Origin of the sequence: Micromonospora sp. WMMD1076 (assembly GCF_029581475.1) — a bacterium.
Lineage (GTDB): Bacteria > Actinomycetota > Actinomycetes > Mycobacteriales > Micromonosporaceae > Micromonospora > Micromonospora aurantiaca.
The window spans coordinates 3,506,029-3,563,284 of sequence record NZ_CP120862.1 but is presented as its reverse complement, the minus strand read 5'-3'; the positions used below and the strand labels follow the sequence as shown (position 1 = coordinate 3,563,284).

General features: G+C 73.7%; 50 protein-coding genes and 1 pseudogene (2 of these 51 running past the window's edge). 28 read left to right on the top strand and 23 right to left on the bottom strand.

Annotated elements, in window-relative coordinates:
• Nucleotides 1–293: the beginning of a glycosyltransferase gene (locus O7622_RS16950; RefSeq protein WP_282309139.1), read on the bottom strand. 886 nt of this gene lie to the left of the window's left edge; only the first 293 of its 1,179 coding nucleotides appear in the window; its start codon is at nt 291–293; the stop codon falls past the left edge of the window.
• A gap of 105 nt (nt 294–398) precedes the next feature.
• On the opposite strand from O7622_RS16950, the gene O7622_RS16945 reads away from it, so the two are divergent.
• The 13 genes from O7622_RS16945 (at nt 399) to O7622_RS16885 (ending at nt 15,357) form a co-directional block, all read left to right on the top strand.
• Nucleotides 399–1,673 carry a DegT/DnrJ/EryC1/StrS family aminotransferase gene (locus O7622_RS16945; RefSeq protein WP_282309138.1) on the top strand — a complete coding sequence of 425 codons (1,275 nt, stop codon included), beginning with the start codon at nt 399–401 and terminating at the stop codon, nt 1,671–1,673.
• A gap of 40 nt (nt 1,674–1,713) precedes the next feature.
• Nucleotides 1,714–2,934: an inositol-3-phosphate synthase gene (locus O7622_RS16940; RefSeq protein ID WP_282309137.1), complete on the top strand. Its 1,221-nt coding sequence runs from the start codon at nt 1,714–1,716 to the stop codon at nt 2,932–2,934.
• Nucleotides 2,935–3,010: 76 nt separating this feature from the next.
• Entirely contained in the window at nt 3,011–4,255 is a 1,245-nt protein-coding gene (locus O7622_RS16935) for an acyl carrier protein (protein ID WP_282309136.1), read from the top strand.
• Nucleotides 4,252–5,751, top strand: coding sequence for a class I adenylate-forming enzyme family protein (locus O7622_RS16930; protein WP_282309135.1), 1,500 nt, complete (start codon nt 4,252–4,254; stop codon nt 5,749–5,751). The genes O7622_RS16935 and O7622_RS16930 overlap by 4 nt, the downstream gene beginning before the upstream one ends.
• Nucleotides 5,744–6,991, top strand: coding sequence for a type III PLP-dependent enzyme (locus O7622_RS16925; RefSeq protein WP_282309134.1), 1,248 nt, complete (start codon nt 5,744–5,746; stop codon nt 6,989–6,991). Before O7622_RS16930 ends, O7622_RS16925 begins: the two co-directional genes overlap by 8 nt.
• Before the next feature lie 4 nt (nt 6,992–6,995).
• Nucleotides 6,996–7,250: a phosphopantetheine-binding protein gene (locus O7622_RS16920; RefSeq protein WP_282309133.1), complete on the top strand. Its 255-nt coding sequence runs from the start codon at nt 6,996–6,998 to the stop codon at nt 7,248–7,250.
• The gene (locus tag O7622_RS16915) at nt 7,247–8,407 is read left to right on the top strand and encodes an acyl-CoA dehydrogenase family protein (RefSeq protein WP_282309132.1); all 1,161 of its coding nucleotides are present in this window, start codon (nt 7,247–7,249) and stop codon (nt 8,405–8,407) included. Before O7622_RS16920 ends, O7622_RS16915 begins: the two co-directional genes overlap by 4 nt.
• Nucleotides 8,400–9,500: an acyl-CoA dehydrogenase family protein gene (locus tag O7622_RS16910; RefSeq protein ID WP_282309131.1), complete on the top strand. Its 1,101-nt coding sequence runs from the start codon at nt 8,400–8,402 to the stop codon at nt 9,498–9,500. The genes O7622_RS16915 and O7622_RS16910 overlap by 8 nt, the downstream gene beginning before the upstream one ends.
• Nucleotides 9,501–9,568: 68 nt before the next feature.
• The gene (locus O7622_RS16905; RefSeq protein WP_282309130.1) at nt 9,569–11,059 is read left to right on the top strand and encodes an amino acid adenylation domain-containing protein; all 1,491 of its coding nucleotides are present in this window, start codon (nt 9,569–9,571) and stop codon (nt 11,057–11,059) included.
• Nucleotides 11,059–11,592 carry a flavin reductase family protein gene (locus tag O7622_RS16900; protein WP_282309129.1) on the top strand — a complete coding sequence of 178 codons (534 nt, stop codon included), beginning with the start codon at nt 11,059–11,061 and terminating at the stop codon, nt 11,590–11,592. Before O7622_RS16905 ends, O7622_RS16900 begins: the two co-directional genes overlap by 1 nt.
• Nucleotides 11,589–12,458, top strand: a complete 870-nt coding sequence (locus O7622_RS16895; RefSeq protein ID WP_282309128.1) for an inositol monophosphatase family protein — start codon at nt 11,589–11,591, stop codon at nt 12,456–12,458. Before O7622_RS16900 ends, O7622_RS16895 begins: the two co-directional genes overlap by 4 nt.
• Complete coding sequence (locus tag O7622_RS16890) at nt 12,442–13,398, top strand: Gfo/Idh/MocA family oxidoreductase (RefSeq protein WP_282309127.1); 957 nt, start codon at nt 12,442–12,444, stop codon at nt 13,396–13,398. Before O7622_RS16895 ends, O7622_RS16890 begins: the two co-directional genes overlap by 17 nt.
• A 105-nt stretch (nt 13,399–13,503) precedes the next feature.
• Complete coding sequence (locus tag O7622_RS16885; protein WP_282309126.1) at nt 13,504–15,357, top strand: BTAD domain-containing putative transcriptional regulator; 1,854 nt, start codon at nt 13,504–13,506, stop codon at nt 15,355–15,357.
• Nucleotides 15,358–15,412: 55 nt separating this feature from the next.
• Here O7622_RS16885 and O7622_RS16880 read toward each other — a convergent pair whose 3' ends face one another.
• Nucleotides 15,413–16,447, bottom strand: a complete 1,035-nt coding sequence (locus O7622_RS16880; protein WP_282309125.1) for a hypothetical protein — start codon at nt 16,445–16,447, stop codon at nt 15,413–15,415.
• A gap of 400 nt (nt 16,448–16,847) precedes the next feature.
• On the opposite strand from O7622_RS16880, the gene O7622_RS16875 reads away from it, so the two are divergent.
• Nucleotides 16,848–17,738 (top strand): SGNH/GDSL hydrolase family protein, encoded by an 891-nt coding sequence (locus O7622_RS16875; protein ID WP_282309124.1) that lies wholly within the window; start codon nt 16,848–16,850, stop codon nt 17,736–17,738.
• A gap of 40 nt (nt 17,739–17,778) precedes the next feature.
• On the opposite strand, the gene O7622_RS16870 is transcribed toward O7622_RS16875, so the two are convergent.
• Nucleotides 17,779–18,585, bottom strand: coding sequence for an isochorismatase family cysteine hydrolase (locus O7622_RS16870; RefSeq protein WP_282309123.1), 807 nt, complete (start codon nt 18,583–18,585; stop codon nt 17,779–17,781).
• 71 nt (nt 18,586–18,656) lie between these two features.
• A complete protein-coding gene (locus O7622_RS16865; protein WP_282309122.1) occupies nt 18,657–19,892 on the bottom strand; it encodes a glycoside hydrolase domain-containing protein in 1,236 nt (411 codons plus the stop codon).
• A 210-nt stretch (nt 19,893–20,102) separates the two neighbouring features.
• On the opposite strand from O7622_RS16865, the gene O7622_RS16860 reads away from it, so the two are divergent.
• The 3 genes from O7622_RS16860 to O7622_RS16850 all read left to right on the top strand — a co-directional run bounded on the left by O7622_RS16860 (nt 20,103) and on the right by O7622_RS16850 (nt 23,631).
• Nucleotides 20,103–20,255: a hypothetical protein gene (locus O7622_RS16860; protein ID WP_013285768.1), complete on the top strand. Its 153-nt coding sequence runs from the start codon at nt 20,103–20,105 to the stop codon at nt 20,253–20,255.
• Nucleotides 20,255–21,220 carry an N-acetylmuramoyl-L-alanine amidase gene (locus O7622_RS16855; protein WP_282309121.1) on the top strand — a complete coding sequence of 322 codons (966 nt, stop codon included), beginning with the start codon at nt 20,255–20,257 and terminating at the stop codon, nt 21,218–21,220. Before O7622_RS16860 ends, O7622_RS16855 begins: the two co-directional genes overlap by 1 nt.
• Before the next feature lie 188 nt (nt 21,221–21,408).
• Complete coding sequence (locus O7622_RS16850; protein WP_282309120.1) at nt 21,409–23,631, top strand: hypothetical protein; 2,223 nt, start codon at nt 21,409–21,411, stop codon at nt 23,629–23,631.
• A 12-nt stretch (nt 23,632–23,643) separates the two neighbouring features.
• On the opposite strand, the gene O7622_RS16845 is transcribed toward O7622_RS16850, so the two are convergent.
• Nucleotides 23,644–25,698 carry a penicillin acylase family protein gene (locus O7622_RS16845; protein ID WP_282309119.1) on the bottom strand — a complete coding sequence of 685 codons (2,055 nt, stop codon included), beginning with the start codon at nt 25,696–25,698 and terminating at the stop codon, nt 23,644–23,646.
• Between the two features lie 225 nt (nt 25,699–25,923).
• Here O7622_RS16845 and O7622_RS16840 point away from each other — a divergent pair, with 225 nt between their 5' ends.
• The 4 genes from O7622_RS16840 to O7622_RS16825 are packed head-to-tail and all read left to right on the top strand — an operon-like array spanning nt 25,924 to nt 31,205.
• Complete coding sequence (locus O7622_RS16840; RefSeq protein WP_282309118.1) at nt 25,924–27,471, top strand: aspartate aminotransferase family protein; 1,548 nt, start codon at nt 25,924–25,926, stop codon at nt 27,469–27,471.
• Between the two features lie 28 nt (nt 27,472–27,499).
• Nucleotides 27,500–28,786 carry a lysine N(6)-hydroxylase/L-ornithine N(5)-oxygenase family protein gene (locus O7622_RS16835; RefSeq protein WP_282309117.1) on the top strand — a complete coding sequence of 429 codons (1,287 nt, stop codon included), beginning with the start codon at nt 27,500–27,502 and terminating at the stop codon, nt 28,784–28,786.
• Between the two features lie 53 nt (nt 28,787–28,839).
• Entirely contained in the window at nt 28,840–29,424 is a 585-nt protein-coding gene (locus O7622_RS16830) for a GNAT family N-acetyltransferase (RefSeq protein ID WP_282314161.1), read from the top strand.
• The gene (locus tag O7622_RS16825) at nt 29,421–31,205 is read left to right on the top strand and encodes an IucA/IucC family siderophore biosynthesis protein (RefSeq protein ID WP_282309116.1); all 1,785 of its coding nucleotides are present in this window, start codon (nt 29,421–29,423) and stop codon (nt 31,203–31,205) included. The genes O7622_RS16830 and O7622_RS16825 overlap by 4 nt, the downstream gene beginning before the upstream one ends.
• Before the next feature lie 61 nt (nt 31,206–31,266).
• Here the strand turns inward: O7622_RS16825 and O7622_RS16820 are convergent, their stop codons facing one another.
• The 6 genes from O7622_RS16820 to O7622_RS16795 are packed head-to-tail and all read right to left on the bottom strand — an operon-like array spanning nt 31,267 to nt 36,886.
• Nucleotides 31,267–32,169, bottom strand: coding sequence for a siderophore-interacting protein (locus O7622_RS16820; RefSeq protein ID WP_282309115.1), 903 nt, complete (start codon nt 32,167–32,169; stop codon nt 31,267–31,269).
• Nucleotides 32,170–32,213: 44 nt separating this feature from the next.
• Complete coding sequence (locus tag O7622_RS16815; protein WP_282314160.1) at nt 32,214–34,316, bottom strand: iron ABC transporter permease; 2,103 nt, start codon at nt 34,314–34,316, stop codon at nt 32,214–32,216.
• Between the two features lie 5 nt (nt 34,317–34,321).
• The gene (locus tag O7622_RS16810; RefSeq protein ID WP_282309114.1) at nt 34,322–35,311 is read right to left on the bottom strand and encodes an iron-siderophore ABC transporter substrate-binding protein; all 990 of its coding nucleotides are present in this window, start codon (nt 35,309–35,311) and stop codon (nt 34,322–34,324) included.
• Between the two features lie 28 nt (nt 35,312–35,339).
• Entirely contained in the window at nt 35,340–36,149 is an 810-nt protein-coding gene (locus O7622_RS16805) for an ABC transporter ATP-binding protein (protein ID WP_282314159.1), read from the bottom strand.
• 30 nt (nt 36,150–36,179) lie between these two features.
• A complete protein-coding gene (locus O7622_RS16800) occupies nt 36,180–36,419 on the bottom strand; it encodes a hypothetical protein (RefSeq protein WP_282309113.1) in 240 nt (79 codons plus the stop codon).
• Complete coding sequence (locus O7622_RS16795) at nt 36,416–36,886, bottom strand: hemerythrin domain-containing protein (RefSeq protein ID WP_282309112.1); 471 nt, start codon at nt 36,884–36,886, stop codon at nt 36,416–36,418. Before O7622_RS16795 ends, O7622_RS16800 begins: the two co-directional genes overlap by 4 nt.
• Before the next feature lie 234 nt (nt 36,887–37,120).
• Here O7622_RS16795 and O7622_RS16790 point away from each other — a divergent pair, with 234 nt between their 5' ends.
• The 3 genes and pseudogenes from O7622_RS16790 to O7622_RS29245 form a co-directional block, all read left to right on the top strand.
• On the top strand, nt 37,121–38,020 hold the full coding sequence (locus O7622_RS16790; RefSeq protein ID WP_282309111.1) for a serine hydrolase domain-containing protein: 900 nt from the start codon (nt 37,121–37,123) through the stop codon (nt 38,018–38,020).
• Between the two features lie 18 nt (nt 38,021–38,038).
• The gene (locus O7622_RS16785) at nt 38,039–38,287 is read left to right on the top strand and encodes a hypothetical protein (RefSeq protein WP_282309110.1); all 249 of its coding nucleotides are present in this window, start codon (nt 38,039–38,041) and stop codon (nt 38,285–38,287) included.
• 55 nt (nt 38,288–38,342) lie between these two features.
• Nucleotides 38,343–38,462 (top strand): annotated as a pseudogene (locus tag O7622_RS29245) (hypothetical protein); the annotation flags it as partial.
• Between the two features lie 230 nt (nt 38,463–38,692).
• On the opposite strand, the gene O7622_RS16780 reads toward O7622_RS29245, so the two are convergent.
• The 11 genes from O7622_RS16780 to O7622_RS16730 form a co-directional block, all read right to left on the bottom strand.
• The gene (locus O7622_RS16780) at nt 38,693–39,511 is read right to left on the bottom strand and encodes an endonuclease/exonuclease/phosphatase family protein (protein ID WP_282309109.1); all 819 of its coding nucleotides are present in this window, start codon (nt 39,509–39,511) and stop codon (nt 38,693–38,695) included.
• Nucleotides 39,512–39,632: 121 nt separating this feature from the next.
• Nucleotides 39,633–41,579 (bottom strand): TetM/TetW/TetO/TetS family tetracycline resistance ribosomal protection protein, encoded by a 1,947-nt coding sequence (locus tag O7622_RS16775; RefSeq protein WP_282309108.1) that lies wholly within the window; start codon nt 41,577–41,579, stop codon nt 39,633–39,635.
• A 252-nt stretch (nt 41,580–41,831) separates the two neighbouring features.
• Nucleotides 41,832–44,042, bottom strand: coding sequence for a hypothetical protein (locus O7622_RS16770; RefSeq protein ID WP_282309107.1), 2,211 nt, complete (start codon nt 44,040–44,042; stop codon nt 41,832–41,834).
• Nucleotides 44,043–44,396: 354 nt separating this feature from the next.
• Nucleotides 44,397–44,849 carry an OsmC family protein gene (locus tag O7622_RS16765; RefSeq protein WP_282309106.1) on the bottom strand — a complete coding sequence of 151 codons (453 nt, stop codon included), beginning with the start codon at nt 44,847–44,849 and terminating at the stop codon, nt 44,397–44,399.
• Nucleotides 44,842–45,657, bottom strand: coding sequence for a TIGR02452 family protein (locus O7622_RS16760; RefSeq protein WP_282309105.1), 816 nt, complete (start codon nt 45,655–45,657; stop codon nt 44,842–44,844). The genes O7622_RS16765 and O7622_RS16760 overlap by 8 nt, the downstream gene beginning before the upstream one ends.
• A gap of 146 nt (nt 45,658–45,803) precedes the next feature.
• Nucleotides 45,804–45,962 carry a hypothetical protein gene (locus tag O7622_RS16755; RefSeq protein WP_282309104.1) on the bottom strand — a complete coding sequence of 53 codons (159 nt, stop codon included), beginning with the start codon at nt 45,960–45,962 and terminating at the stop codon, nt 45,804–45,806.
• 21 nt (nt 45,963–45,983) lie between these two features.
• Nucleotides 45,984–46,151 (bottom strand): hypothetical protein, encoded by a 168-nt coding sequence (locus O7622_RS16750; protein ID WP_282309103.1) that lies wholly within the window; start codon nt 46,149–46,151, stop codon nt 45,984–45,986.
• Nucleotides 46,152–46,257: 106 nt separating this feature from the next.
• Nucleotides 46,258–47,856, bottom strand: coding sequence for a hypothetical protein (locus O7622_RS16745; RefSeq protein ID WP_282309102.1), 1,599 nt, complete (start codon nt 47,854–47,856; stop codon nt 46,258–46,260).
• Nucleotides 47,853–48,665 carry an ABC transporter ATP-binding protein gene (locus O7622_RS16740; RefSeq protein ID WP_282309101.1) on the bottom strand — a complete coding sequence of 271 codons (813 nt, stop codon included), beginning with the start codon at nt 48,663–48,665 and terminating at the stop codon, nt 47,853–47,855. Before O7622_RS16740 ends, O7622_RS16745 begins: the two co-directional genes overlap by 4 nt.
• Before the next feature lie 282 nt (nt 48,666–48,947).
• Nucleotides 48,948–49,826: an alpha/beta fold hydrolase gene (locus O7622_RS16735; protein WP_282309100.1), complete on the bottom strand. Its 879-nt coding sequence runs from the start codon at nt 49,824–49,826 to the stop codon at nt 48,948–48,950.
• Nucleotides 49,827–49,829: 3 nt separating this feature from the next.
• The gene (locus O7622_RS16730; RefSeq protein ID WP_282309099.1) at nt 49,830–52,529 is read right to left on the bottom strand and encodes a LuxR family transcriptional regulator; all 2,700 of its coding nucleotides are present in this window, start codon (nt 52,527–52,529) and stop codon (nt 49,830–49,832) included.
• Nucleotides 52,530–52,739: 210 nt separating this feature from the next.
• On the opposite strand from O7622_RS16730, the gene O7622_RS16725 reads away from it, so the two are divergent.
• The 4 genes from O7622_RS16725 to O7622_RS16710 all read left to right on the top strand — a co-directional run bounded on the left by O7622_RS16725 (nt 52,740) and on the right by O7622_RS16710 (nt 55,496).
• Entirely contained in the window at nt 52,740–53,084 is a 345-nt protein-coding gene (locus O7622_RS16725) for a metalloregulator ArsR/SmtB family transcription factor (RefSeq protein WP_282314158.1), read from the top strand.
• Nucleotides 53,075–53,779, top strand: a complete 705-nt coding sequence (locus O7622_RS16720) for a cation transporter (protein WP_282309098.1) — start codon at nt 53,075–53,077, stop codon at nt 53,777–53,779. Before O7622_RS16725 ends, O7622_RS16720 begins: the two co-directional genes overlap by 10 nt.
• 221 nt (nt 53,780–54,000) lie before the next feature.
• Nucleotides 54,001–54,222: a hypothetical protein gene (locus O7622_RS16715; protein WP_282309097.1), complete on the top strand. Its 222-nt coding sequence runs from the start codon at nt 54,001–54,003 to the stop codon at nt 54,220–54,222.
• Nucleotides 54,223–54,293: 71 nt separating this feature from the next.
• The gene (locus O7622_RS16710) at nt 54,294–55,496 is read left to right on the top strand and encodes an FUSC family protein (RefSeq protein ID WP_282309096.1); all 1,203 of its coding nucleotides are present in this window, start codon (nt 54,294–54,296) and stop codon (nt 55,494–55,496) included.
• Nucleotides 55,497–55,620: 124 nt separating this feature from the next.
• Here the strand turns inward: O7622_RS16710 and O7622_RS16705 are convergent, their stop codons facing one another.
• A protein-coding gene (locus tag O7622_RS16705; RefSeq protein ID WP_282309095.1) for a glycoside hydrolase family 15 protein crosses the window boundary here: on the bottom strand, nt 55,621–57,256 show its 3' portion. It continues 215 nt past the right edge of the window; 1,636 of the gene's 1,851 nt are visible here — the last part of the coding sequence; its start codon lies beyond the right edge, outside the window — the gene reads right to left on this strand; the stop codon is at nt 55,621–55,623.

The window sequence follows — 57,256 nt, the reverse complement described above, 5'->3', positions numbered from 1 at the left end:
CGGGCGTGCCGGACGCCCAGGTTCCGTTTGGCCCCGACGTGCCGGGGCCCGCGCACGTAGCGGGCACCGTACTCGGCGCAGGCGGCGCGGTGCGCGGCGGCCGCGGCGGGCGCCGAGTCGTCGACGACCACCACCTCCACCGGCTCCGGGCAGTTCGGGGCGGCGTCGCGCAGGCTGCGCAGCTGACGGCGCATCTCCGCCACCCGGTCCTTGACCGGGATGACGACGGAGACGCCACGCGCGACGGCGCGAGGTTCGGTCGGTTCGCCCACGGGCGATGCGGATCGGCTCATGCCCCGAGGCTCGACCACCGGGATACAACACCGATACACGGCTCCGGCCGTCCCGGCTATCGCGTGTGTACCGCTGATGTATCGATGGGCATCAAGGTCGAAGGCATGACGACCTCCATCCCTCTCGACCGGCGGCTCGCCGTGGACGGTGGCCGGCCGGTCCGCCCGCCCGACCGTCCATGGCCACGCTGGCCGATCCCCGCGCCGGACGCCGCCGGCAACCTCTCCGCGGTGCTGACCGGCGGCCGGTGGGCGATCAGCAGCCCGTCCGTCGGCGACACCGTCCTGTTCGAGCGCCGCTTCGCGGCCGACTTCGCCCGCTACGTCGGCACCCGCCACTGCGTACCCGTCGACCACGGATCGAGCGCCCTGGTGGTGGCCCTGGAGTCACTCGGCCTCGGCTACGGCGAGACGGTACTCGTGCCGGCGCTGACCTGGACCGCCTCCGCGACCGCCGCGCTGCGCGCCGGCCTGGTCCCGGTGCTCGTCGACGTCGACCGCGACACCGGCTGTGTCGGGCCGGACGACCTCGACCTGTCGGTGGACCCGCGGGCCGTGGTCGCCGTGCACTGGGCCTCCAACATGGCCGACGTGCCAGCGCTCGACGCGGTCACCCGGCCGCGCGGCATCTCCGTCGTGGAGGACTGCGCGCAGGCCCACGGCGCCACCTGGCAGGGCCGCCAGGCCGGCTCGCTGGGCCGGATCGGCTGCTTCAGCTTCCAGCACGGCAAGGTGCTCACCTGCGGTGAGGGCGGGGCCGTGGTCACCGACGACGACACGCTCGCTCCGGTGCTCCAGGAACTGCGGGCCGACTCGCGCCGCTACCGCGACGACCGGACGCCCCCGGGGGAACTGGACCTGGAGGAGAGCGCCGGTGTGCAGGGCGCCAACTTCTGCCTGGGCGAGTTCTCCGCCGCGGTGGCCTGCGCGCAACTGACCACCCTGGACCAGCAGCACGAGGTGCGCAACCGCAACTACCGGCTGCTCGGCGAGCTGCTGGACGGCGTGGACGGCGTACGGCTGCTGCGACCCGCGGCGGGGCAGACGCGCACCTCGATCTACGAGGGCACGATCGTCTTCGACGAGCTGCCGGCCGGCATGGACAACGCCGCCGTGGCCGCCGCGCTCACCGCCGAGCTGGGCCGGCGGTTCTACTGCACCGACGAGCCGCTGCACCGCAGCCGACTGCTCCAGCCGTGGACCAAGCCGCTGCTCGCGCCGCTCGCCGAGCGCTTCGCGGCGATCCACCGGGAGCGCACGTACCCGAACACCGAATGGCTCGCCGCCCACACCGTCCAGACGCACCACAGCACCTTCCTCGGCACCGAACAGGACATGCACGACATCGCCCTCGCCGTCGCCAAGGTGCTCGCCCGCTGATCCGCGCCATCGCCGGCGCAACCAGAGAAGGGAACCTCCCGTGACCGTCACCCATCGCGAGACCCCGCACGTTCCGAACCCGTCCCCCGACACGGACGCGCCTGTCGGCGTGTGGCTCAACGGCGCCCGGGGTTCGGTCGCCACCACCGCGATCACCGGTCTGCTGGCGCTGCGCGCCGGCATGGCCGACTCGACCGGCTGCGTCACCGACACCGGCATGCTGCGCGACGCGCCGCTGGCGAGCTGGAACGATCTCGTGGTCGGCGGGCACGACATCGTCGACACGCCGCTGGAGAAGAAGGCCGAGTCGCTCGTCGACTCCGGGGTCATCCCGGCGCCGGTGCTGGCCGCCGTGCGCGGCAGCCTGCCCGAGGTCGAGCAGAACCTGCGCACCGGTTACGACGCGCGTACCGAGACCGCCCCGCTGGCCGAGGTGGTCGACCGGCTGGCCGGCGACATCGAGGAATTCCGCAGCCGCAACGGGCTGTCCCGGGTCGTCGTCATCAACGTGTCCTCGACCGAGCCGCCGGCCGACCACCGGCCCGAGTACGACGACCTGGACGCGCTGACCCGCGCCATGGCCGACCCGGACGACAAGGCGCTGCCGGCCAGCTCGGTCGTCGCGTACGCGGCGTTCCAGGCCGGTTGCGGCTTCGTCGACTTCACCCCGTCCACCGGCGCCCGGCTGCCCGCGCTGGAGATGATGGCGCAGCGGGAGCGCGTGCCGTTCGCCGGTTCCGACGGCAAGACCGGGGAGACGCTGCTGCGTACCGCGCTGGCGCCGATGTTCACCTCCCGCGCCCTGCACGTACTCTCCTGGGCCGGGGTCAACCTGCTCGGCGGCGGCGACGGCGCGACGCTGGAGGACCCGCGCAACGCCCGCAGCAAGCTCAGCTCGAAGTCGGGCGTGCTGCCCGCGCTGCTCGGTGAGGACGTCACGGCCCCGCTGCACATCGACAACGTGCCGGACCTCGGCGACCACAAGACCGCCTGGGACCACGTCTCGTTCGAGGGGTTCCTGGGCGTCCGGATGTCCATGCAGCTGACCTGGAGCGGGGTGGACTCCACGCTGGCCGCCCCGCTCGTGCTCGACCTGGCCCGGCTGACCGCGGCGGCGCACCGTGCCGGCCACGTCGGCCCGATCGAGGAGCTGGGGTTCTTCTTCAAGGACCCGATCGGCACCGACGAGCACGCGCTGGCCGAGCAGGCGCAGGCGCTCGCCTCCTGGGCCAACGGTCTGGACGGCCGCGCCGACAGCTGACCTTCGTACCGGCCGCCGGCGCGGCACCCTCCGCGCCGGCGGCCCCGCCCCACGTACCCGCATCGAGGAGTCCCCCATGTCCCACCACGTCCCGAACGCGCCGGACCGGCCGACCACGGATCCGGTGTGGACGCCGATCCTGACCGGCCTGCACGCGACCGCGCTGGACTGTCTCCAGACGAGCTTCGCCCTGCTGGCCGACCACGCGAACGGGTCCGGCAGCCACCTCGCCCTCGGCGCCCGGTACGGGTTCCGCACCCGGGACCAGGACGGCCTGGTCACAGTCGAGGCGACCTCGGACGACCGGGCCGCCGAGGCGGTCGACCTGCTGGGCCTGCGGGTCGAGGGCCGGTGGATGCAGCTCGACGGCCCGCAGGTGCGCCGGCTGTGCGCGCCCGGCCAGCCGCTCTACGTCACCGCCGACGCGTACGACCTGCCGTGGTGCCCCTACCACGAGCACGAACACATGCGGCACAGCTTCCTCGTCACGGCCGCCGGCCCGGACGAGGTCACTGTGGTCGACGCTTACCACAACGACACCGCCTGGGGCCCCGCGCGTCCCGGCGTGTGGCGACTGCCCGACGCCGCGTTCGACACGGCGCTGGCCGGGGGCGCGCACACGCTGGCGGTGACGGCGCACCCGGCCCCGGCGATCGACGTGCCCGCCATGCTCACCGGCAACGCCGCCCGGGCCGGCCGGGCCCGCCCGGAGATCGACGGCTACCTGACCCGAACGGGCGCCGCCCTGGACACGGTGGCCGGGCTGCACCGCTTCGTGCTCGACGTCTGGCTGCTGGCCCGCGCCCGCGACCTGCACGAACGCTGGCTCGCCGCGGTCGCGCCGGAGGCCGCCGCCGCGCTGGCCGGGCAGGCCGCGCGCTGGCAGCAGCTCGCCACGCGCAGCTACGTGGCACTGCGGCGGGCCCAGGCGGGCCGGCCGGCCGCGCCGGAACTGGCGGACGCGCTCGGCGCGCTGATCGCCGACCACCTCACCGCGCTGGAGTCGATCGCCGGACCGTCCGCCGGGACCGGCGACGACACCGCATCGGCCGCGCCGGACCGAGCCGGTGACGACGGTGTACGCGCGGCGGTGGTCGGCGCGCTCGGCGACACCCTGGACCTGGACGGCTCGGCGCTGCGCACCACCGACGTGCTCCGGGAGCTGCCCGGTTTCGACTCGTTCCGGCTGGTCGACGTCATCGACCGGGTCGAACGCCGGCTCGGCGTCGAGGTGCCGGCCACCGCGCTGTCAGCGGCCGACCTGCGCGACGTCGGCTCCCTGTGCGCCATGTTCGGCGCCGCCACCGGAGGTGCCCGATGAGTACCGAACTCCTGCACGACCTGCTGGACCGCACCGCCGACGCGCGCCCCGACGCGCCCGCCGCCGGGGACGGGACCGTCGAGCACACGTACCGTCAGGTGCGGGCCGACAGTCTGCGCCTGGCCGGCTGGCTGCGCGGGCAGGGCGTCCGGCGCGGCGACCGGGTGCTGGTGGCGCTGCCTGCCGACGCGAACCTGCCGGCGCTGCTGTACGCGGTCGCCCGTGCCGGCGCGGTCTTCGTCGTCCTCCGGACGCCGGCCCCCGAGGTCGCCCTCGCCCACGTGCTCGACGACGCCGAACCGGCCCTGGTCCTCACCGACGACCCGGTCCTGACCGGCCTGTCCCACGCCCGCGGCGTCCCGGTGCGCGGCGCGGCCGAGGCGCGCCGCGCCGCGTCCGCCGCGGCCATCAGCGGCGGGCCCGCCGGCCCGGCCCCGCTCGCTGTCGACCCGGTCTGCCTGATCTACACCTCCGGCAGCACCGGCATGCCGAAGGCCGTGGTGTCCACGCACGCCCAGGTCACGTTCGCGGTACGGGCGATCCAGTCGGAGCTGCGCTACCGGCCCGACGACGTGGTGCACGTCCTGCTGCCGCCCTCGTTCGACTACGGCCTCTACCAGATCTTCCTCAGCACCGCGGCCGGCGCCCGGCTGCGCCTCGGTGATCCCGAGGACACCGGTGGCCGCCTGCTGGCGGCCCTCGTCGAGTCCGGCGCGACGGTGCTGCCCTGCGTACCGTCGCTCGCGATCAACCTGCTGCGGCTGCTCGGCCGGGCCGGCGCCCCGCGCCCGCCGCTGCGCCTGCTCACCAACACCGGCGCCGCCATGCCGCCGGAGGTGCTGGCCGGCCTGCGCCGGCTGCTGCCCGGCCTGAGCGTCCAGCTGATGTTCGGTCTCACCGAGTGCAAGCGCGCCGCGATCATGCCGCCGGACGCCGACCTGCGCCGGCCCGGCGCCTGCGGCCGGGCGCTGCCCGGCACCGAGATCTTCACGGTCGACGCCGAGGGGCGGCGGCAGCCCCCGGGCGTCCGCGGCGAGCTGGTGGTACGCGGACCGCACGTGATGGCCGGCTACTGGCGGCGACCCGAGCTGACCGCGCAGCGGTTCCGCCGCGCGCACGGGCTGTTCCCGCAACTGCACACCGGCGACCACGGTCACGTGGACGCCGACGGGTACGTCCACTTCGCCGGCCGGCGCGACGACGTCTACAAGGAGAAGGGCACCCGGGTCAGCGCCACCGAGGTGGAGGCCGCCGCGTACCGGGTCGACGGCGTGGACGCGGCCGGGGTGCTGCCGCCGGACAACGGCCGCGAGGGCGCGACGCTGTTCGTGGTGGCCGAGCTGACCCCCGCCGACGTGCTGCGCCGGCTGCGGGAACAGCTGGAGGAGATGAAGGTGCCGGCGCGCTGCGTGGTGCTGCCCGACCTGCCACTGACCGGCAACGGCAAGGTGGACCGGCGGGCGCTGGCCCGGCTGGCGGGTGAGCACCGTGGCTGACCTGCCGTTCGAGACCCCGGCGTACCGCTACGACCTGGCCCGGGTACGCGCCAGCCACGCCACCCTGGTCGCGGCGCTGCCCACGCCCAGCCGGCTGTTCTACTCGCTCAAGGCCAACCCGCACCCGGCGCTGGTGGCGGCGCTGCACACCGCCGGCTGCGACGCGGAGATCTGCTCCCCGGGCGAGCTGGCCGCGGCGCTGCGGGCCGGCGTGCCGGGCGCCCGGATGCTCTACACCGGACCCGGCAAGCGCGACGCCGAGGTGGCCGGGGCGGTGCGCGCCGGTGTCCGCTGGTTCTCCGTCGACTCGCCGGCCGGCCTCGACCAGGCCGACCGGATCGCCGCCGCGCACGGCGTCGAACTGCGCTGCCTGCTGCGGGTGAACGACCGGGTGCCCAACCCGGGTCAGGGGCTGACCATGACCGGTGTCGCGTCGCAGTTCGGCGCCGACGTCGACTGGATCGAACAGGAACCGCAGCGGTTCCGCTCCCGCCCGTCGGCCCCGGTACGCGGATTCCACCTCTACACCGGCAGCAACGTCGACTCGGTGGACGCGCTGGTGGCGCAGTTCACCGCCGCGGCGCGTACCGCCCGGCGGCTGCGGGACCTGCTCGGCGTCGACCTGAGCCTGCTCGACCTCGGCGGCGGCTTCGGCGCGCCGTTCGCCCGGCCCGGCCGGAACGCGGACCTGACCGGCCTCGCCGACCGGGTCGCCTCGGCCCTGGACGAGCTCTTCCCCACCTGGCGCGACGGCGCGCCCACGGTGGCCTTCGAGTCGGGGCGGTTCCTCACCGCGACCGCCGGCACGCTGCTGACCCGCGTGCTGGACGTCAAGCGGTCACAGGGCACGCCGGTGGTGGTGCTGGAGTCCGGCATCAACCACCTCGGCGGGATGTCCGGCCTACGCCGGCTGCCGCCGCTCGTACCCGCCCTGCACGCCGCCGACGGCCGCGACGGCGCGCCGCTGGAGGCCGCGATCGTCGCCGGGCCGCTGTGCACGCCGCTGGACACCTGGACCCGCGCCGCGAACCTGCCCGACGTCCGGCCGGGCGACGTGCTCGCCGTGCCGAACGTCGGGGCGTACGGGCTCTCGGCGAGCCTGCTGGCCTTCCTCGGCCACCCGGCCCCGGTCGAGGTCGTCTGCGACGGCGACCGCGTCGTCGAGACGTCCCGGCTGACCCTGACGCGGCACCCGGTCGACACGCCGGGCGCCACTGCCGAACCCCGAAAAGAAAGGTGACGTCATGAACGCCGAATTCACCGAGTTGCTCCGCCCGTTCCTCAAGTTCGCCGGGCCGGACGAGATCACCGAGGACGCCCGCCTGCGCGACCTCGGCCTGGACTCGATGCGCGAGATCGAGCTGCTGTTCGCCATCGAGGACACGTTCGAGGTCGCCGTGCCCGACGACAAGCTGGTCGACTCGACCTTCGCCACCGCCGGTGGACTGTGGGGCGTGGTCGAGGAACTGCGCACCCCGGTCGGCGGTGGTTCCCGATGACCGCGACCGCCGGATACGCCCCGGCCGTCGAGACCGTCGCCGACGTGGCGGCGGAGCACGCCCGGCAGTCCGACGAGGACGCCGCGTTCCCGACCGAGGCGCTGGCCGCCATGCGCCGTACCGGGCTGCTGGGGCTGCTGGTCCCGGCCGCCGAGGGCGGCACCGGCGGGACACTGCCGGACCTGGTCGACGTCACACTGGCGCTGGGCCGGGTGGACATGTCGGTGGCGATGGTCTTCGCCATGCACTGTCAGCAGGTCGCCGCGATCACCGCGTACGGCGGGGAGAAGCTGCGTGCCGAGGTGCTGCCGGCGGTGGCCCGGGGCGAGCGGTATCTCGGCTCGGTCACCACGGAGGCCGGCAAGGGCGGCCACCTGCTGACCGCCGAGTCGGCGCTGGAGCACGACGGCGAGATGCTGCGGATCGACAGGCAGGCCCCGATCGTGACAGGTGGCCCGTACGCGGACGCCTTCCTCGTCACCACCCGCGCCCCGGGGGCCGGCTCGGCCGCCCAGGTGGACCTGGTCTACGCCGACCGGGACCAGGTGGAGACCGAGGTGACCGGCGGGTGGCGCCCGCTGGGCATGCGAGCCACGCACAGTGTGCCGATGCGGCTGCGCGGCGCGGTGCCGCAGTGGCAGGTCATCGGCGAGCACGGCGGGTTCCGGGAGATCGCCACCCGGGTCTTCGCGCCGCTGGCGCACATCGGCTGGGCGGCGGCCTGGATCGGGGCGGCGGCCGGCGCGTACGCCCGGGTGCTGCGGCACGCCCGCAGCGAGGCGGGACGGCGGCAGTTCGCCCCCTCCTCCGAGCTGGTGCTGCTGCGGCTGGCCGGCATCCGCGCCCGGCTGGACACGGCGCACGCGCTGCTGCGGCACACCGTCTCGGTGGTCACCGACGCGCCGGACATGTCGGCGGCGCCGGTGCAACTGCTGCTCAACACGTTGAAGATCCGCGCGGCCGAGGAGTCCTTCGCCGCCGCCGACGAACTGGTCGAGCTGACGGGCCTGCGCCACGGCTACCTGACCGACTCGCCGCTGACGCTGGAGCGCACCTTCCGTGACCTGCGCTCGGCCTCGCTGAACTACGCCAACGACCGGCTGCGCCTGGCGAACGGGGCGCTGTCGCTGCGCGACCCGGGGGTGCGTCTTGCCTGAGTCGACGCCCGCCCGGGACGACGCCGCCGCGGTGCGGGCGGCCCTGTCCGCGGTGGACCCCACCGACCCCGGCGCCGTGTGGCGCGCGCTGGGCGGCGCCGGGATCATCGAGGCGCTCTACCCGGACGGCGTCCAGCCGGACCCCCGGCGGCTGTCGGTGTTGCTCACCGAGCTGGACGCCCGGTGCCCGCTCGGCGTGACGCTGTCGGTCTGCGTGCAGGTCGCCACAGTGCTGCCGCTGCTGGCCGGCGCGACCGGCTCGGCGGAGGCCGCGCGACGCGGGATGCTGCGCGGCGAGACGGTGGTGGCGCTGGCCGTCACCGACGCCGCCGGGTCGGGCTCGGACCTGCTCGACGCCACGACCCGGGTGAAGCCCGGCGACGACGGCGCCGTCCTGGACGGCGGCAAGGACTGGATCACCAACGCGACGAGCTGCGACGCGGCACTGGTGCTGGCCCGGCACCGTGAGGCGCGGCACTTCACCAGCTTCTGCTGGGTGCTGGTGCCCGCCGCCGCGCCGGGCGTGACCGCCGAGTCCGCCGGCCGGGCGTTCGCCGGGTCCGGCGTGGGCCACCTGCGCTTCGCCGGCGTGGCGCTCGACCCGGACGCCGTGCTGGGCCGCCCCGGCCGGGCGCTGGCCGGGTTCGCCCGGCAGGTCGGCGTCGAACGGGTCGCCGGAGCGCTGTGGGCCCGGGCGATGTGCCACCGGATGCTGGCCGGCCTGCGCGACTGGCTGCGGCGGCGACCGGCCGGGGCGGGCACGCTGTGGGACCGCCCGGCGGTCCGCGAGCGGTACGCCCGGTGCCTGGTCGCCACGCACCAGCTCGACGCGCTGTGCGCGCCGCTGCTGGACGCGCCGGCCGCCGTCCCGTCCGCGGTCACCGGGATGCTGCTCAAGGTCAGCGCCGCCGAGACCGTGGACCGGGTCGCCGCCGAGGCGGTGCGCCTGCGCGGCGCGGACGCGTTCCGCGACGGCGGGGAGGCGCAGCTGCGCACCGAGGCGGCCATGTTCGGCATCGCCGGTGGCGCCACCGGCGCGATGCTCGCCGGCATCGCCGACCACGCCGACGAACTGGCGGGCGCGGTGACCTGAGCGTGGCGTCCCACGCGCGGCGGCGCCGGAAGACCGATCGACGACAGCACAGTGAAGGGAGCAACGCCGTGAGTCTCTACTCCTGGTTCGAGCGGACCGTCGCACGCGTGCCCGAAGCGGTCGCGCTGGAGGTCGGCGGGGAGCCGGTGACCTACCGCCGGCTGCGCGACCTCGCCGACGGCCTCGCCGGGCGGATCCACGCCGAGGTGGGCCACCGCCCGCACGCGGTCGGCCTGCTGGCCGCCCGCAGCCTGCCCGCGTACGCCGGTTATCTGGCCGCGCTGCGCGCCGGAGCGGTAGTGGTGCCGCTCAACCCGGCCTTCCCGCCGGCCCGCACCGCCCGGCTGTGCCGGGACGCGGGTGTGGACGCGCTCGTGGTCGACGACGCCGGCGCCGCGACGGCGGCTCAGGTCGCGGGCGACGCGGTGACGGTACGCCTCGACGGCGCGCCCGCCGTCCCGCCGCCGCCCGCCCCGGTGGCGCCGGACGACGTGGCGTACCTGCTGTTCACCTCCGGCTCGACCGGGCGGCCCAAGGGCGTGCCGGTCCGGCACCGCAACGTGGACGCGTTCCTCGCGTACTGCCGGGACCGGTACCCGGTCGGCCCGGGTGACCGGCTGTCGCAGACCTTCGACCTGACCTTCGACCCGTCCGTGTTCGACATGTTCGTCGCCTGGGGCGGCGGCGCCACGCTCGTGGTGCCGCAGCCGGACGAGGTGCTGACGCCGGTGCGGTTCGTCAACGAGCGGCGGATCACGCACTGGTTCTCGGTGCCCTCGGTGGTCTCGCTGGCCCGCCGGATGCGGATGCTCTCCCCCGGCGCCATGCCCGGCCTGCGGCACAGCCTCTTCGCCGGTGAGCCGCTGACGCTGGAGCAGGCACGGGCGTGGGCCGCAGCGGCGCCGGGCAGCGTGGTGGAGAACCTCTACGGTCCCACCGAGCTGACCGTGACGTGCACCGGTCACCGGCTGCCGGCGGATCCGGCGGCCTGGCCGGCGACCTCCAACGGCACCGTGCCGATCGGCGACGCGCATCCCGGGCTGGACGCGATCCTGCGCGCCGAGGACGGCACCGCCGGTGGTGACGACGGTGAGCTGTGCGTGCACGGGCCGCAGCGGTTCGACGGCTACCTCGACCCGGCCGACGACGAGGGCCGGTTCGTCATGTACGCGGGCCGCCGGTACTACCGCACCGGTGACCGGGTCCGGCGCGAGCACGGCACGTTCGTGCACCACGGGCGCCTGGACGACCAGGTGAAGCTGCGTGGCTACCGGATCGAGCTGGGCGAGATCGAGATGGTCCTGCGCGGCCACCCGGGGGTGCAGGACGCGGTGGTGCTGGCGTTCGGCGCGGGCGACGACGTCTCCCTGCGGGCGGTCCACACCGGCGCCTCCGGGATCGCCGACGAGCTGACCCGCAGGTGCGCGGAGCGCCTGCCCGCCTACATGGTGCCGGCGCGGATCCACCACGTGGCCGCGCTGCCCACGAACGCCAACGGCAAGACCGACCGGCGGCGGGCCGCCGACCTGGTCGGCAGCGCGACGAGAGGAGCACTGTGATGACCGGCACAGGGAACGGACAGGAGCAGGAACGGGCGTTCCGGTCGGTGGCCGGGCGCTTCGCCACCGGAGTGGCGGTGGCGACCGCCGTCGGGCCCGACGGCCCGGTGGGGATGACCGTCAACTCCTTCACCACCGTGTCGCTGTCGCCCCGGATGCTGCTGGTCTGCCTGCGGCGGGACTGCCGGCTGCTCGGCGCGGTGCGCCGTACCGGCCGGTTCGCGGTGACAGTGCTCGGCGACGACCAGCGCGAGGAGGCGGCCTGGTTCGCCAGCCGGGGCCGCCCGGCGGGCGCCGACGGCTTCGCGGGTGTGGCCTACGACGACGAGCGGGCGACCGGCTGCCCGCGGCTGACCGACGGGGTGGCGTACTTCGGCTGCGAGGCGGTCTCCGCGAACCCGGCCGGGGACCACGCGGTACTGATGGGCGCGGTCCGCTCGGCGGGCCTGCTCCGGCCGACCCGGCCACTGCTGTTCGTGGACGGCGACTACGCACGTGTCGCCGCGCCGCGGGAAGCGCAGGTGGCGCGATGAGCATCGGTGCCGCTCCCGGCGACCTGCGCCACCTGAGCCTGCGCGCGGCGCGGGCCGGGGCGGACGCGATCCGCGAGGCGCGGGGCCGGGGCTTCCGGACCGAACACAAGGGCGGCGCGGCCCAGGACCCGGTGACCACCGCCGACCACGCCAGCGAGCGGGCCATCCTCGGCCTGCTCGCCCGGGACCGGCCGCAGGACGCCGTCCTGGCCGAGGAGTCCGGTGCCAGCGCCGGCTGCTCCGGCCTGCGCTGGATCGTCGACCCGCTCGACGGCACGCTGAACTTCAGCCACGGTGCGAGCCGGTACGCGGTGAGCATCGCTGTGGCGACCGGCTGCGACGTGGGCGACGGCCAGGTGGTCGCGGCCACCGTCCTGCAACCGGCCACCGGCGCCTGCCTGGTGCTGGACGACGGCGGCGCGCTCGACGGCGACGCCCCGGTCGCTGTCAACCGGGCGGCCCGGCCGGGGCACGCCCTGGTGGCGTTCGCGGTGCCGAACGCACCCGGGCCGCGGCGGCGGGCGTACCAGGCGCTCGTCGGCGTCGCGCCCCGCGTCGCCGACCTGCGCAACACCGGCTCCACCGTCTGCGACCTGGCGGCGGTGGCCCGCGGGGAACTGGACGCGTTCGTCAGCTTCGACCCCGCGCCGTGGGACATCGCGGCCGGTGCCGCGCTGGTCGAGGCCGCCGGCGGGGTGAGCCGGCGGTGGCGCCACGACGGGTTCGAGGTCTTCGGCACCGGCGCGCCGGCCGTGGTGGCCGCGCTGGCCGGCTGGCTGGGCGACGACGGTACGGACGGCCGCGACGGCACCGACGGCACCGACACCGACGAGGAGAGGGGAACCGACGATGACGGGCAGCGATGAGTTCCGGCTGGCGCTGGTGGGAGCGGGCCGGATGGGCCACCACCACCTGCGGGCCCTGGCCGACCACCGGAGCGTCCGGATCCGGCACGTGGTCGACCCGGTTCCGGCGGCACGGGAGGCGGTCACCGCTACCGGGCTGCCCGCGTACCCGAGCGTGGAGGACCTGCTCGCGGACGCCGCGCCGGACGGTCTCCTGGTGACCGCGCCCACCGGGCGGCACGGCGCGCTGGTCGCGGTCGCCGCCAAGGCCGGGCTGCCGGTGCTGTGCGAGAAGCCGGCCGGGCTCGACCCGGCCGGGGCGGCCGAGGCGGGGCGGGTCGCCGCCGCTGCCGGGATCCCGTTCCAGGTCGCCTACTGGCGCCGGTTCGTCCCGCAGCTCTGCCGGCTACGGGAGCGGATCGCCGCCGGCGAACTCGGCGAGGTGCTGTTCGTGGCCGCGGCGCAGTGGGACGGCGAGCCGCCAGCGGCGGCGTTCCGCACCGGCAGCGGCGGAATCTTCGTGGACATGGGGGTGCACGAGTTCGACCAGATCCGGTGGCTGACCGGGCAGGAGATCGACCGGGTGGCGGTGCAGCCGGCCGGTCCGGTCACCGACCCGGCGGTACGCGGCCGGGACGTGGACAGTGCCCAGGCGTTGCTCGGCCTGTCCGGTGGCGGCACCGCGCTGGTCTCGCTCGGCCGGCACCACCGGGGCGGCGACATGGCGACGGTGGAGGTCTTCGGCACCCGGGACCACGAGCGACTGGCCTTCCTCGACCCGGCCGGCGGGGACGCCACCATGTACGCGGCCCTGGCCCGCCAGGCGGAGGACTTCGCCGTGCTGGTCCGGGAGGGCCGTTCGGCGGGCGCCGGGGTGACGGACGCGGTGGCGGTGCTCGACGCGGCGCGGCGGGCGACGGCGCAACTGACTCCGGGTCACGAAGTACACACCGATCAGTGATTACTTGCACCATCTGGGAGCGATGCATTCCCCGGCCGAAGGTGGGAAATCCAGCCTTACACACACCACACTGTGGACGGTGCGCCGGAGCGGGGGACGACATCCATGCGGTTCAGTGTTCTCGGTCCGTTGAGCCTGTACGCGGACGACCGCCCCGTCATGCTGACCGGCACCAAGCCCCGCCTCCTGCTCGCCGTGCTGCTGCTGAGTCCCGGGCGTACGGTCGCCACCTCCCGGCTGGTCGACGGCCTCTGGCCGGAGTCGCCGCCCGCGTCGGCGGTACGCAACCTGCGCACGTACGTGCACCGGCTGCGGCAGACGCTGGACCGCGGCGGCGACTCGGCCGGCCGGCTGGTCCACGACGGCACCGGCTACCACCTGCGGGTCGACGAGGACGAGCTGGACCTGCTGCGGTTCCGTCGGCTCGCCGACGAGGCCCGCCGGGCCGCCCGGAGCGACCGGCCTCGGGCCGCCGCCGACCTGTTCGACCAGGCGGTCGACCTGTGGGGCGGGCACCCGCTGGAGGACCTGACGGATCTGGGCACCGACCTGGGCGCGACGGTCACGGCACTGCGGGAGCAGCACCGGGAGATGACGACGGAGCTGATCGACCTGCGCCTGCGGCTGGGGCAGCCGGCGCGGGTCATCCCGTCGCTGCGCCGGATGGTGGCCGAGGAGCCGCTCGACGAACGCCGGCAGGCGCAGCTGGTGACCGCGCTGACGCGGGAGGGGCGCGTGGCCGAGGCGCTGGCCGCGTACCAGCAGGCCCGGCGCGGCATCATCGACGAGCTGGGCGTCGATCCCGGTCCCACGCTCCAGGGCGCCCTCCAGACCGCGCTGGACGCGGACTCCGCCGAGGTCCGCCCACCGTCCGGCCGGCCCGCAGCCCTCGGTGCCGGACCCGTGTCGCCGCCCGGCCCGCCGACGAGCCCGCAGGCCCTGCCGATGAAGCCGCCGTCCCTGGTCGGCCGGGACACCACGGCCGGCCAGTTGCGCGCCATCGCCGAGGGGATCGCCGACCCGGCCGGTGCCGACGAGCACGCCGGTGTCGTGCTCGTCTCCGGCCCGCCGGGCATCGGCAAGTCGTCGTTCTCGGTGAGCAGCGGGTACGAGCTGGCCGACCTCTTTCCCGACGGTCAGCTCTTCGTCAGCTTCGACAGCGGTGACGAACCGCCGCGCGGCAGCGGGGAGCTGATCCGGGAGCTGCTGGTCGAGCTGGGCGTACCGCTGACCGACGTGTCCGAGGACATCCGGGAGCGCTCCGCCGTGCTGCGGTGCGCGCTCGCCGGCCGGCGGCTGCTGCTCATCATCGACGACGTCGACTGCGCGCAGCAGGTGCGCCCGCTGTTGCCCGGGGCGGGCCGCAGCCTGGTCCTGGTCAACAGCCGGCAACGCCTGCTGGACCTGGACGTGGGCTGGCGGCTGACGCTCGGCGCGCTCGACCGGGCCGACGCGGTGGAGCTGCTGGCCACGATCGCGGGCGAGCGCCGGGTGCGTGAGCAGCCGGAGGTGTTCGGCCGGATCGCCGCGGCCTGCGACCGGCTGCCGCTGGCCCTGCGGATCGTCGGCAGCCGGCTCGTCACCCAGCCCGACGTGGCCCTGCCCGGCTTCGCCGCGCACCTGGAGGACGAGGAGAACCGGCTGTCGGAGCTGGCGGTCGGGGACATCTCGGTGCGCGGCAGCCTGTCGGTCAGCTACCAGGCGCTGGACGTGGACGCCCGCCGGGCGCTGCACGCGCTGGCCCGCGCCGACTCGTTCATCACCCCGGCCAGCGCGGTGGAGATCCTGCGCCTGCCCCGGCAGCAGGCCAACCGGATGGTGGAGCACCTGATCCAGCACAACCTGCTGGTGCCGGTCGACTCCGGCGGTCCGGGCGAGCGTTTCCACCTGCCGGAGTTGCTGCGGCTGTTCGCCCGCGAGTGCGTGGACGCGCACGGCCGGCCGCTGCCGGCGGCCTGAGCCGCCGTCCGCGGTGTGCGGGCCGGTCGGCCCGCACACCGCGATCCGGTCTGCGCTACCTGAGGAAGCGGTCCAGCGCGGCCTCGATGGTGCCGCTGTCCGGCGACGCGTACGACTTCATCGTCACCTTGTTGTAGGAGATGAAGCTCGGGCACCGGGCGGCGGGCGCGGTCACCGTGCCGCCGTCGCCGACCTTCTCGGCGGTCTTGGCGGCGTGGAAGGTCAGGGTGTAGCGCGAGGAGATGTAGTCGACGGTGACGACCTTGCCCTCGCTGTTCTTGTACTGGCACTTCTTCGGCGTGCCCTCGCTGCCCTCGACCATCTTGAGGCAGCCGATGACGGACACCGTGGCGAAGTCAGCCGACTTCGCGTAGTAGGGCTTGGCCGAGCTGATCGTCTTCTGCGACCAGAACGACGGCCGGTCCGGGGAGTTGGAGAAGACGTACGCCTTCGAGCCCGCCGGCGCGGTGTACGGCGCGGCGTTGAGGATCGATCCCCCGTCGCAGACCGCCGACATCTCGCTGGCGTACCGCGCGGTCAGCGAGTCGTTGTTGGAGGGTCCGTCCGGCCCGGGCGTCTCCGGCCCGTCCGTGCTGGGGGTCGCGGAGGGGCTGTTGTCCGGCCCGGGGGTGGCGCTGCCCGAGGCCACCGGCTTCGGGTCGTCGTCGTCGCCGTTGAAGGCGACGTAGGCGAGCCCGCCGCCGCAGCACAGCAGCGTCAGCGTGACCGCGCCGGCGGCGAGGCCGACGATGAGCCCCTTGCTCTTGCCGCCGCTCGGGGGCGGGGTGGGCGCGTACGGCGCGGGCCCGGGGTAGCCCGGCTGCCCGGGGAACGGCGCCGCGGGCTGCGCGCCGTACGGCGCACCCGATCCGGGCTGGGCACCATACGGCGCACCCGACCCGGGCTGGGCACCGTAGGGGGCACCCGACGCGGGTTGGGCCCCGTAGGGCGCACCCGACGCCGGCTGCGAACCGTAGGGCGCGCCGGAGGCCGGCTGCGCGCCGTACGGGGCGTTCGGGTCGGGCTGGTTGCCCCACGCTCCGGCGTTCGGGTCCGGATAGCCTCCGTAGGGAGGGTGATTGTCACTCATCTGAGGTTCTTCCACCTGTCGTCCGTGGTTCCGGCGATCAACCACCCCGCAGCGTAATGACGCCTGCAAATTCACGATCGCCGACATTCGATACGTTCTTCACCAGCCGTGCCCGGGTCACTCCGGTGCGTACGCGCCCGGATCCGGCATCCGGCCGCCTATCAGGCGTGACGGGCCGGGGACCGTTGGGACGCAACGGATCGACCGCTCGGCGATCGACCTGCACCCGACACCGGCGACGCCGGAAAGTGTGATGTACGCCATACTTTCGGCCGCTCGGCCGGACGGCGGCGGGTCCACATCCCGGACCGCCCTTCAATGAGGTTCATAGATATTGACGCACGTCGCAGGCGCGGACAGAATCCCAGCACCACCACCAGGACCCCTCCGGGAGGGCCCCATGAACCGTCCCCGCCTGCCGCTCCTGCGGACCGCCGGCCGGATGACCGCGCTCGTCGCGGCCGCCGCCGGCGTGCTGCTCGCCGTCGCCGCACCCGCCGTCGCCGCCGCGCCCGCCGGGCGCTACGTCGCGCTCGGCGACTCCTACACCTCCGCACCGCTCGTGCCCACCCAGGTCGACCTGAACTGCCTGCGCTCCAACCGCAACTACCCGTCCCTGGTGGCGGCGTCCGCCGGCTCCTCGTCGTTCGCCGACGTGAGCTGCTCCGGAGCGACCACCGAGGACATCCTGTACGGCGGCGACGGCGCGCTGGGCATCGCGCTGCCGCCGCAGGTCGACGCCGTCACGTCGACCACCGCGCTGGTGACCGTCCAGATCGGCGGCAACGACATCGGCTTCTCCGGCATCATCAGCGACTGCGCCGAGGCGAGCGTGAGCAGCCCGCTCGGCTCGCCGTGCAAGAACCGGTTCACCGCGGGCGGCACCGACCAGTTGCGGGCCCGGATCGCCGCCACCGCGCCGAAGGTGACAGCCGTGCTGCGGGCGGTCCGCCAGGCCGCGCCGAACGCGCGCGTGGTGGTGCTCGGGTACCCGGCGATCCTGCCCGACAGCGGATACGGCTGCTGGCCGGTGGTGCCGATCGCCTACCAGGACGTGCCGTACCTGCGCGGCGTCCAGAAGGCGCTCAACACGATGCTGGCCGACACGGCGGCGGCGGGCGGCGCGAGCTACGCCGACGTCTACACCCCGTCGATCGACCGGGACGCGTGCAAGAGCAGCGGCACCCGCTGGGTGGAGGGGCTGGTGCCGCAGAACTCCGCCGCGCCGTTCCATCCCAACGCCCGGGGAGAGCAGGGCATGGCCACCGCCCTGCTGGCGCACCTGAGCTGAGCCGCCCGCGGTGAGCCGGTCCCGCCCGGGCGGGACCGGCTCACCGCCGGTAGGGCGACGGGCCGGCGAACCGGTCGGTGGTGGTGACGAACCCCCAGCACTGCTCGGTGTTGAAGACGACCGCGTCCTTGCAGTACGCCGGGCTGGACGTGGCGGTGGCGTCGGCGACCAGGACCGGGTTGTAGTCGCGGAAGTAGGCGCTCTCGATGGTGGTGCTGACGCACTGGTCGGTGTTGACGCCGCAGACGAAGAGCGTGTGGATGCCCTGGGTGCGCAGCACCTGGTCGAGGTGGGTGCCGTAGAAGCCGCTCATCCGCACCTTCTCGATCATGATGTCGTCGTCCCGGATCAGCGGTTTCAGCTCGTCAACCATCTCGGCGCCCCACTCCCCCGCGGTGAGCACACGCCCGTGGTCCAGCGGCTGGCCGATGCCGGCCTGGTCGGGCGTGTGCTTGAACGAGTGCAGTGTGGGTGCGCCGAGGTTGCGCAGATCGGGCCGGTTGTACCAGTACACCCAGATGACGAACATGTCGTGGTGGCGGGCGGCCTCGACCGCGCGTACCACCCCCGGGATCGCCTCCCGGCACGCCTGGTGGTCCAGCCCCGAACGGTGGGTCCAGCCGCCCTCGGCGCAGAAGTCGTTCTGCATGTCGACCACTGCCAGCGCGCCGCGCCGCGGGTTGTCGACGAACGGCATCAGCTCAGCGTCGAACCGGACCAGGTCCTCCGGCGCGTCGTTCGGGGCGAGCAGGACGTGATCCGGGTAGAGGTGCCACCTGTCGGTGCTGGCGGCGAGCTGCACGCCGCCGTCGCCGGTGTCCCCGTAGATCGCCCGTCGCCCTGCCATACCGTCCGTTCTAGCCGCCCGGCGGACCGGCCGGGCGGCGAGAGCGGACAGTGCATCCGTACGGGTGCGTGCTACACCCGCGTGATGCGGACCGCGTCGGCGACCACGTAGCCGGCGCCGGCGCTCCAGCGGCTCACCCCGACCTTGTCCCCGGTCCCGCCGGCGAGCGTGAACACGCCGAGCGACACCCAGCGCCCGCCGCCGGTGCGCTGGTCGACCGCCACCGACCGGTTGCCGGTCGTGGTGGCCACCAGGTACGGGGTGCGGTCGTTGTAGCCGGGGTCGGCCGGGTACCACACCGACACCTCGTAGGAGCCGGTCGCGGGCAGGCTCGCCCGGAACCAGGCCACGTCGCTGGACGCCACCGGCGCGGCGAAGCGGTAGTCGGCGCCGTGGCGCTGCCCGGAGTACGCGGAGGTGCCCCAGTTGGCGCTCGCGGTGAACCCGCCCGCCGTGGCGTTGTCGACTGTCACGCTCCACGACGCGGGCGGCGCGCCGGCCCGTACGTCCAGGTAGTTGCGGTCGATCTTCATGGTCACGCCGCCCCACGTCTCGGTGACGTCCCCGGCGTACTGGTGCAGGCGCTGCCGGTCGGCGTAGCGGTCGTCGGCGCAGTACGGGCCCCCGTCGGTGTCCGCGACGCCGTTCCACCAGGCGATCCAGATCTGGTCCAGGCGCAGGTACCGGGTGTCGTGGTAGGCGGCGCAGACGTCGGTGATGCCGGACGAGCCGCTGGAGTACATGCCGGCGAGGTAGCCGCGCGTGTGCAGCCGCTCGACCCAGCCGGAGAGGAAGGAGAGCACCGCGCCCCGGCAGCTCGCGTTCGACGGGTACTGCTCGATGTCGTTGTAGAGCGTGCTGCCCGTGCCGATGCCGAGCGCCGCCGCGGCGGCGACCGCGCTGTCCGCCGCGGTCCTCCCCTGCCCGCGGGCGGTGGCCGGGTCGGCGGACATCTTCGGCGTACGGGTGCCGCACGGCGCCTGGTAGCCCAGCTCGATGGGGATCAGCCGCCAACCCTTGCGGGTCTGGTCGGCGACCCAGGTCGCGGTCAGGTTGGGTTGGGCGCACGTCCGGCTGCCGCCGCTGATGTAGACGCCGACCGCGCGGTACGGCGAAGCGGCCAGCCAGGCGTCCATCGCGGCCTGCGACGGCGCGGTGCAGGTGTCGAAGCCCTTGCCGGTGAAGGTGCCGGGCTGCGGGCCGACCGCGGCGACGGCGGCAGGCGTCTCGGCCGCGGTGGCCGGCGTGGCCGGAGCCGTGGCCGCGAGCACGGCGAGAAGTGTCAGGGCCGTGGCGATCGCTCTCATCGGCGCCCCTCCTGTGCAGGATTCCTCGCTCGACGGCGAGACTTGGGCAGGATTTCTACCACGCATCGACGGATGACGACAGATGGCGGTGGCGAAAGTTTTCACGGCGGAAACGATCATTGAAGGGTATCGACAAGACGGCAGGTGCCGGTATAGCGTGCCCGCACTCACATCCGTCGATCGGTGAAGCGCCGTCACCCGAGGAGCGCCATGCCCACGTCACGATCCCCCCGTCTGCGACGCCGAGGTCTGCTCGGCGTACCCGCCCTGGTGGCCGCCGCCCTCGCGGTGGCCGTCCGTCCCGGCACGGCGCACGCGGCGCCGAAGGCCGAGTGCCTCGCCGACCTGCTCGGGGAGCAGTGATGGCCACCGTTCCCTGGCTTGTGGACGTGCTGCGCGCCGCCGGCGTACAGGTCGTGGTCGAGGGCGACTGGCTCAACCGGATGCGCCCCGGCTCGTTCGACCCGATCGGGGTGCTCTGGCACCACACCGCTGCCACGTCCAGCGCCACCAACCCGCACCCGGCGCTGAACATCTGCATCAACGGCCGTTCCGACCTGCCCGGCCCGCTCTGCCAGGCGCTCGTGGACTACCACGGCGTGTTCCACGTGATCTCCGCCGGCCGGTGCAACCACGCCGGCGCCAGCGGTGGCAGCGGCCCGATCCCGGCCGGGGACGGGAACACCCTGATGATCGGGTGGGAGATCGACTACAACGGCGTCGACCAGCGGATGACCACCGCCCAGTACAACGCCAGCATCGCGGCCACCGCCGCCGTGCTCAAGCGGCTCGGCCGGGACTCCAGCTACGCCCGCGGGCACCGGGAGACCAGCACCACCGGCAAGATCGACCCGTCCTTCATCGACCTGAACACGATGCGCGCCGACGTGGCCGCCAAGATGGCCGGCGGTGGCACCGGCTGGACGTCGATCGTGGACAACGCCACGGCGGGCCGGTTCACCGCCAGCGCCAACTGGGGCACGTCGACGTACTCCGGGCAGCGCTACGGCGCCGACTACCGCTACGCGGACCCGGTCGCCGCGAGCGACCCGGCCTGGTACAGGTTCAACGTCCCCCGCACCGGCAACTACCGGGTCGAGGCGTGGTGGCCGGCGAACGCGGGCTACAACGCGGCCACGCCGTACATCGTCGCCACGACCACCGGCAACCGGACGGTAGTGGTCGACCAGCGGGCGACCGGCGGGCAGTGGCGCTCGCTCGGCACGTTCACGCTGCCGGCCGGGGACGCCAACCGCGTCGCGGTCAGCCGGTGGAGCTCCGCCGCCGGCCTGGTCATCGCCGACGCGGTCCGGCTGACCGAGGTCTGACCCCTGACGTACGGACGCGGCCGGGCGGCACACCCACCCGGCCGCGCCCACCGGCGGTCACCCGGACGGCACGGCTTCGAACGGGCCGCCCGCGGGCGTTTGCCCCCGGCCCGGCCGGGTAGGACGCTGCGCCACCCGAAGGCGGGCCGTGCAGGCGGCGTGGGCGGCCGGGACGTCGCGGAGGGTCGATGACGGCTGGACCAGGTCGGGCGCAGGCGCCGTCGGGCGAGGTGGTGGAGCTGCGGGTGCACGGCGTCTCCGCGGCCGACGCCGCCGAGGTGCTGGGCCGGCCGCTGGTCCGGCAGGTCGCGGGCGACCGCAGCGCCGGCTTCTACCGTCCCCGCCCCGGACACGCCGACGAGCACGGGGCGGGCGGGGTGACGCTGGAGGCGTACCAGTGGAACGACCTGCCCTCCGGCACCCCGCTGCGTACCCTCTCGCTGCTGTTCCTGATGCCCTTCATGCTGCTCAACGTGGCCGTGTGGATGCGGCCGGGGGAGGCGGTCGGCGGCGCGGTGGTGCGGGCGCTGTGCCGGGTGCTCGGGTTGAGCCTGACCGTGCTGTACGTGCTCGCCGGCGCCGGGGTGGCGCTGGACCTGGTGGCCTGGCAGTGCCTGTCCGTCCCGGCCTGCGTCGCCGACCGCGAGTGGCTGTCCTGGATGGGCGGGCGGCCGGTGGGACTGCGGCTCGTGGTGCTGGCGCTGGTCCCGGCCGCCGCGGTGAGCCTGGTCTGGTGGGGTGCCCGGCGGCCGGGTCGCTCGTTCACCGCGTTCCGGGCGCCGGAGCGGGCGTCCGCCGGGCCGCCGCTGAGCACGATCGGCCAGTGGGACACCGAGCCGCTGATGGGCCGGCTGCGCTCGATCCACATCGCGGCGGCCTTCGCCACCCTCGACGGCTGTCTCCTCGCCGCCCGGGCCGCGCAGGGTGTCCCGCCCACCGTGGCGGCGCTGCTGGCGGTCACCGGCGCGCTGCTGCTCGCCTGCGTGGTACTGGTCTGCGTTCCGCCGCTCGTCGACCGGGCGCCCACCGACCAGCGACGAGACCGGGTCGCCCGGGCGCTGCGCGCCACAGCGGTCGGGCTCACCGTCGTGGTGGCCGGGTACCTGCTGTTCGCCCCGGCCCGCTGGCGTACCGGCGGAGGCCTGCCCGGCTACGGCTCGATCCTGACGTGGCTGCTGGTGACGCACGCGGTCCTGCTGGGCGCCCTGGGGGCCGTGCTGCTCTGGCACCGCCTGCGGGTACGCGGCCACCGGCCGCCGAACGGGCTCGGCGCGCTCGCGGTCGCGGCGGCGGCGGGCGGGCTCGCGGTCGCGTACTCCGCCGAGCTGGTCCAGCGCACCGCCGACCTGCTGGACCGGGGCATGTCCCCGGCGGACGACATACCGGGTCCGGCACGCGCGTACACCTGGGCGATCTACGGTTTCTTCCGGGCGTTGCTGGTCACGCTGGCGGCCGCCGCCGTGGTGGCGCTGGTGTCCCGGCGCGGTCGCATGCGGGCCGCCCAGGCGATCGTCGGGCGGGACTTCCCGGCGCCGCCGGCCGAGGCGACGCCCCGGCTGCGGCAGGTCCGGACGATGATCGTCCGGGCCCGGTTCACCGACCTGCTGTTGCCGTTGGCGGTGCTGTTCGCCGTCATGGCCGGGGCGGGCGCGGCGACCACCGCGATGGCGCTGGTCCGTCCCGAGCCGGGCGAGGCGCTGGAACGCCGCACGCACGTCCCGGCCGAGCTGGTCATGTTCGGCATCGAGGTGGGCGGGGTGGCGATCTCGGCGGCGGTGCTGGCCCTGGTCGTCGCCGGGGTCTTCGCCTACCGCAGCCCCGGGTTCCGGCAACACGTCGGCGTGCTCTTCGACCTCGCCACGTTCTGGCCCCGGGCCGCGCACCCGTTCGCGCCGCCCTGCTACGCCGAGCGGGCCGTGCCGGAGCTGGCCCGGCGCATCACGTACCTGGTGCGCAGCGGCAGCGGGGTGCTGCTCTCCGGCTACAGCCACGGATCGGTGCTCGTCGCCGCGACAGTCCTGCAACTGCCGGCCGAGGTCAGCGCGCGGGTCGCCCTGCTCACCTACAGCTCGCCGCTGCGCCGGCTCTACGCCCGGTTGTTCCCCGCCTACGTGGGCGACGAGATGCTGCGCGGGATCGGCGGCCGGGTGGGGTGGCGGTGGCGCAACCTGTGGCGGGACACCGACGCGCTGGGCGGATGGATCTTCTCCCCGCACCGCGCGGACGAGCCGGCCCCCGTCACCGGCCCGGAGACGACAGTGGACCGCCGTCTCCGGGATCCGGAGAGCCTGGTGGCGCCGGCCTGGGACAGCGTCCCGCCGCCGATCCGGGGTCACCTCCCGTCCGAGGACGACCCGGCGTACGCCGAGACGGTACGGGACCTGGCCGGGCGGCTGCGCGCCAGACCCTGACGCGGACGGGTGTCACCCGGCGGGTGCTCCGCCTCGAACCGTTCTCAGCGGGCCGTCGGGCACCGGGATCAGCGTCCCGGCGGCCCAGTGGGTCAGTTGGTCGGCGAAGTGCGGATCGTCCGGGCGCCCGGACGCGCCGAACGGCACGATCCAGCGGCTGGCCGCCCGGTCGGTCAGGTCCCACACGTAGCGGGCCACCGGGCCGCGCCAGCAGGCGTCGGAGATCCCCGGCACGCTGGAGGTGGCCAGCACGCAGTCGGTGTCACCGGCGAGCGCCACCCGCCGCCGCATCGCCGTCACCGCGTCGGTGATCGCCGGGGCGACGCCCAGGTGCACCGGGTGCAGCAGGTGCCGGCTGCCCCACTCACCGGGTGCCGGACCGGCGGCCACCTCGGCCAGCGCCTCGGCGGCCGGTTCCGCGAGGTCCGCGCCGAGGGCGGCGACCAGGTGGTCCAGCGCCAGGCCGATCCGGGCGGCCGGGTCGGTCCAGGGGGCGAACAGCTCGTCGAACCCGCACGGCTCGCCGAGGGCACGCAACCTCGGGTGTACGCGCAACCGCCGGGCCAGCGCCGCCCGCCACGCCGCGTACGCGCCGGCCCCGGCCGAGCCGGCCGCCATCGCCCGGTCCCATCCGCGCAGCCGCAGCAGCAGCGCGCGGGCGGGTTCGTCGAGCCGGTCCGGGTCGAGCCGGTCGAGCAGCCGGTACAGCGGTCCGGCCGCGAGCCGGTCGTCGGTGTGCACCGCGGACGGTTCGGCGCCGTCGGCGAGCAGCGCCCGGATCCGGCGGGCCCGGTGCGGCGGGGCGAAGTCGGCACCGTGTGCGGCCACGTCGTCACGCCGGTCGTTGGCGCACACCGCCACGCCGTCGACCGGCTCGTCGACCAGCGGCAGGTAGTCGCCCCGCCACCGGTAGGGCGGCTCCCAGGCCGGCACGGGTTCCCGGCGGCACCGCTCGTCGCGTACCGGGACCAGGCCGGCGACCAGGCGACGCACACCGCCCGCGGTGTCGGCGGCGAGCACGCTGTTGACCGGCTCGACCCACTGGCGGAGCGCGTCGGCGACGTCGCCCGTACGCCGGGCGCGCAGCAGCGGCAGCAACGCCTCGAAGCCGAGGCGGGCCTCGACCCGGCTCGGGGTGCGCAGCGCGATCGCCTCGCCGGTGACCCGGTCGTGGTCGATCACCGGCCCGCGGGGTGTCTCGATCACCTCGACCGTCTCCGGGGCGCCGCCGCGAACCTCGATTTCCTCGACGTGGCGCGCGGCGGGCGTCCAGCCGTCGGCGTCGCGCACCAGCACGCGGTCACCGTCGCGGCGCAGCCGTTCGCGGTAGAGGTCCTGGTAGTCGGCCATCGCGTTGGTGACGGCCCAGGCCACGTGGCCGGTGTGGCCGAAGTGCGGCACGCCCGGTACGCCGGGGAAGGCGAGACCGACCACGTCGAACTCCGGGCAGGCCAGCCGGACCTGCTGGTAGACGCCGGGTAGTTCGAGCAGCCGGTGCGGGTCACCGGCGATCACCGGGCCGCGCCCGGTGGCCGGGTCGGCGGGCAGCGCCCAGGCGTTGCTGCCCGCCGACGCCGGTCCCTCGACCGCGAACAGCCCGGCCGCGTCGGGGCCGAGCGTGCGGCCCACGTGCGCGTGCCAGAGCTTGTTCGGGAACGTGGAGAACAGCACGTGCTGGACGAGGAACACGCCGAGCGGCGACCAGGGGTGCCAAGGTTCGGGCACGGCGCCTGTGGCGCCGAACTCCGGCGCGCCGGTGGCGCCCTCGGCGAGCCCGGAGTTGACCCCGTCCACGTACGCCTCGACCCACCGCCGGCTGTCCGGGTCCAGCCGCTCGTAGCAGCGCCGGGCGGTGTCGTCCAGCCGTACGCGGCGGGCGAACCGGTCCCACGCCAGCTCGGCCGGGCCGACGTGGGCGGCCAGGCGACCCTCGGCACGCCATCGTTCGACGCTGATCTGCCAGGCCCGGTCCAGCGCGGCGACGCGCCCCTGCAGACGTGCGAGCGCGTCGACGTCGCCGGCCCACAACTGCGGCACGCCCCACCTGTCGCGATCGATGCGCGTCATCGTCTCGTACCGCCTCGGCACGCTGGACGACGGTTCAGTTCGACAGTCAACTTAGGTTAACCTTCCCTAACCCAGGGCGACCTCACCGCGACGCGGGCGGGTGCCGACCGGCGGTGCATGCGGGGCAAAGCACCCGAGTCGCGCTCTCCAGTTAGGGCAGCCTAACCTAACCTGGCTGCGGCTGATCGCCGCGCCGTCCTGTCCGTACGACCGCTGGGAAGTCGCATGAGTTCGATCGGGAGCCCGACCGGCGCCGCGCCCGCCGACACCGGAAGCGCCGCCGCCACGGCACGCGGCCACCTGTTCAACGCCGGCTCGCTCGGCCGGTACCGGGACGTGCTGGCGCGCGGTGTCGACCGGGTCGCCCGCCGGGTGGCCGAGGCGGACCGGCCGTTCACCGGCGTCACGCCCGACGAGCTGGCGCCGCTCATCGGCGCCATCGACCTGGACCGGCCGCTCGGCGACACCGACGCCGCCCTGGACGAGCTGCACGACGTGTGGCTGCGTGACGCGGTCTACTTCCACCACCCGCGCTACCTGGCCCACCTGAACTGCCCTGTGGTCATCCCGGCGCTGCTCGGCGAGGCGGTGCTCAGCGCCGTCAACTCCTCGCTGGACACCTGGGACCAGGGTGCCGGCGCGACGCTGATGGAGCGGCGCCTGATCGAGTGGACCGCCGGACGCATCGGGCTCGGCGCCACCGCCGACGGGGTCTTCACCAGCGGCGGCACCCAGTCGAACCTCCAGGCGATGCTGCTGGCGCGCGAGGAGGCGTACCGCACTGCGGTGGGCGGCGGCGCGACCGGCCGGCCGCAGGTGCTGTCCAGGCTGCGCATCGTCACCTCCACGGCCGGGCACTTCAGCGTGCAGAAGGCCGCCAAGCTGCTCGGCCTGGCCGCCGACGCGGTGCTCACAGTGCCCACCGACGCCACCCGCCGGATGCGCACCGACGAGCTGGCCCGCGCGATCGACAGCTGCCACCGCGACGGTCAGGTGGTGATGGCCGTCGTCGCCACCGCCGGCACCACCGACTTCGGCACCGTCGACCCGCTGCCGGAGATCGCCGGCATCTGCGCCGCCGCGGGCGTCTGGCTGCACGTCGACGCCGCGTACGGCTGCGGGCTGCTGGTCTCCCCCACCCGCCGGCACCTGCTCGACGGCATCGAACGGGCCGCGTCGGTGACGGTGGACTACCACAAGTCGTTCTTCCAGCCGGTCAGCTCCAGCGCGCTGCTGGTCCGCGACGGCCGGGTGCTGCGCCACGCCACCTGGCACGCCGACTACCTCAACCCGGCCCGCGCGATCGAGCAGGGGATCCCGAACCAGGTCGACAAGAGCATCCAGACCACCCGCCGGTTCGACGCGTGCAAGCTCTGGCTGACCCTGCGGATCATGGGACCGGACGCGATCGGCACGCTGTTCGACCAGGTCGTCGACCTCGCGGACGAGGCGTGGCGGCGGCTGGACGCCGACCCGCGCTTCGAGGTGGCCGCGCCGTCGCAGCTGAGCACAGTGGTCTTCCGGTACCGGCCGTCCGGTCTCGCCCCCGACCTCGTCGACGAGGCCAACCTGCACGCCCGCGACGCGCTCGCCGCGTCCGGCGCGGCCCTGGTCGCCGGGACCAAGGTCGACGGCGCCCACCACCTGAAGCTCACCCTGCTCAACCCCGAGACCACAGTGGACGACATCGCCCACGTGCTGGACCTCATCGCCGACCACGCCGCCTGGTACGCCCGGACCGCGGCCGCCGCCGAGCTGTCCTGCCCGGTCTGACCCCCCGTCGAGGAGAACGAGAACCCCCATGTCGACCCACGACTTCATCGCCGTCGGGCTGGGCCCCTACAACCTCGGCCTGGCCTGCCTCATCGCCCCGATCGACGACCTCGACGGCCTGTTCCTGGAGGCCCGCGACAGCTTCGACTGGCATCCCGGCATGCTGCTCGAATCCACCCGGCTCCAGACGCCGTTCATCGCCGACCTGGTCACGCTCGCGGACCCGACCTCGCCGTACTCGTTCCTGAGCTACCTCAAGGAGACCGGCCGGCTCTACCCGTTCTACATCCGGGAGAGCTTCTTCCCGCTGCGCGCCGAGTACAACGACTACTGCCGCTGGGCCGCCGGGAGGCTGCCGAACCTGCGTTTCCGGCACAGCGTCACCGCTGTCGAGTACGACGAGAGCGACGACCGGTACGTGGTGCACGCGGACACGCCGGACGGGCCGGTCACCCACCGAGCCCGGCACCTCGTGCTCGGCACCGGCACGCCGCCGTACCTGCCGCCCGCCTGCGCCGGGCTGGACGGTGACATGATCCACAACTCGCGCTACCTGGAGCGGCGGGAGGCGCTGCGGGCCAAGGACAGCATCACGATCGTCGGCAGCGGTCAGAGCGCCGCCGAGATCTACCACGACCTGCTCGGCGGCATCGACACGTACGGCTACCAGCTCACCTGGGTGACCCGCTCGCCCCGGTTCTTCCCGCTGGAGTACACCAAGCTCACGCTGGAGATGACCTCGCCGGACTACGCGGACTACTTCCACGCGCTGCCCGAGCCGACCCGCTACGCGCTGGAGGCCGCGCAGAAGCCGCTGTTCAAGGGCATCAACGCCGACCTGATCAACGACATCTACGACCTGCTGTACGCCAAGAGCCTGCACGGACCGGCGCCGACGCGCCTGCTGACCAACACCGAGCTGGTCGGGGCGGCGTACGCCGACGGTCGCTACCGGCTCGGGCTGCGCCACACCGAGCAGGACCGCGCGTTCACGCTCGACACCGCGGGACTGGTGCTGGCCACCGGCTACCACTACCGGGCGCCGGAGTTCCTCGCGCCGGTACGCGACCGGCTCCGCTTCGACGCACACGGCCGCTTCGACGTGGCCCGCAACTACAGCATCGACCACACCGGCCGGGGCGTGTTCCTCCAGAACGGCGGCACCCACACGCACAGCATCACCTCGCCCGACCTGGGCATGGGCCCGTACCGCAACTCGTGGCTGATCCGGGAGATGACCGGCCGGGAGCACTACCCGGTGGAGAAGACCATCGCGTTCCAGGAGTTCGGCGCGCCGGCCGGAGTGCCGGCATGAGCGAGCGCACCGAGCGAAGCGAGGGCCGCGAGCGCATGCTCAGACGGCCCGCCATGAGCGAGTTCACCCACGTCGACGACGCGCTGGGTGAGTTCACGCTGCGTCCGCTGGACCCGGACGCCGACGCCAGGCTGCTGCACCGCTGGGTCACCCATCCCAGGTCCGCGTTCTGGCTGATGCAGAGCGCCGACGCGGACGCCGTCGCCGCGGAGTACCGGCGCATCGCCGACCACCCGCACCACGACGCGTACCTGGGATCGTGGCGCGGCACCCCGGCGTTCCTGGCCGAACGGTACGACCCGGCGCACGTCGAGCTGGTCGGCCTGTACGACCCGCAGCCCGGCGACGTGGGCATGCACTTCCTCTGCGCGCCGGCCGACACACCGGTGCACGGCTTCACCCGTGCCGTCATCACCACTGTGATGGCCTGGCTGTTCGCCGACCCGGCGACCCGGCGGGTGGTGGTGGAGCCGGACGTCGCCAACACCGCCGTGCACGCACTCAACGCGGCAGTCGGCTTCACAGTCGTCGGCCCGATCCGCAAGCCCGAGAAGGAGGCGCTGCTCAGCGTCTGCACCCGGGACCAGTTCCGGGCCGCCACCGGCGCGCCCGCAGGCGAGGAAGGGGCACCGGCGTGAACGCCAGCGCATCCGTGGACCACCTGACCCCCGAGGCGTGGGCGACGGCCAACCGGCTGCTGGTGCGCAAGGCGCTCGCCGAGTTCGCCCATGAACGCCTGATCACCCCCGAGCCCGCCGGCCCGGGGCAGTGGCTGGTCCGCGGCGACGACGGCACCGTCGAGTACCGGTTCGCCGCGCAGCGGCTGGCGCTCGATCACTGGCAGGTCGACGCGGACAGCATCGTGCGCCGCCGCGACGGCGCGGAGCTGCCGCCCGACGCCGTGGACCTCTGCGTGGAGCTGCGCGGCGCTCTCGGCCTCACCGACGCGATCCTGCCGGTCTACCTGGAGGAAATCACCTCCACGCTGGCCGGGACCGCGTACAAGCTCGCGAAGCCCGCGCTGAGCGCCGCCGAGCTGGCCGCCGCCGGCTTCCAGGCGATCGAGACCGGCATGACCGAGGGGCATCCCTGCTTCGTGGCCAACAACGGCCGCATCGGCTTCGGCGTGCACGAACACCACGCGTACGCCCCGGAGGCCGCCGCACCGGTACGGCTGTTCTGGCTCGCCGCGCACCGCGACCACACCACGTTCACCTGCGCCGACGACCTGGACTACGACACGCTGGTCCGGGCCGAGTTGGGCGAGCAGACGCTGGCCGGGTTCACCGCCACGCTCACCGGGCTGGGCCTGGACCCGGCCGACTACCTGTTCGTCCCGGTGCACCCCTGGCAGTGGTGGAACAAGCTGGCTGTCACGTTCGCCGGTGAGGTGGCCCGGCGCCGGCTGGTCTGCCTCGGTGAGGGGCCGGACGAGTACCTCGCGCAGCAGTCCATCCGCACCTTCTTCAACGTCACCGACCCGGCCAAGCACTACGTGAAGACCGCGCTGTCGGTGCTGAACATGGGCTTCATGCGCGGGTTGTCCGCCGCGTACATGGAGGCGACGCCCGCCATCAACGACTGGCTGGCCGGGCTGATCGAGGGCGACCCGGTGCTCAAGCGCACCGGACTGTCGATCATCCGGGAGCGGGCCGCTGTCGGTTACCGCCACCGGCAGTACGAGGCGGCGACCGACAGGTACTCCCCGTACCGGAAGATGCTGGCGGCGCTCTGGCGGGAGAGCCCGGTACCAGGGCTGGAACCCGGGCGGCGGCTGGCCACCATGGCCTCGCTGCTGCACCTGGACCGCGACGGCCGCTCGCTCGCCGCGGCGCTGATCGACGAGTCGGGGCTGGCGCCGGCCGACTGGCTGCGCCGCTACCTGGACGCCTACCTGGTGCCGCTGCTGCACAGCCTGTACGCCCACGACCTGGCGTTCATGCCGCACGGCGAGAACGTCATCCTGGTGCTGCACGACGGCGTGGTCGAGCGGGTCGTCTTCAAGGACATCGCCGAGGAGATCGTGGTGATGAACCCGGAGGCGGACCTGCCGGAGCGGGTGCGGCGGATCCGGGCCGCGATCCCCGAGGACGAGAAGATCCTGTCCATCTTCACCGACGTGTTCGACTGCTTCCTGCGGCACCTGAGCGCCGCCCTGCACACCCAGGGCGTGCTCGACCAGGACGGGTTCTGGCGCACAGTCGCCGAGTGCGCCACCGGCTACGCCGCGACAGTGCCGCACCTGGCCGACCGGATGCGCCGGCACGACCTGTTCGCGCCGGAGTTCACGCTGTCCTGCCTCAACCGGCTCCAGCTGCGCAACAACCAGCAGATGGTGGACCTGTCCGACCCGTCCGCCGCGTTGCAGTTCGCCGGCACCCTGGCCAATCCGCTCGCCCCGTTCGCGCCGCGCGACTGACGGCATGGCAGAAGCGGGCCGGCGCACGGCGCCGGCCCGCTCTCGCCGGTGGTGGGGACGATCAGTTCTCCGCGCGACCGGCCCGCCAGTAGCCCATGAACGCCACCGCGCGCCGGTCCATGCCCCGCTCGGCGACCAGGTGGCGGCGCAGGCCACGGATCATCGCCGCCTCCCCGGCCAGCCAGGCGTAGAGCGCCGCGCCGTCCGGCCGCTCCGGCACCTCCCAGAGGATGTCCCGGTCCACGTCCACCTCGGCCAGCGGCGCGGCGCTCGCCGCGACCGGTACCGGCACCAGCCGGCCGGCCAGGCTCGTCACGGCCGGGGTGAGCCGGCTGCCGTGCGGTTCGCCGTCGCGGGCCAGCCAGGTCACGGTGACGCCGGCCGGTGCCGCGCAGGGCAGCTCGTCGCCGGTCTCCGGCACCTCCACCAGGGCGTGCCCGCGCGCGTCGGCGGGCAGCCGCTCCAGGATCGCGCAGATCGCCGGCGCGGCGGTCTCGTCACCGGCCAGCAGCAGCGTCGCCCCGGCCGGCGGCTGGAACTCGACCCCGCCGTGCGAGCCGTCCCAGCCGGCGTCGGGGCCGACGACCGCGATCCGGTCGCCGAGGCGGGCCCGCCGGGCCCACCGGGTGGCCGGGCCGCCGTCGCCGTGCAGCGCCATGTCCACGTCCACCTCGTACGCCTCCGGCCGGACGGCGCGGACGGTGTACGTGCGGATCGGGCTGCGCAGCCCGTCGGGCAGCTCACGCCACCGCGGGAACCAGTCCGGCCCGTCGGGCAGCTCCCCCGGCGCGCCGTCGACCGACGGCAGGGCCAGCTTGATCCGCTGGTCGTACCCGTTGTCGGCGAACCGGTTCAGGTCCGGGCCGGTGAGCGTCACCCGCAGGAACGACGGGCCGAGCCGGCGTAGCGCGCGGACCTCGACGGTGAAGACTCGCCAGGGCGCGACGGCCGGGGTGCTGGTCATGCGTCATTCCTCTCACGGCCGGTGGGGGTGCGTCGGTGCACGGGCTAACGGGCGGCTGCCGCGGCGCGGGAGCGCCACAGCAGCCAGACGAAGTACGGGGTGCCGATCATGGCGGTGACCAGACCGGCGGGGACCTGGGCGGGGGCGATGACGCTGCGGCCGAGCGTGTCGGCGAGGCTGACCAGGGTGGCGCCGAGCAGGACCGCGACCGGCAGGACGCGGGTGTGCCGGCCGCCGACCAGCGCCCGGGCCGCGTGCGGCGCGACCAGGCCGACGAAGCCGATCACGCCGACCGCCGACACGGCGGTGGCGGTGAGCAGTGCCGCCAGGCCGAGCGCGATCAGCCGGGCACGTTCCAGCCGGACGCCGAGCACCCGGGGCGTGTCGTCGTCGAGCGCGAGCAGATCCAGCTCGCGGCGTACGGCGGCGACCACCGGCAGCGCGATCAGCAGCGCGATCGCCACCGGCAGCACCTGCGGGGCGGTACGCCCGTAGGTGGAGCCGGACAGCCAGGTCAGCGCCTTGCCGGTGTTCCACGGGTCGGACGAGACCACGATGAACGTGATGATCGCCGTACCGCCCTGCCAGACCGCGAACCCGATCAGCACCAGCCGGTCGGAGTTGAGGCCGTGCCGCCGCGCCAGGCCGTAGACCAGCGCGAACGCGGCGACCGCGCCGAGCCCGGCGGCACCGGACAGGGCGAGCACGCCGGCCATCGGCGCGAACGTCAGCAGCGACACCGCACCGATGCCGGCGCCGCCGGTGATACCGAGGATGCCCGGTTCGGCGAGCGGGTTGCGGCACACCGCCTGCACAGTGGTGCCGGCCAGGGCCAGCGCGGCGCCGGCCAGCAGCGCCGCGGCGGCCCGCGGCCAGCGGGCGTCCAGCACGAACGTGTACGCCGGTCCGGTGCGGCCCTGCACCCAGTTGACGATGTCGCCGAGCAGCACCCACGTGTCACCGGCGAGCATGCCGAGCACCAGTGCGGCGCTGACGACGACCGCGCAGACCGCTATGACAGTGGCGACGAAGCCGCGGGAGCGGACCGCGGCGTGGCCGCCCGGCGCCTGCCGGGTCGGTCCGGCGTCGCGGTGGCGGCGGGCCAGCCAGACCAGCAGCACCGCGCCGAAGAGCGTGGTCACCACGCCGGTCGGCACGTCGACACCGGCCTGCCCGCCGAGCACGGCGCGCAGCAGCACGTCGGAACCGAGCACGATGACGACGCCGACGATTCCGGACAGCGGCATCAGTATGCGGTGCCGGTGCACCTCGGGCACCCACCGGCCGAGCAGCCGGACGATCACCGGCGCGCCGAGGCCGACGAAGCCGATCGGCCCGGCCAGGGTGACCGCCGCGGCGGAGAGCAGCACCGCCAGCAGCACCACTGTGAGCCGGGTACGGCGCACGTCGAGCCCGAGCACGGTGGCGGTGTCGTCGCCGAGGGCGAGCAGGTCCAGCCGGTGCCCGAGGGCCACGAGCAGCAGCGCGGCGACCCCGATCACGGGGGCGAGCTGGGTGAACGCGACCAGGTCGCCCTGCACGAGCGAGCCGTTGCCCCAGGCGAACAGGCCGATGGTGGCCTGCTCGAACAGCAGCATGAGCAGCATGGTCAGCGAGGAGAGCGCCATCGCGGTGGCCGAGCCGGCGAGGATGAGCCGGGTGGTGGCGGCCTGGCCGCCGGCCGAGAGCAGCATGACCAGGGAGGCGGCGGCGAGTCCACCGCAGAACGCCAGCCCGCCCGCGGGCAGCGCGGGCAGCGCGATCCCGAACGCGGCGGTGGCGACGATCGCCAGGTGGGCGCCCGCGTTGACGGCGAGCGTGTCCGGCGAGGCGAGCGGGTTGCGGGTGGTCGACTGCAACGCCGCGCCGGCGAAGCCGAGCGCGACGCCGACGGCCAGGCCGGTGAGCAGCCGGGGCAGGCGGGAGGCGACGAGCACCCGGGCGGCCTCGTCGTCGCCGCCGGTGAGCAGCCGGAGCAGGTCCAGCGCCCCCACCGAGGAGGTGCCCTGGGTGAGGTGCACCGCGGTGATCGCGACGAGCAGCGCGGCGGCGAGGGCGAACGCGCCGGCGACCCGGCTGCGCCGGGTGGGCGGCGGCCCGACCGGGGCCGGCCGGGTGGCCGGCCCCGGCGGGGCGGGGGCGGTCATCGCGCTCAAGCCGTGTAGACCTTGACGAGCTCGTCGATGTACTGCTTGGCGGACAGCGTGCCGCCGAACGTCCAGATGCCGTTGGGCATCTTGTGCTGCTTGTTCTGCTGCACGAACGGCAGGGAGCGCCAGATCGCGTTCCCGGCGAGGCCGTCGGCGAACACGTCGGTGCCGTCCGAGGCGTTGTAGAAGAAGTGCAGGTCCTGGCTCTTGAGGACGGTCATGCCCTCGACGTCGGTCTGGCCGAGGCCCCACATCTCGTCGGTCTTGCCGGTCCAGGCGTTCTTGAGGCCGAGCTGGATGCCGAGCTGGGAGACGTACGCGCCCTGGCCGAACATCCGGATCGAGACGGTGCTGCCCTCCTTCCAGCCGTCGGCGATGGCGAACTGCTTGCCCGCCGCCCCGGCGTCGGCGATCTTCTTCTTGCCGTCGGCGAGCGCGGCGTCGAAGTCGGCGAGCAGCTTGTCCGCCTGGGCGGTACGACCGGTCGCGGTGGCGATCATCTTCAGGTCCGCGCGCATCCGGCCGATGTTGTCGGAGGCGTCGCTGCCCTTGGTGACCAGCACCGGGACGTACTTCTCCAGCTGGGTGACCACGGCGGAGCCGCGCTCGGCCTCCATCACCACGAGGTCCGGCTGGAGGGCGACGACGGAGTCGACGCTCGGCTCACCCCGGGTGCCGACGTCCTTGACGCCCGGGTCGAGCGGGGCGGCGGTCACCCAGGTGGCGTACCCCTTCGGGTCGGCCACGCCGACCGGCATCACGCCGAGGCCGACGAGCATCTCCACCTCGCCCCACTCCAGGCCGACGACCTTGGTGGCGGGGCTCTTGAGGGTGATGGTCTTGCCCCGGCTGTCGGTGACGGTGACCGGGCCGGTGGACGCGGCGTCGGAGGGGGACGGTGCGGCCGCGGGCTCCTCGGTGGTGCCGCAGCCGGCGATCAGCAGCGCGCTCGCCGCGGCGGCGGCGAGCAGGGTCAGACGGGTACGCAGCATCGGTTTCTCTTCTGTGGGCAGGAGTCGGTCAGGCGGAGACGCGGGTCGTGTGCCGGCCGACGGGACGAGTGGAGAGCAGGTTGGTGACCGGGTCGACGCTCACCTCGACGCGGATGCCGTACGCCTCGGTGAGCGCCGCCTCGGTGAACACCTCGTGCGGCGTGCCGGCGCCGCGGACCCGGCCTTCGTGCAGGAGCACGACCTGGTCGGCGACGGCGGCGGCCTGGTTGAGGTCGTGCAGCACCACACCGACGGCGACGCCGGCGGTGTCGGCGAGTTCGCGCATCAGGTCGAGGATCTCCACCTGGTAGCGCAGGTCCAGGAACGTGGTCGGCTCGTCCAGCAGCAGGATCGCGGTGTCCTGGGCCAGGCAGGTGGCCAGCCAGACCCGTTGCAGCTCGCCGCCGGACAGCTCGTCGACCGGCCGGCCGGCCATGCCGTCGACGCCCGTCACCCGCATGGCCCGGTCGATCACGGCCGGTCCGTCGAGGTCGTTCGCGCGCCACCGCTGCCGGTACGGGTGCCGGCCGTACCCGACCACGTCCCGCACCGTCACCCCGCTGGGGGTGGGGCGGCTCTGCGCGAGCAGCGTGACCCGGCGGGCGAAGTCCCGGGCGGACAGCGCCCGGGCCGGCGTGCCGTCGGCCAGCACGATCTCGCCGTGTTCCAGCGGGTGCAGGCGGGCCAGCCCGCGCAGCAGCGTCGACTTGCCGCTGCCGTTGGGGCCGACCAACGCGGTCACTGCCGCGGGCCGCAGCGTGATGGCGGCGTCGTGCACCACCGTCGTGCCGTGGTAGCCCAGCCGCAGGTCGCTGCCGCTCAAGCCGTCGGCTCGCACCGTTCTGCTCATCACGGAGGTTAGGCTAACCTAAGCGCTGGTCAGGCCGTCAAGCTGGAGGGAGACCGGGCGGCCGCCGAGGGTCGGCGTGAGGCGGCCGTCGCCGGTGAAGGACCAGGCGAGGGCTCCGGAGTACGTGGAGCAGCGGGAGCCGTTGCTGCCGGACCAGAACTGGTTCGAGCCGTCCACGTTGCCGACCGTCTTGTCGTTGGAGCCGCTGCCGGCGAAGCGGCAGGACGTGTTGCTCCGGAGGGCCGCGGCAGTGGTCACAACGGCCCGAACACGTCGCCCGGCTCGGCGTCCAGCGAGAGCGTCTCCAGCACGGTGAGCAGTTGCCGTTCCTCGTACCGGAAGTGCGACTCCATGATCGCCGCCACGCCCTCCAGGTGCCGGGCCAGTTCCCCGGGCGGTGCGTCGCGGGCCACCGCCGCGCTCAGCCCGGTCAGCAGGTACCCGATCATCGAGTGGTCCTGCCGCAGCCGGTCCAGTGTGCCGCGCAGCTCCGGATGCCGCGCCGCGACCGCCGGGAAGAGGCTGTGGTCCTCGCCCTCGTGATGCGCGGTCAGCGCCGCGCAGAAACCGTGGCAGAACAACAGCAGCTCACGTGTCGCCGGGCGGGCCGGCTCACCGTCGGCGAGCGCCCGCCGGGTCACCGCCAGCGCCTCGCGCAGCCGCTCGTGGACGGCGCGCATCTCCCGGCTCCAGGCCACCAGCCTGGTCTGTTCGCCCTCAGCCACGTGGCGAGGGCGAAGGGACGACGAGTGTCATCGTCGTGCTCCCTTCGATCCGGCGCCTCCATGCCTGACACGGTCTGCCACCGGCACGCGACGCTGGGCGGAGCCTAACCGGCGGCACCGGCGCCATCAAGTAGTGCCAGCGCTACCCCGGTTCGGCAGCTGGCGGGATGGAGCGCGGGGCCCGGTTCTCCGAGGCTTGAGGGCGTACCCGTTCACCTCCGTCGAGGAGTTCCCATGACCCGCCGTACCTTCCCGGTGGCCGTCGGCGCCGCGGCCCTGCTCACCGTCACCGCACTGGGTGTGCCCGCCGCGTCCGCCACCACCACCGACGCCCGGCGTCCGGCCGCCGACGCGGTCCAGCAGCGGCTGGACGGCCTGGTCGCCGAACACGGCTTCCCCGGGGCGCTGGCCTCCGTACGCCGCGACGGCCGGGTGCGCGACTACACCGCCGGGGTCGGTGACCTGCGCACCGGCGCCGGGATCCCCCGCGACGCCCGGGTGCGCGTCGGCAGCAACACCAAGACGTTCACCGCCGTGGTCGTCCTCCAACTCGTCGGCGAGGGCCGGATCGACCTGGACGCCAGCGTCGAGCGCTACCTGCCAGGCATGGTGCGCGCCACCGGCAACGACGGGCGGCGGATCACCGTACGCCAGTTGCTGCAACAGACCAGCGGCCTGCCCGACTACGACGACGTGTTGTTCGGCGAGGCGCAGGACCTCGTCGACAGGCGCAGCGACTACTTCGACCCGCGGCGGCTGCTGGACGCGGCGCTCACCCGGCCGCGGCACTTCCCGCCGGGCGCGAAGTGGGAGTACAGCAACACCAACTTCGTCCTGGCCGGACTGATCATCGAGCGGGTCACCAAACGCCCGGTCGGCGAGGAGATCACCCGGCGGATCGTCGAGCCGCTGCGGCTGCGCGACACGTACTGGCCGCAGACCGGGGAGCAGGACCTGCCCGGCCGGCTGCCGCGCGGATACGTGGCGGTGGAGCCCGGCGCGCCGTGGGTCGACGTGACCCGGCTGGACCCGTCGGTGGGCTGGGCCGCCGGCCAGCTCGTCTCGACGCCGTCGGACCTGCGCACGTTCTTCGAGGCGCTGCTGGCGGGGCGGCTGCTCAAGCCGGCCCAGTAGGCGGCCCTGACGCGTACCGTGCCGGCGCCCGATTTCGAGCCCAGCGGCGTCTGGGAGTACGGCCTGGGCATCGCCCGGCACGAGCTGCCCTGCGGCGGTCACGCGTGGGGGCACGGCGGTGACATCCAGGGCTTCGAGACGCGCAACCTGTCCACCACTGACGGGCGTAGCGCCGTGGTCGCGGTGACCGCGCTGCCGACCGGTCCGGAGATGATGGAGGCGGTCACCGCCACCGTCGACGCGGCCCTGTGCGGCACCGGCCGCTGATCCCGGGTCACCGGACGCGCGCCGCCTCCCCGCGAGGCGGCGCGCGTGCGTACGTCTGCCCTCGGTGGCCGGGTCGTGGACGATGCGGATCCGGATCCCGGCGTGGACCAGCGGGGCGAGCGTCAGGGTCAACGGCGTCGCAGCGGGTATCGCCACCACGCCGGGCAGCTACGTCATCCTGACCCGGCCCCTGGACGTCCGACGCGCCGGCACTGTTTCGCGCCGCCCGCAGGCGCATCCGCTCGTCGGTCGTCGACGACGTGTCCCGCACCCTCACGTCCGGCATGGCGTCGCCGGCCGACCGTTCGCGCCGCCAGGGCCGGCGGGTCTCGTCGATCGCGGTCCGGTACACCGGGACGTTGCACGGGCGGCTCACCGATCACGCCGGGCGTCGCCCGGTGCCGCTCAGTACCGTCCCGGTGGCGGCCCGGACCACGAGCGGATCATGGTCGCCACCAGCGCCGGATGGTCGGTCGTCCCGCGCATGTCCACCGACCGGCGGCAGCAGATCGTCACGCCGCTCGACGCCACGATCTGCTGCCGGGCACCGTCGTCGATCCGCCGGTAGCCCGCCGGCACGCACGACCGCACGTCCGGGGTGCCGCCGGCGCGCAGGTTGAGGTCACCGCCGACGACTGCCGGCGCGCTCCCGGCGTCGCCGCGGATCCCCGGCACCACCGCGCCGAGCAGTTGCCCGCACTGGGCCAGCGCGACCTGGCCGCTGGTGTTCGCCAGGTGCGTGGTGCAGGCGTGCAGCCCGGCGGCCCGGACACAGAGCCAGACCCGCTCCTCCGGGTCGGCGAGATCCTGCGCCGGATAGGTCCCCCGGTGCACCGACGGCCGGTCGTCGCGGTCGTCGAGGCGGGTCAGCAGCCCGATCCCGTACGGCTCGCCGTTGTTGCACCGGGTGGGACTGCGGGAAGGGCGGTCACCGGCGGCGTGGAACGCGGACACCACTGTGCCGCCGGCACGGGCGGCCCGCAGCGCCCGCTCCAGCGTCACCACGTCGTCGCGGCAGATCTCGTTGAGCGTGACCACGTCGGGCGCCTCGGCGATGATCACGTCGGCGGCCTGGCGGACGGCCCGGCCGGTGTAGCAGCCGGCCCGGCCGCTGTTGCACAGGTTCATCTGGAGCACCCGCAGCGTTCCCGCGCCGGTGGCACCGGCGCCCGACGACCCGGCGGGCAGCCCGGCGACGACGAGCAGGCACACCGCGCCCAGCACCCGGCGGACACGCCGGGCGAGGTGGGTGACCGGCTGCGTCAGCGGGGCTCCAACGGGTACGGGCGGCGGCGGGCGCCGGTGATCCTATCGCCGCAACGCTCCCGTCGCCGCCCGGCGCGGCCTACCTCGGTACGGCCCGGAACCACGCCTCCCGGTCGTCCGGGTCGGGCCCGCGCCGGGGCAGTGCCGGGGGTTCCTCGCCGGTGACCGGCGCGTAGTGGTCGAAGGTGGTGGTCAGCACCGCCTCGCCGCCGGTGAGGTCGGGCAGGGCGGCGACGACCCGCGGCACCCGGGCGGACGGCAGGGTGCCGCTCACCTCCAGGTAGCCGCCCGCGACTGCGGTGTCGTGGACGACCGCTCCGAGCCGGCCGAGCAGCGCCAGCACCGTCTCGACCGCGTGCCGGGGAAGGTTGACGTCGAACCGCTCGATCGGCTGGCACACCCGCGTACCGGCCTGCCGCAGCGCGGCGGCGACCACGACCGGGGCGAGGTTGCGGAAGTCCGCCGCCACCGTCGAGATCGACTTGTCGAACTTCTGGTGCGGCCGGCTCTGCCGGGGCCAGTACCGGGACGCCGTCATGGTGACCGTGCAGTCGGTGACCGGCCACCCGTTCCGGCCCTGCCGCAGCGCGGCCCGCACGCCCTCCTCGGTGGCGGCGACGAACGCGGGCGGCAGCCGGCCCGGCTCGATCCCGGGCCGGAACTCGATACCGTGCCCGGCCGGGGCGGCCTTGATGCGCAACCCCAGCCCCGCCAGGTACGGGTTGCCGCGCTCCCGTACCCGCTCCTCGGCGGCGCCGGTGCCGGCGACCCGTTCGATGCAGGCGGTGAGCGTGCCGGAGAACCGCACCCGGACGCCGTACCGGTCCTCCATCAGTGATGCGAGGACCTCCTTCTGGACCTCGCCGTGCAGGCGGATCACCGCCTCGGCCTGCTGCTCGTCGAGGCGCAGGTCCACGAGCGGGTCCTCGTCGGCCAGCTCGGCCAGCCCGGCGAACATCGCCAGGCGCTGCGCCGGGTCGACCGGCTCGACGACCGCCTGCCGGGTCGGCGGCGGGAACCGGTAGCCGTGCCGCCGTGGCGGGTCGCCGATGTGCTGGCCGATCCGGGCCGACACGCCGCGTACCGCCGCGATCTGCCCGGCGGAGACCGACCGGCGCACCAGCACGCCGGCGGGCTCGATGACGGCGATCTCGGTGACCGGCTCCGGCCGACCGCCGGCGAGCTGCACCCGGTCCCGCACCCGCAGACGCCCGGACCACAACCGCAGCCAGACGCGCCGGCCGTGCCCGTCCCGGTCGACCGCGAAGACAGTGCCCGCCGGCGGACCGTCCCGTGCCTCGCCGTACGGGAGCAGGTCGGCCAGGACGTCGCACAGCCGGCGTACCCCGGCGCCGGTGATCGCCGAGCCGCACACCACCGGGACCAGCTCGGCGCGGCGCACCGCGCGGCGGAGCGCCCGGCGGACGTCACGGACGCGTACCGGCCGGTCGGTCAGCCAGCGCGCCGCCACCGCGTCGTCGACCTCGGCCACCTCCGCCACCACGGGTTCGGCGTCGAGGTCCACGGCATGCACCCGGGCCTCGCGGCGGCCCTGGCCGGTGACAGTGGTGAGCAGGACCGGCCGCGCCCCGAGCCGCTGCCGCACCTGGGCCGTCACCCGGTCCACGTCGGCGCCGCCGCGGTCGACCTTGTTGAAGAAGAACACCGCCGGTACGCCGATGCGGCGCAGCGCCCGCCAGATGGCGACTGTCTGCGGCTGGACGCCCTCCACGCTCGACACCACGAGCACGGCGGCGTCGAGGACGGCCAGGGAGCGCTCGACCTCCGCGATGAAGTCGGGGTGGCCGGGGGTGTCCAGCAGGTTGATGCTCAGGTCGCCGACGGTGATCGACGTGACGGCCGCCCGGATGGTGATGCCGCGGCGGCGTTCCAGCTCCATCGAGTCGGTCCGGGTCGTGCCGGCGTCGACGCTGCCCGGCTCGGCCACCGCGCCCGCCTCGTAGAGCAGGCGTTCGGTCAGGCTGGTCTTTCCGGCGTCAACATGCGCGACGATTCCGAGGTTCAACAGGGCCAAGGCAGCGCTCCACGGTAGGACGGGCAAGGGTCCGAAGCGTGGAAGCTGCTCGCATGGTCTCTCCTGGTGGTCGTCGTGGTGGCGGCGCTCGCCGCCGGTGTGCAGTCCTACCTTGCCCGTCCGCCGCGACCACCACCACCGAATTCGGGCCCGGAGGGCACGGCGTCCGGACGGCCGGTGGTGAACGAGACCATCCGGCGCCGCCGGTCGTCGGGCCGGCCGGGGCCGGTACGCGGGGCGACCTCAGCCGGGGGCGCCGGCCCGGATGTCGTCGACAAGGTTCCGCACGGCCTCTCGGTACTCGGGCTGGGTGTGATAGGGCCAGTGGCGTTCGAGAGGGGGCGGCACGGTGTCCGGCATCTCCACCACGACGCTGCGGGGATCCCGCAGCCGGACGTCGACGGTCGCGGCGGCCGGGGGCAGGCAGGGCCGGAGACCCGGGTCGGCGAAGATCGGGCCGCCGATCGGGTCCGTGTCGCGCCACAGGTTGCGCCAGCGCCAGCCGATCCGGTCGCCGAGGTCGCGCAGCGCCTGGTCACCGAGATACGCCGGGTAGAGGCGGGCGTAGATGCGGTGCAGCGGGCTGCCGTGGGTCAGCAACGCGACGTGGGGCAGGGCCTCCGGCGGCAGTTGCAGGACGGTGGCGGCGGCCAGGACGGAGCCGTGGCTGTGACCGGAGATCACCACCGGGCCCTGCGCGGCGAGCGCGGAGACCCGGCGGGTCAGCTCCGGTACGGCACGGGCGGCGTAGCAGGGCGGTGCGAACGGGTGCACGGTACGCGGCCAGAACGTACCCAGGTCCCACAGGACGCCGACGAGCCGGCGCGTCTCCGGTGACCGGTACGCCCGATAGCCCAGGATCAGCAACCCGATGACGAGCAGACTGATGATCCATATTCCGACGTCGGTCACGTACGCGGTCAGCACGGCGAGCGTGTCGTGCCGGCGGCTGAGGCGGGCGGCGATCTGGGTGGGGCCGATCCCGATCAGGTCGAGCGCGACGGTGGCGAGCCCGACCGACGAGATCACGAAGAACGCGACAAACGTCGGCCCGAGCTCGTCGGTGACGAAGGACCGGGCGATCGTCGATCGGACCGCATCGAGGCGTGGCGTCGCCTCGGCGGGCGCGTCCGGAAAGTCCTGTTCGACCACACGCTGCGCGTACGCCCGCCGCCGGCGCCGGGCCACGGGCCGGGTGACGGCGAGCGCCGCGCTCACGACGACCAGGGCGGCGAGCCCGGCCAGCGCGGCCCACCAGTACGCGACGGGTGGTTCCAACGGCCCCAGGGCGGGCGGGTTGCTCCGGATCGGGTCGGGGATGCGACCCCGGTCGAGTTGGTCCGCGGTCCGGAACACCAGCGTGGCCGTGTAGGCGGAGGCGACGGTGACCGACATGGCCGCGACGAGCGGCGTGCCGAGCCCTCCGAGCAGCGCGCGGGAGCCGGCCGGCCGGGCGTGCTGCCGGGCGAGCGTCACCGCGGCGATCAGGACGAGCATCAGCCCCTGCGCCGCGACCAGGCCGGCGGCGCTGCCCTCGTGGCCGGGCATCTGACCGGCCTGCACGGGGACCTCCCGCCGGGACACGGCGTACCCCAGGCTCGACACCGTGGCCACCGCGGTGAGGATCCAGACCGTGCGGCGCAGCGGTCCGGCCCACCTCGCGGGGACGGTCACGGCCAGCACGACGGCGCAGAACGCCACGAGCCCGGCGGCGAGGACGAGCAGTCCGACGGCGACGGGGTTCCACCGGCCGTGCGACACCGCGACGACGAGGCTGACGCCGACGGTGCCCGCGCCGAGGCCGACGTGGATCTGGCGCAGCCACGAGGTCATCTGTTCGTCGTGCCAGATTCCGGGCGCGGCGAGACTCCCGGTCGACTCCAGGAGCCGCCCGCGCGGCGGGGCCGATCCGAAGCCCTCGAAAGCGTCGGCCGATCGCTTGCCGACAACCCAGAACACCCGCAGCGCCAGCAGCGGCATCAACGCCAGCACGGCCAGGCGCGGGCCGGTCGGCAACGCCACCAGCCACGACAGGTACGGTCTCCCGTCCCGGCACTCGGCGTACGGGACGCACTGCCAGCCGGTCAGGTTCATACCGACACCGACGAGCGCCAGCGTGAACGCCACGGTCAGCGACCCGGCGAGCAGGCGGCACAGCCCGCCGAGGACGCCGCCCCGGTCGGCGAGCATGGGGCGCATCCACACCGCGAGGTTGCTCAGCATGAACGGCAGCAGCACCAGCATCGACGCCGTCCGCACCGCCGCCCCGGCGGTCAAGGTCCCCCACCGGTACGCCTCCACCACCACGCCGGCAGGCGCGCCACCGGCCGCGCCGAGCCCTTCCCGGACCCGGTAGAACCCGGCGTGCCGGTCGCCGGCCACGCGCACCACGATCGGATGGTCGACGATCGTCTCCGCCGACGCACCGAACACCCCGTGGACACGCAGTTCCACACCTCTGTCGCCACCGGCCGCATCCACGATCGAAGCGTCACAAAGACCACCCGCTCCGCGCTGCCGAACGCGGAACAGAGGGCCGAGGTCACCTCGTGCCGGCCGGAGCCGGGGGTGGCCCTTCACCTCGTACCGTCCGCCGGGGCCGTAGTGCTGGCCGCCGAGCACGGCGGGGTCGGTGGCGGCGCGCAGGCGTCGCGGGTGACCTGTGGTGCTGAAGATGCCGGGGTGCGCGGCCGGGGCGACGGTGGTGTCCTGGGCGTGCTGCCCCGCGACTGGCCGGCTGCCCCGCAGGCTGCCGGCCTCGCGACGACCGCGCCGCCGGGCTCGGGCGAAGCGTGGTCAATTCGTGGGCTACTGCGGGTCGGACGAGCCCGGGTCGTTCGCGTCCACGATGGAGACGGGAGTGCCCAGCTCCACCGTGCGGGACACGGTGCAGAGCCGGTCGTGCGACTGCCGCAGCGAACGCGGCAGCACCTCGCGGGCGCGGTCACCGTCCGCGCCGTCCGGGAACGTCACCGCGAACGTGACGGTGAGGTTCTCCATCCGGTTCCCGGCCTCCGGGTCACGGATCTTGTCGCCGCTCACCGTGACGGCGAACCGGGCCGGTTCGGCGCGCCGGCTGGTCACGTGGTCGACGTCCACGGCGGTGCAGCCGCCGAGGGCCGCCAGCAGCAGTTCCACGGGCGTGAAGGTCGCGTCCTCCCCCGTACCCATCGACAGCTCGCCGCCACGGGCGTTGCGCGCCACGTATCTGCCCACGCTGGTGCGCTCGATCTCCACCGACCGGAAGGTGTCGTCAGTCATGCGACGAACCTACCGAAAAGCGTTCCGCGAACGTGCGGTACACCGGCGTGCCCGGCAGCCCGTCACGCACGGCGAACACCACGAGGTCGAACCGGTCGACCGCCCGGAGCGCGTCGGCGAACGCGCCGGCCACCGTCGCCGGGTCGTTCCGGAACACCCCGCACCCCCACGCGCCCAGCACCACCGTCCGATGCCCGTGCGCGGCCGCGACCTCCAGCACCCGCCGGGCCCGCCGCACCAGCACCGCCGGCACGTCCGCGGCACGCTCCGGCTGGTTGCGCACTATCGCGCCCAGGTTCGGCGCCGCCGCGGTCAGGAAGGACGTGGTGTACGGCCGGTCGAGCAGGTCGCCCTTGTCGTCGCGGTACACCGGCACGCCCGGCGAGTAGACGACCCGGTCGCTGTACCGCAGATCCCGCTGCACGCTGTGGAAGGCGTAGAAGTCCGGCGCCGCGAGCAGACACGGGTAGAGCGCCGACGAGCGGGCGATGCTCTCCTCCTGCGCCTGCGCCCCGCCCAGGAACCCGCCACCCGGATTCTTCGCCGACGCGAACACCAGACACGCCGCGCCCGGCCCGAGCCGGCGGGCCGCCTGCAACGTCGACTCGTGCGTCACCTCCACGTCACCGGCTCCGGGCGTCGCGCCGTCGAGGTGGAGGACCTCGTCCGGCAGGTGCTCACGGGTGCCGTCGACAGCGGCGCGTACCGCCGCTTCGATCGCGATGTCCTCGCCGGCATCGTTGCGGTAGCGTCCCGCTTCGGCGATCGCCACCGTCTGCCGGGCGATCTCGCGGAGACGGCCGGTCATCCGGCAAACCCGTCGATGTCGTGCATGATCGGCAATCTAGGCAGTCCCGACGCGCACGGCAATCGATTAGCGGCCGCTGAACGGACCTGTGGGTTCCGTGGCCCCGGTATCGCCTGGCCATCTGGCATCGAACAGCCGCGGTCCACCTACTGACCGAATGTGTAGCGCAGGTTCGCGTTGATCAGCTGGTTGAGGCGCTTGCGCAGGTGTCCCAGGAGCGACGGGTCGGGCAGGGGCTCGGCGACGAGCAGCGTCCAGCGCAACTGGGTGCCTCCTCCACCATCGGACACCAGATCGAAACGCACCTGCGCATCCGGTCGCCCGGTTCACAGCGACGACCAGACGACCACACACGGGTGCTCGGCGTGCAGGATCCGAGGCGATTGCTCGTCATCGAGCAGCCGCAGCCACGGACGCGCCGGGTCACGGTCCGGCCCGGTGAGCGCCTCGAAGACGACGGCCGGTGGGGTGGCTGGCTGCGCGCAGGGGTCCACGAGGCCCTACCCGTGGTGCTCGGCGATCGTGTCCGGGGAAGGCGCACCGTGAAGCGGGCGCCCCGCCCCGTCCGGCCCTCGGCCCCGATCGTGCCGTGGTGACTCGTCACGACCTTCCGTGTAACAGGGCATCGTCGCGGGAGACCATCACGTCGAGCAGGCTGGCGCCTCGCCGCTGCAGCAGACGCGCGGCGAGGGTGGGGGTCAGGGAGAGGCTGACCGCGGCCAGCAGGAGGGCCGCGAGCACCGGCGCCCACGAGTGACCGCCGGTGGTGGCGCCGATGATGCCGGGGAGAATCGCGCCCAGCAGGACCACGGGGAAGATCGTCATCTGTCCACCGGTCGGATCGCCTGCTCGCTGGCCGGGGTGGCGGCGATCGCGGGCATCGGTGCCGACAGCCGGCATCAGGAGCGCGATCAGCGGTGCCACGGCGCAGGCCACTGCGGCTGCGGCGATGGCGCCGCTGATGGCGACAACGCCCAGTGGGGAGCGGGTCACGGCCCACAACGCGGCCGACAGCACGATCGACGGCACGCCGAATAGCAAGAACCATGCCGCCATCCGGCCGCGTACGTCAGCCTGAAGGGCGCCCGGTGTGGTGAGCAACTGCCACAGGGCCGTGCCGTCCAGGGCGTAGGTGTTGACCGCGACCATCGCGCCGAACACCGCCGCTGCGGGACCGACGAGGGGCAGCGCCCAACTCCAGTCGGTGACCGCGATGATGAGCGCCATCAGTAGCGGGGTCAGCCAGGCGCTACGCAGTTCCACACCGCGCGCGGGATCCCGCGACCATGTGGCCAGTTCTCGCGAGACGACAGCGGACACCTGCGGCGTCGGGAACGGAAGCGACAGCCCACGATCTGGTGCGTGGGGGCGTCGCGGCGCCACGAGGCGAGGTGGGCGGCGCAGGGCGCGAGCGGTCAGGGTGGTCCAGCCCAGATGCAGCAGTGCACCAAGGGTCAGGAGGGCCGTCAGCGGCACGACGACGGCTTCCGGCCCCGCGCTGTCACGGGCGGCGATCGCGGCGCGGTACCCCCATCCCGTGGGCAGGAGGGCGAGCACGTCGACGACCGACGCGGGTAGCTGCCCGAAGGTGGGGAGGACCAGGGTGGTGTCGCTCTGACCGAGGCGGGGCAGCAACCAGGCCGCGATCGGCACCCACCCAGCGAACGACAGCGCGAGCATGATGGCGGTCTGGGTGGCGGCCAGCCTCATCCCGGCCCGGGTCTGTAGGAGCCAGGCCGCGATCGCCGCCACCGTCTTACCCGCCCAGACCAGCAGGTACAGCTGTGCCACCATCGCCACCACGCCGATCGTGGCCGTCGTCAGGCCGCCCGGTGCGGCCAGCACGACCAGGGACGACAGGCAGGTCAGCGTGACCAGCGGGCCGACGCCCACCAGCTCGGTCCAGGACAAGGCCCGAGCCGCGCGCCATGGCCGCAGCGGATAGCCGCGTAACCAGTCGCGCGAGATGACCGACGGATCGTGGCGTGGCTGGGCTAGAGGGCCGAACAGCCACATGCCGCCCCATCCGGTGAGCGCCACGGCGATCCAGCCTTCGTGGAGCAGTCCACGGTTGGCCGCTGCTGCGCCGACGACCACCAGCGCGGCCAGGGCCATACCGGCGACCAGGCTGAATCCGCGCTCGTTGTGCGGGCCGTTGCGGAACAGGCGCAGCTTCAGCGCGAACAGGGCGCGAGTCATGTCAGCCACGTCAGCGGGCGGACCGGACCGGCGCCGACCAGCTTGACGAAGCGTTCGCTGAGCGTCCCGTTCGCTGCCACCTCGTCCACCGGCCCCTCGACCAGCACCCGGCCACCGGCCACCAGCGCCACCCGGCGGCAGTTGCGTTCGACGAAGTCCATGATGTGGCTCGACATGATCACCGTGCCACCGGCGGCGACGTACTGTGTGAGCACCTGTTCGATGGAGCGGGCCGAGACCGGGTCGATCGCCTCGAACGGTTCGTCGAGGATCAGTACCCGGGGCCGGTGCAGCATCGCCAACGCAAAGTTGATCTTCTTGCGCATGCCGGTGGAATACTCCACGATCAGCGTGCGTGGAGTGGCGTCGAGCCCCAGGATCTCCAGCAGGTCGTCGGCGCGGGCCCGCCAGCTGTCGTCCAGCCCACGCAGCCCGGCGCTGTACCGCAGCAACTCCGTGGCGGTCAGCCGCTCGGGTAGCGACAGCCCGTCCATCATGATTCCAAGCTGGGCAAGCGCGGCTTCCCGATCGGTTCGCAGGTCATGACCGGCGATCCTGATCGTGCCGGAGGTCGGCTCCCGCAACCCGCACATGGCCGTCAGCGTGGTGGTCTTGCCGGCTCCGTTCGGGCCGACGATGCCGTAGCACATTCCCGATGGGATGCTCAGGCTGAGCCGGTCGACGGCGAGCACTGCACCGAAACGCTGGCTGAGGTCAGTTACCTCAACGGCTGGGACAGTGGAATCGAACACTTGCATCGCCTCTTTTCCGGCAAGATACGGCAGACCGATCAATTCGGCCGCGACCATTCGTCGATCAGGCCGCGGATCTCGTCAGTCCCCGTACCAGGGAGGACAGCAACGCCGCGGCTCACCGGAACGGGCGAGCACGCCGGCGTTGCTGGCATGCGACAGGACGTCGAAGCGGGTTGCCGGGGGGCCAGCGCACACACAACGACATGCGCTGGCCGCCGAGCGGCCATCTCGGTGACGGCACGGCCGGCAGTCCCCCGCTGCTCCAGCAGAGCGACGTTCGTTCGGCTCCGCCCCCGAAACGGCCGGTTCGCCGTTGTGATGCAGTTGGATGAGCTGTCACTCGGTTGTGTGCAGGAGGATGGCGGCGGCCAGCTCCTCGTGCACCTCCGGCGGGAGCGTGTGCCCCATGCCCGCCGTGATCATCAGCCGCGCTCCTGGGATCTGCTCGGCGATGATCGCGCCGTGGCCCGGCTTGACCGGTTCGTGGCTGCCCTCGATGACCAGCGTGGGCACCTTCAGCTGGTCCAGCACGCCCACCGGCTCGAAGTCCGGGTTGGCCGCTGCGGCCAGCCGGTGGTTGGCCACCGCCGACAGGTCGCGGGCACGGTCGTAGATTCGCTCCTGTAGCCGACGCGCCGCGTCCTCGTCGAACGGCAGCCCGGTGCCGTGCAGCACGCGCTGTTCGGCGATCATGCTGTTGATCTGGGCGCGCCGGTCCTCGGGCGGTGCGGCGGCCATCAGCGCGCGGTAGAAGGCCACGAACTCCGGCGCCGGCTCGGGCAGGCTGCCTTCAGGCTGTGGCTGCCCCAGCAGAGCCCGCAGGATCACCTGACCTTCGCCGCCGCCGAGCGGTGATGAGCCGATGACGGTCAGCGAGCGCACCCGCTCCGGTCGTTCCAACGCGATGAACTGGCCGAGCAGCCCGCCCGCCGAGTGACAGACCAGGTGCGCGCTCTCCAGGCCGTGGGTGTCCAGCACGCGGTACACGTCGTTCTTGATGTCGTCCCACCCGTACGGATCCACGGCGAAGTCGACCGTGTCCGACATGCCGGTGTCACGGTGGTCGTACCGGATCACCCGGCGGCCTCCGGCGACAAGGCGGCCGACGAACTCGTCCGGCCACAGGACGCCCTGCGACATCGACCCCATGATCAACAGGATCGGGGTGTCGGTCGCAGCGCCGAACTCTTCACTCCAGATGTTCACCTCATGCATGTCTCAAAGCATGTCCTCTTCCCCAACAGGTGCCTTCTGTAGAACTACTAGGCGCGCCAGTTCCGTACGGGAGCCGACGCCCAGCTTCGGATAGATCTTGTACAGGTGGTACTCGACCGTGCGGGGGCTCAGGAACAGTTGGGCAGCGATCTGCTTGCTCGACAGCCCGTCGGCGACCAGGCCCGCGATGCGCAGCTCCTGCGGGGTCAGCGCGTCCAGCACGGCCGAGCTCGGGGCCTGTCCGCTCTCGCCCGCCGCCCGCAGCTCAGCCTGTGCGCGCCTCGCCCACGGTCTCGCGCCCGCCCGCTCGAACGTTTCCCACGCCATCCGCAGATGCGTCCGCGCCTCGCCCGGCCGCTGTGTGCGGCGCAGGCGCTCGCCCAGCAGCAGCGCCGTCCTGGCCGCCTCGAAGGGGTTGGTGTGCAGCCGCAGCGCCTCACCGAAGGCAGCCTCGGACGACTCGACCAAGCCCCGGCAACGGGCCAGCAGGGCACGCGACTCGGGCGTCGCCGCGTACGCCGACCACCGCTCGTACGCCTCGAGTGCCGCCCGCGCGGCCACCTCGTCGCCCGCGCCCACGGCTGCCTCAACGCGATCCGGCGCCGTCCGCCACACCACTGTGGGATGCCCGACACCCGGTCCCGCCGCGGCGATGGCCGTGAACCGGTCGTGCGCCGGCGCGTAGCGTCCGAGGCACAGATCGAGCAGCGCCAGCGCGTACGCGGCGACCCCCGCCCGCAGACCCACCCGATGCGGTATGGCGATGGCCAGTGCCTCGCGGGCCCGCCGTTCGCAGGTCTCCTCCTCGCCTCGCAGCGCCGCCAGGACCGCCAGGTTGGCCAGGTGCGCGGCCACGGTGTTCTCATAGCAGGCCTCGCGGGCCAATTCCAGGCCCTCCTCGGAGACCGCCTGGCTGCTTGCCAGCCGCCCGGCGATGCGCTCGGCCGTCGCCACGAACTCCAGCACGACCGGCAGCTGCCCGGTCATCCCTGACACCCTGGCCACCCGTCCGGCCCGCTCGGCCATCTCGGTCGCCAGATCCGACTCGCCCAGTTGGCTGGCCGCGGCCGCCGCCCACAGGTACTCCGCCGCCTCTCCCAGCTCGCCGACCCGCGCCAGCGCCCGCCGCAGCAGGCCCGGTCCGGCAGCGTCGCCGTCCAGCGACAGGCCGATCCCGGCCACCGTGTCCCGCAGGAATCCCTCGCGGTGTGCGGCCGCCCTCCGCCCGAGCTCGATGATGGCGGCCGTGTCGCCGACGTATGAAGCGGCCTCCACGGCATCGGCCAGCATCTCCAGGCTGTCCCCCGCCGCCAGGATCCGCACGGCCTCGGCGGCGTTGCCGGAATTCAACTCGAACCGGCCTCGAAGCTGGGCGATCTCCATGGCGAGGCCGGCGTCCACGCCGGCCTGGTCACGGGCTTCAGCAAGCAACGACTCCGCCTGACCCGGGCGGCCGCCGAGCCAGGCCGCGACGGCGGCGTCCTTCAGACGCGCGGCACGGGCGCGCGGCTCGGCGGTCAGCTCGGCGGCCCGGGCCAGGGCGGCCGCAGCGGTGCCGTACCCACCTCGGTCACGCGCCAGCTCCGCGGCGGCCACCAACTCGGCGGCAGCCCGCTCGTCTTGGCCGATGGCCGCTCCGGCCAGGTGCCAGGCGCGACGGTCACCCTCGGTGATCTCCGCCAGTACGGCATAGACTCGGCGGATCCCCGCCGGGGTGGCCGCCTCGTGCACCGCCGACCGGATGAGCGGATGACGGAAGCGCACGCGCGTACCCGAGATCTCGGCCAGTCCGGACTCCTCCAGCTCGGCCAGCGCCATCCTCCCGGTCCAGGTTCCCGTGTCCTCCCCGGGCAGTGCCGTGCGCTCGGCTGACAACCGGTCGGTGGCGCGCAGGACCAGGTCGAGGTCAGCTTCCAGGGCGGCGACCAGAGCGAGCAGCCCGGCAGAGGCGGACAACGCCGCCACCCGGTCGCCGAACAGCCGGGCTCCACCGGGAAGCGGATCGGGCAACGGTTCGCGTCCGGCGAGTTGCGCGGGAGTCAGACGGGCGGCGATCTCGCCCAGCGCGAGCGGGTTCGCGCGGGTCAGCGTGACGAGTTCCCGCGCCACACCGGCCTGCACATCGCAGCGGGACTCCAGCATCTCGGCCGCAGCGGGTCCGGGCAGGCCACGCACCTCCACTGTCAGAGGCACACCCTTGACCGGAGCGTCCCCGCGCACGGCGAACAGCATCGCGATCTTCTCAGTCTCGAGTCGCCTGGCGGCGAACAGCAGTGCGTCGGCCGAGGCCCGGTCGACCCACTGGAAGTCGTCGACCACGCAGATCAGCCCGTCCGGCGCGGCGGCTTCGGCCAGCAGCGAAACCACGCCAGCGCCCAGCAGATACCGATCGCCGGCAGTGCCTGCGGCGAGACCCAGCGCCGCGCGCACAGCGTCGTGCTGTGGTTCGGGCAGCGCGTCGAGCGAGCCGATCACCGGCCACAGCACCTGGTGCAGCGTTGCGAACGCGAGGTCGGCCTCAGCCTCGACGCCGGTGGCCCGCAGCACACGCATCGCGCCGCCTCGCACGGTCACCGCGTCGAGCAGGGCCGTCTTGCCCACGCCCGCCTCGCCCCGCAACACCACCGCACCGCCAGACCCGTCGCGAGCCCGCGCGATCACCTGGTCGAGTGTGCTGACCTCCGCCAACCTGCCGTAAAGCACGAACGCCCACTCTAGGAGACCTCCACGCTGCCCGGTCCGCACGGAGTCACTTCTCACAAACAGCAACGCGGCCGCTGCTACCGGCCGCCTCGTCCGGGCTTCACCGGGGATCACGTCGACCGAGCAGAGGAGCCTTCTTTGGCACCAGAGGCCGCGCTGCACGACGATCGGCCGCCCAGACAGTACAGCGTCTGATGAATTCAGGGTATGATGTACCGTGACGGAGTGCAGACGTTGACCCATGGGCAGATCCTCGCCCGCTTCGGCCATGCCCTGTCCGACCCGGTCCGCGCGAGGCTTCTGCTCGCTCTACGTGACGGCCCCGGCTACCCGGCCGAACTCGCCGACACCCTCGGCACGAGCAGGCAGAACCTTTCCAATCATCTGGCCTGCCTACGCGGCTGCGGCCTCGTCGTCGCCGTGCCCGAGGGCCGCCGCAACCGCTACGAACTCGCCGATTCCCGCCTCGCACACGCCCTGGGTGACCTGCTCGGCCTCGTCATCGCCGTCGACCCCGCCGCGTGCCCCACCGCCGACCGCGACGGATGCTGCTGATGACCACGACACCCCTACCCTTCGCGCCGCCGACGACCGCGCGGCGCGCCGTACTCACCCGCCGGATCCGCCTGTTCGTGGCCGCCACCATCACCTACAACGTGATCGAGGCGGTGATCGCGATCACCGCCGGCACCCGCGCGTCCTCCACCGCCCTGATCGGCTTCGGCCTCGACTCCGTCATCGAGGTGTCCTCCGCCGCCGCTGTGGCCTGGCAGTTCTCCGGCGCCGACCCCGAACGCCGCGAACGCACCGCCCTACGCCTCATCGCGGCCTCGTTCTACGCCCTCGCCGCCTACGTCACCGTCGAATCCGCGCGCGCCCTCATCGGCGGCGACCGCGCCGAGCACTCCACCGTCGGCCTCGTCCTCGCCGCGGCGTCCCTGGCAATCATGCCCCTGCTCTCGGCCGCGCAACGACGCGCCGGCCGCGAACTCGGCTCCGCCTCCGCCGTCGCCGACTCCAAGCAGACCCTGCTCTGCACCTACCTGTCCGCCGTCCTGCTGGCCGGCCTCGCCGTCAACTCACTGTTCGGCTGGTGGTGGGCCGACCCCGCCGCCGCCCTCGTCATCGCCGCCGTCGCCGTCAAGGAAGGCCGGGACGCCTGGCGCGGCGACGCCTGCTGCGCCCCGGCCACCACGCAGACCGCGACCCCCACCGTCGACGGCTGTGCCGACGGCTGCTGCAACCGCTGAGACTCGGACTTCCACGGCGCTCGCCAGCCGCTCTCGGCTACGCCGGCGGGTGAGGTTGGCCGATGAGTGCCGTGCCGGGCGCCACCACCGGGGGTTTGGGTGAGCAGCCGGGTGACGCGGCGGGGCGTCATCGACAAGCAGGATCGGCACCGCGATGGACGGCATCATGTGCTGGGCCATGTGGAACAGTACGTAGGCGTACCGGGGCGAAGCCGGGGCCGGTGGCGGCGGCCAGCACCAGCAGGCCGCCGATCCAGCGCACCGCGCACGCCGCCCGCGAGGAGTGGCCGCCCCGACGCAACCGCCGAACGTCGGCTGTCGGCCAGCGGGCGTGGCACCGGCGCGACCACCGCTCGGCGCTGCATCCGGAGACCGTTGATCTTCTCTCGGCCCGGGCACCCACCGTCGGCGAGGTTGTGGGCTGGATCGGGCGGCTGGCGTAACGCGGTCCACCACGACGAGCCCCGATACCCGCAGGCCACAGCGGATCCCGTCACGCGGTGGACTACGTGCCATGCTCAGTTGGTCTGATTCGACCACGCGCGATCCTTCAGCCGACGAAGCTGGTTCCAAACGACGTCAGCGCACCAGTGAGGTGCACGTGCGAGGTCTCGGCAGGCAGGTCCGGTCCGACGCGCTGCGGCGTGAAGGGCGCGAGGCATACGAGAGGTTGCGCACGTATCTCATCCTCGCCGTGCAGGCCGGCACCGCCGCGGGCCTGTCCTGGTTCATCGCGTCCGATCTGCTGAACAACCCGCAACCGCTGTTCGCACCCGCAGCCTCGATCGGCACCATCGCCGCCGCGCTGGGCAACCGGATCCGGCGAGCGGCGGAACTGATCGCCGGGGTGATCGTCGGGGTGGCGGTCGGACAGGTGATCGTCGACCTGGTCGGCACCGGACCGATTCAGACGGGCGTGATCGTGGCGTTCGCGATCTCATCGACCGCGGTGATCCGTGGCAGTGGCGCTGTCATGGTGCACGCGGGTAGCACCGCCGTGCTGCTGGGATCCTTGACCGCGGACCAGTCGAACCTGGCCATCGCGCGGACGGTCAACGGGCTGATCGGAGCGGTGACGGCCATCGCGGTGGCCTTGCTGATCCTGCCCGCCAACCCGGTCCGTATCGTGCACCGGTCCGCCGGGCCGACACTGGACATCTTCGCCCGCAACCTGACCGACGTCAGCACCGCGCTACGACACCGGAACATGCAGCAGGCGAGGGACGCGCTGCACCGCCTGATCGCCACCGAGGAGGACAGGGACAAGACCATGGAGATGGTTGCCGCCGCCAGCGAGATTGCTGTCCTGTCGCCCTGGAGGTGGCGGCGGATGACGGTCCTACGGCGGTACCGGCACGCCGCCGAACACCTACAGCTCGCCTACTCCAACAGCCGGGAGGCCGCGCATTGGGCCATACCGATCATCCGGCGGCATGAGCCGGTACCCAGTAGCCTGCCCGAGGCGATCGAGCACCTGGGGCAGGCGATTCGGTTGCTGCACCGCGATTTCCTCGCACAGCGGGAACCCGATATCGCCCGCGCCCGGGCGAGTCGAGTCATCCGCGACATCGACCGTGCCTGCTCGGAGAACACCGAGTTCTGCTGCAACGTCCTCCTCACCCGCCTGCGCCTCGCCGTCAGCGAAGTGCTCCAGGCGTCCGGGTCGACGCTCGCCGAGGCGAATCGGGAGGCGGGGCTGGCAGCCGACGCCGGCTAGCCCCGCCCTGTTGATCGTGGGAGTCGGATGACGGCGGAGATCAGGACGAGGCTCGCCGGTAGAGAGATGCGCGCTCGGCGCAGCGGGTGGCCGGGCCACGCCGATGTCTGGGCCGTGACGCAGCTCAACCACCCTCTTCGACGTATCTCGGGGATGTACCCTCGGTGCTGGCCGGTCCCGACCGTTCGGCCCAGGCGTGCAGGGCGTCCCGGTCGGCGGCGGCGTCGAGGTTCAGCGCCGCTTCGATCAGCGCCAAGTGGGTGAACGCCTGCGGGTGGTTGCCGAGCGCGGTCCCGTCTGTGCTCCGCTCTTCGGAATAGAGGCCGAGCGGCCCCGCCAGCCCGGCGAGTCGGTCGAAGGTCTCACGCGCGTCGGCGTGCCGACCGGCCAGTACGAGGGCGGAGACCAGCTCGAAGGAGCAGAGCAGGAACGCGCCCTCCTCGCCGGGCAGCCCGTCGTCGACCCGGTAGCGGCGGATCAGCGCGGGGCCCACCGCGAGGTCGGTGCGGATCCGTTCGACGGTGGCGAGCATCCGCGGGTCGTCGCCGGGCAGGAACCCGACCAACGGCATACGCAGCACGGCCGCGTCCAGTTCGGTCGAGCCGTACGCCATGACGAAGCTGCCGACCCGTTCGTCGTAGCCCCGGTCGAGGATCTCGCTGCGCAGCGCGTCGCACTCCCGCCGCCACCGGTCCACTGGCGCGTCCCGGTCGCCGAGCAACGTGGCGAGGCGGATGCCGCGGTCCAGGCAGACCCAGCTCATCACCTTGGAGTTGACGTAGTGCCGGCACGGGCCGCGGATCTCCCACACGCCGTGGTCCGGCTCGCGCCACCGGTCGGCCATCGTCTCAACGTGCCGGCGCAGCAGCGACCAATGCGCCCCGGTCAGCTCGCCGGTGAGCTGCTGGTACGCCAGCGCGGCGTCGAGCACGTGCCCGTAGGTGTCGAACTGGATCTGGTCGGCCGCCTCGTTGCCGATCCGCACGGGTGCGGATCCCGCGTACCCGGACAGGTGGGTCAGCTGGCGTTCCTCGCCGGCGTCGCCTCCGTGGATACCGACGAGCGGGGCGAGCGGGTGCTGGCGGGCGCAGAGCCCGAGCAGGAAGTGCAGATAGCGGCGGCCCTCCTCCGCGTGGCCCAGGCGGAACAGCGCGAGCAGCAGCAGCGCCGCGTCCCGGTGCCAGGTGAAGCGGTAGTCCCAGTTGCGCACGCCGCCGATCTCTTCGGGCAGCGAGGTGGTCGGTGCGGCGAGGAGCGCGCCGGTCTCGTCGAACGACAGGCCGCGCAACACCAGGGCGCTGTGCCGCACCGCGTCGGCCGCGAAGCCGGTGTAGTCGCCGCGCGCCGACCAGTTCCGCCAGGTGGCGAAGGTCCGGTCGTGCAGCCGGTCGGCGTCGGCGAGATCCGGCACCCGGTCGGCGTAGCCGAGCAACAGGGTCGCGCTCTGGCCGGCCCGCAGCTCCGCCTCGGCGACCAGGGTGCCGCCATCGGGTGTGACGGGCAGGTCGGTGACCAGGCAAAGCGGGGTGCCAACCGCGTGCCAGCCGCCATCACGCCGCTCCCAGCGGACCGGGCGCGCCCCGTAACCGGGGCGGGGGGTCAGCTCCGCCCGGACCCGCAGCGTGCCGGAGGAGACCCGGAGCCGGCGCAGCAGCGCCCGCTCGGCGTAGATCGGCCGGTCCGGGTCTCCCGGCCATACCGCGAGCAGGTCGTGACCGGTCGCGACGCCGTCCGGACCGGTCCAGCGGTTCTCCAGGACC

Excerpts from the sequence above, each read along its gene's own strand:
- O7622_RS16945 (WP_282309138.1), top strand. The coding sequence starts at position 399 with ATGACGACCTCCATCCCTCTCGACCGGCGGCTCGCCGTGGACGGTGGC.
- O7622_RS16935 (WP_282309136.1), top strand. The coding sequence starts at position 3,011 with ATGTCCCACCACGTCCCGAACGCGCCGGACCGGCCGACCACGGATCCG.
- O7622_RS16930 (WP_282309135.1), top strand. The coding sequence starts at position 4,252 with ATGAGTACCGAACTCCTGCACGACCTGCTGGACCGCACCGCCGACGCG.
- O7622_RS16920 (WP_282309133.1), top strand. The coding sequence starts at position 6,996 with ATGAACGCCGAATTCACCGAGTTGCTCCGCCCGTTCCTCAAGTTCGCC.
- O7622_RS16915 (WP_282309132.1), top strand. The coding sequence starts at position 7,247 with ATGACCGCGACCGCCGGATACGCCCCGGCCGTCGAGACCGTCGCCGAC.
- O7622_RS16900 (WP_282309129.1), top strand. The coding sequence starts at position 11,059 with ATGACCGGCACAGGGAACGGACAGGAGCAGGAACGGGCGTTCCGGTCG.
- O7622_RS16895 (WP_282309128.1), top strand. The coding sequence starts at position 11,589 with ATGAGCATCGGTGCCGCTCCCGGCGACCTGCGCCACCTGAGCCTGCGC.
- O7622_RS16890 (WP_282309127.1), top strand. The coding sequence starts at position 12,442 with ATGACGGGCAGCGATGAGTTCCGGCTGGCGCTGGTGGGAGCGGGCCGG.
- O7622_RS16885 (WP_282309126.1), top strand. The coding sequence starts at position 13,504 with ATGCGGTTCAGTGTTCTCGGTCCGTTGAGCCTGTACGCGGACGACCGC.
- O7622_RS16880 (WP_282309125.1), bottom strand. The coding sequence starts at position 16,447 with ATGAGTGACAATCACCCTCCCTACGGAGGCTATCCGGACCCGAACGCC.
- O7622_RS16875 (WP_282309124.1), top strand. The coding sequence starts at position 16,848 with ATGAACCGTCCCCGCCTGCCGCTCCTGCGGACCGCCGGCCGGATGACC.
- O7622_RS16870 (WP_282309123.1), bottom strand. The coding sequence starts at position 18,585 with ATGGCAGGGCGACGGGCGATCTACGGGGACACCGGCGACGGCGGCGTG.
- O7622_RS16865 (WP_282309122.1), bottom strand. The coding sequence starts at position 19,892 with ATGAGAGCGATCGCCACGGCCCTGACACTTCTCGCCGTGCTCGCGGCC.
- O7622_RS16860 (WP_013285768.1), top strand. The coding sequence starts at position 20,103 with ATGCCCACGTCACGATCCCCCCGTCTGCGACGCCGAGGTCTGCTCGGC.
- O7622_RS16855 (WP_282309121.1), top strand. The coding sequence starts at position 20,255 with ATGGCCACCGTTCCCTGGCTTGTGGACGTGCTGCGCGCCGCCGGCGTA.
- O7622_RS16850 (WP_282309120.1), top strand. The coding sequence starts at position 21,409 with ATGACGGCTGGACCAGGTCGGGCGCAGGCGCCGTCGGGCGAGGTGGTG.
- O7622_RS16845 (WP_282309119.1), bottom strand. The coding sequence starts at position 25,698 with ATGACGCGCATCGATCGCGACAGGTGGGGCGTGCCGCAGTTGTGGGCC.
- O7622_RS16840 (WP_282309118.1), top strand. The coding sequence starts at position 25,924 with ATGAGTTCGATCGGGAGCCCGACCGGCGCCGCGCCCGCCGACACCGGA.
- O7622_RS16835 (WP_282309117.1), top strand. The coding sequence starts at position 27,500 with ATGTCGACCCACGACTTCATCGCCGTCGGGCTGGGCCCCTACAACCTC.
- O7622_RS16830 (WP_282314161.1), top strand. The coding sequence starts at position 28,840 with ATGAGCGAGTTCACCCACGTCGACGACGCGCTGGGTGAGTTCACGCTG.
- O7622_RS16820 (WP_282309115.1), bottom strand. The coding sequence starts at position 32,169 with ATGACCAGCACCCCGGCCGTCGCGCCCTGGCGAGTCTTCACCGTCGAG.
- O7622_RS16815 (WP_282314160.1), bottom strand. The coding sequence starts at position 34,316 with ATGACCGCCCCCGCCCCGCCGGGGCCGGCCACCCGGCCGGCCCCGGTC.
- O7622_RS16810 (WP_282309114.1), bottom strand. The coding sequence starts at position 35,311 with ATGCTGCGTACCCGTCTGACCCTGCTCGCCGCCGCCGCGGCGAGCGCG.
- O7622_RS16790 (WP_282309111.1), top strand. The coding sequence starts at position 37,121 with ATGACCCGCCGTACCTTCCCGGTGGCCGTCGGCGCCGCGGCCCTGCTC.
- O7622_RS16765 (WP_282309106.1), bottom strand. The coding sequence starts at position 44,849 with ATGACTGACGACACCTTCCGGTCGGTGGAGATCGAGCGCACCAGCGTG.
- O7622_RS16760 (WP_282309105.1), bottom strand. The coding sequence starts at position 45,657 with ATGACCGGCCGTCTCCGCGAGATCGCCCGGCAGACGGTGGCGATCGCC.
- O7622_RS16745 (WP_282309102.1), bottom strand. The coding sequence starts at position 47,856 with ATGACTCGCGCCCTGTTCGCGCTGAAGCTGCGCCTGTTCCGCAACGGC.
- O7622_RS16740 (WP_282309101.1), bottom strand. The coding sequence starts at position 48,665 with ATGGTCGCGGCCGAATTGATCGGTCTGCCGTATCTTGCCGGAAAAGAG.
- O7622_RS16735 (WP_282309100.1), bottom strand. The coding sequence starts at position 49,826 with ATGCATGAGGTGAACATCTGGAGTGAAGAGTTCGGCGCTGCGACCGAC.
- O7622_RS16725 (WP_282314158.1), top strand. The coding sequence starts at position 52,740 with ATGTACCGTGACGGAGTGCAGACGTTGACCCATGGGCAGATCCTCGCC.
- O7622_RS16720 (WP_282309098.1), top strand. The coding sequence starts at position 53,075 with ATGCTGCTGATGACCACGACACCCCTACCCTTCGCGCCGCCGACGACC.
- O7622_RS16710 (WP_282309096.1), top strand. The coding sequence starts at position 54,294 with ATGCTCAGTTGGTCTGATTCGACCACGCGCGATCCTTCAGCCGACGAA.